We start from the raw sequence: 57,671 nt of genomic DNA, 5'->3' as shown, positions 1-57,671 counted from the left end.
GTCTTTTTAGTCAGAATTAATAAAAAGTAAATCAATGATAAATTAATCTATCGCTAACATAATAACAAACACCATCTAATCGGAGCTCATATATGTCTTTGTTGCGTCAATCTTTACCATTTTTAGTGGGTCCAGCCATTGTCGGCTCTCTTTTGCTAAGCCAGAGTGCTTTAGCTCAAACAGTAGCGTTAAGAGTTATGGAAACCACGGATATTCACATGCATATCCAAGATTATGATTACTACAAAGATAGCCAAAGTAACTCAGTGGGTTTATCTAAAGTCGCAACCCTAATTCGCCAAGCACGTGCTGAAGTCACTAACTCTGTTTTGGTTGATAATGGTGATTTACTTCAAGGCACACCGCTAGGTGATTATGTGGCTAAGGGTAAGGTGCTTAAGTTTGGAGAAACTCACCCTGCATTCAAAGCTATGAACCTACTTGGTTATGACGCCGCTAATATTGGTAACCATGAATTTAACTATGGTTTAGACTTTTTGATGAAGTCCCTAAGCGGCGCTAACTTCCCTTATGTGGTTGCTAACGTTTACTTTGATGACGGTGATGATGACGCCACTAACGATCAAAACTACTTCCAGCCTTATATTATTAAAGACAAGGACGTAATTGACTCTGAAGGTAACAAGCAAACCATCAAAATAGGTTATATCGGTTTTACTCCACCACAGATTATGACCTGGGATAAAGCCAATCTTACGGGTAAGGTAATCTCTAAAGATATTGTTGAAACAGCAAGAAAGTTTGTTCCAGAAATGAAAGCCAAGGGTGCGGATGTCATAGTCGCTATCCCTCATTCCGGTATGTATGACACCCCCCGTGAAGGCATGGATGAGCACGCGACTTATTACCTCGCTAAGGTCGAAGGTATCGATGCCATCATGTTTGGCCACTCTCATCGCGTTTTTCCAGGCGATAAAGCCCTTGATGCTTACGAAGGTGTCGACTCAGATAAAGGCACGGTTTTTGGTGTGGCTGCGACTATGCCAGGCTTTTGGGGAAGCCACCTAGGTGTGGTTGATCTGACTCTAGAGCAGGAAAACGGCAAGTGGCAAGTGGTTGATGGTACGGGTTCTGTACGTGCTATCGCAAAGCGTGAAGGGCGCAAGAGTATTCCTTTAGTTAATGCTGCAGCAGACATTAACAAGGTGGTAGAAGAAGACCACCAAGGTACCTTAGCTTACATGCGTAAGAAAGTGGGTGAAACCACTGCGGATATCAATAGTTTCTTTGCACTCGTTCAAGATGACCCTTCTATTCAAGTCGTGAATCAAGCGCAAACCTGGTACGTGAAAAATATCGTACAGGGCACGTCATTTGACGGCTTGCCTATCCTATCGGCGGGTGCGCCATTTAAAGCCGGTGGCCGAGGTGGCGCGGATTATTATACGGATGTGAAAAAAGGGGATATCGCCCTTAAAAATGTCAGCGACCTTTATATTTACCCGAACGATCTAAAAGTGGTGAAGTTAAATGGTGCTCAAATCGTCGAGTGGCTTGAGTTCTCTGCGGGCCAGTTTAATCAAATCGATACGACTAATACGAGTTCTGCTCAGCAGTTGGTAAATACTAGCTTCCCAACTTATAACTTTGATGTGATTGATGGCATTAATTATCAAATCGATGTGACTCAGCCTGCCCGTTACGAAAGTAAAGGTGCCATGGTGAGTGCAGATAATCAAAGAATCAAAAATGTAACCTTTCAAGGTAAAGCGATTGACCTTAGCCAAGACTTCCTCGTTGCGACTAACAATTACCGTGCTGGTGGTGGCGGACACTTTCCTAACCTAGATGGATCGACCATAGTTATCGATGCACCCGATAAGAACCGCGATGTTGTGGCTAATTATCTATTGTCTCAATCGACCATTTCACCTAAAGCCGACGGTAACTGGGAGTTTGCAGATACACTAGCTAATACAAAAGTTGTGTTTAAAACCTCTCCAAAAGGTAAGGCGGTTGCGTCAGATAATGTTGAATTTGATAAAGACCTTGATGATGGCTTTGCTCAGTTCTTATTAAAATAAGTCGGGTTGCTTACACGAAAAGTTAAGCAAAACCCTTAAAAAACGTGAAGTAAAACAAAAGCCTTATTGGGGGTTCTATGCCCAATAAGGCTTTTTTATTGCCGCAAACTTAAGTGGAAACGTGACTTCATTGATGCTTCAAGCTAATTTAGAGGTAAAGTCTTTAGAGTTAAGGTATTAGCACAAGGAGAAGAGTATGTTTATCAAAGGCCAAGCTGTCACCTTAAGATCACTTGACGCTGAAGATGCCGAGGTATTTTACCTCTGGTCACAGGATAGAGAGGTGACTCAATTTAGTGTTTCTTCTTATGCTTTTCCTCAAGCTCAAAGTGAAATCTGTGCTTGGTTAAACAAGGTTAATCAGGACAGAAAAAGCGTCATGTTCGGGATTTGCTGTATTAAAACAGGCAAGTTGGTGGGCTACACAGGGCTAGTATCAATTAGCCAAATAAACCGCAGCGCCGAATACTTTATTCTCATCGGGGACAAGCACTACTGGGGCAAAGGTGTCGCCACTAATGTCACTCAATTAGTGACGGCTTATGCTTTTCGCGATTTAGGCTTGCATAGATTGGAGCTTACTGCATTTGTTGATAATAAAGCGGCAATTAGGGCCTATGAAAATGCGGGCTATCAACATGAAGGGATTCAGCGACAAGCAGGTTTTCGGCACGGTGGCTTTTATGACAAGGTACAAATGTCCGTGTTAGTCACAGATGATATGCCGGAGCAAAAGCCGATTACACTCGCTGCAACCGAAGTTTCCCAGTCAGGTATTGAGCATAAAGACGATGCAATCTCGTTAAGTGCTAATTTGCATGACTTATCGAAAGAACAAGATAAATAATCTTGTTTATGAAATGACGCAACAGAATCAGCCTAAACCACTGATTCTGCTTAGTTGAAATAAAAGGCAAGTTGAAATAAAAGGTAAGTTAAAACCACTCATCCTGCATGGTTAGACAAGTATCATCATTGGCTTGCAGTAACTTGGCCTGATGCTCAATTTCAGGTAACTCCCAACGAATGTAGTATTGCGCTGCTTGTAGTTTTCCTTGGTAGAAATGTTCATCCGTTTCGTGCGGTTTAAGGTCGAGAGCTTGCTGTGCGAGTACTGCTTGCTTAAGCCAGATCCAGCTGACTAACACACGACCAAACATGTCTAAATAGAGGTTGGCATTGGCAAGGCCTAGCTCAATTTTTCCTTTGCCTAAGGTCATCATCAACATCATGGTGGTATTGTCTAAGGTTTTAAGTGCGGCTTGCAGAGCATCTGCAAATTCGCGAATACGGCCTTCTTGCAGGTTGACATCTTGCTTAATGGTTTTAAGTATCTTCTTCATTTCTTTTGACATGGCTTGATAGCCCGCCATGTCTTTCATGGGTACTTTACGGGCCAATAAATCTAAACCATGGATGCCATCAGTACCTTCGTGAATGGCATTAAGTCGATTGTCTCGATAATACTGTTCTACCGGATATTCACGGATATAGCCTGAGCCACCTAAAATCTGTATCGCGAGCTCATTGGCTTTTAAGCCGTATTTAGACGGGAAGCTTTTGACGATAGGTGTGATGAGGTCTAATAGAGTAAACGCGGCTTTTCTGTCTTCTTCTGTTGCCCCTGTTTGGCTGTCTTCAAACAAAGAGGAAGCATATAAACATAATGCGAGAGAGCCTTCTGAGTAGGCTTTTTGCGCCAATAACATTCGGCGAACATCTGCATGCTCGACAATATTGACTTGCTTACTGCTAGGGTCTCTGTCGGTTGGTGGACGGCCTTGTGGTCGATTGCGGGCATATTCTAGAGAGTAGTTATACCCTTGGTAGCCTAACAGGCTAGCACCTGAACCCACGCTAATGCGAGCCTCGTTCATTAGCTGAAACATATAGCTCAGACCTTTATTTTCTTCGCCCACTAGGTAGCCGACAGCACCATCTTTTTCACCAAAATTGAGTACGGTAGAAGTGGCGTTTTTATAGCCCATTTTATGGAGAAGACCTGCCAGTGCCACATCGTTACGCTCGCCTAAACTGCCATCTTCGTTCACCAGTACTTTAGGGCAAATAAACATGGAAATGCCTTTTGTACCCGCTGGTGCATCTTCAACTCGGGCAAGTACCATGTGGATGATGTTATCTGTGAGAGATTGGTCCCCCCCAGTGATAAACATCTTTTGGCCAAAGATGCGATAAGTGCCGTCTGTTTGAGGTTTAGCGCTGGTGGTAATATCCGCAAGGGCTGAACCTTGACCAGGCTCTGTGAGTGCCATGGTGCCTGCAAAACGGCCATCCATCATAGGAGGGAGGTAAGTGGCTTTGTGTTCTTCACTGGCAAAACTGCGTACTAGGTTAGCAGCGCCAAGGGTTAAAAATGGATAGACAGTGGTAGAAGGGTTGGCGGCGGTAATATAACCCATGGCAGCGCGTAGAATGATCTCTGGCATTTGTGATCCGCCTTCTTCAAAGTCGTAAGCGGCTCCTAAAAAACCCGCTTCAGCATAGGCATCCCAAGCCGCTTGTGTTTCCGGAATAAGATGAACCTTTTCGCCATCAAAACTAGGTTCGTTTTCATCTCCTTTGCTGTTGTGATTAGCAAAGTATTTTTGCGCTATCGTTTTGGCTGTGTCTAAGGTGGTGTTAAAGATCTCTCGTGAGTGTTCCTGATATCTAGGTCGTTCTAATAATGCTTGGGTATCCAGAAACTCGTAGAGTAAAAATTCAATATCACGATCATCAATTAATTTAACGTCAGACATAGCACTTCCTTTTGAATAGATTAAATGTGTATTTGTTATTTTTCTAAATTTAATTATTACCATAAATCATATGATGAAGTGAGGTGCTATAGCTAGTACCGAATTTAAATAGTGTGGTACTTAAGTATTTTAGGCTGGTGTAACAGGTGCAAGAGAAACCTTTTTTGTCGCGACCTTATAAAAAGCTGCCAAGCGTTAATCCCACCAATATTGATGCGCTAGTTGCCAAAGTAAGATAGAGGAAGAAGACTTCTTTTTTTACTAGGGCATAGACAGGAATCGCTGCCCAGGCACTGGTGATACCGCCTGCCACTAAAAAGGTTAAAGCGGCATCAGGTCGCATTCCAGCATCCATTAAACTGCGAATCAAAGGAAGGGCGGCATAGCCATCTAGATATATGGGAGCGCCGATTAAGGCTGCCAGCGGCACAGCCCAAACATTATCTGCACCAAATAAGCTTGGCAGCCAATCTAATGGCACAAACTGATTGATGTAATACTCAGCGATAAAGGCCAGCGAAAGCCAGATTATCATTAACTTGCCTGTTGCCATCAAAGTATTAAAAAAGACTTTTACTCTGCAGGGCTCTTGCCAAAATCGCCATAAAACAGGGGTGTCACTTTGACAATCTGAAGCAAGGCATTGTTTCTTATTCGTTGAATTCAAGTGGGTTCGTTTCATCGGATCAGACATGAAACCTAATTGGCATAGTTTTAGGGTGATAACGCCACCAAAAAGGCCTGCAAGAGCAGCGCCTAAGGTTTTCGCTATGGCAAAGGGCCAACCTAGCGTTGCGCCAGTAAGTGATAGCATCGCTGGGTCTGTAATTGGGGATGACAACCAAAATGCCATGATAGGAGCTAATGGCACCCCAGCAATTAACAGACCTGCGATAAGGGGTAAGACAGTGGCGCCACAAACAGGCGTGAGTGCGCCAATCACAGAAGACAGTATGATCATACTTGTCATTTTCCCTTCAAACCCTTTGATTAAAAGTTTTGTCGCGTTACTGGCTGCCATACTAGCTGTTAATAATAAGCCTGCCAGCATTATGGGAAGGATACTCACTAGATTATTAAGGGCAAACTGAAGGGCACCAAAAACACTGTTAGGTGACATAATTAGGGCCGTTGTAAAAAGGCTGATAACAACCATTGGCTTGATATCTATTTGCTTCATAGCGTGGCTGATGCGGCTTATCATTTCAATCAACTTCCTAAATAGTGAGATTGATAATGAGCTTATCTAGGTTATTATCATATTTAAAATGAATGATTATTATGGTTGACATGAAAAATATCGAACGCTCTCAATTAGACAGTGATTTACTTAGAACCTTTGTGGCCATTGCTGAAACGGGTAACCTGACTCAAGCTGCAAATTACCTTAATCGCACCCAATCGGCGATCAGTGTTCAAATTAAGAAGTTGGAGGCGTCATTCTCAACTCAATTATTTTATCGACAGCCAAGAGGGATGCTGTTGACAGAGGATGGTCATAGACTTCTGCCCGAAGCCCGTAAGTTGATTGCAGAGGTTAATCGAATAGCAGGACTCTTTACTAATAAGCTCTCTGGCAGAGTTGCTTTGGGCGTCCCTGATGATTGTGGTCTTGTCATCTTAGAGTCCGGTTTGCGTCATTTTTTAGCTAACAACCCGGATGTTGAGGTAAGTGTTAGGTGCAGCTTGAGTTCTCAATTTCCCCAAGCAATACAAGCAGGCGAGTTGGATCTCGCTTTATATCTTGCTTCCCCTGAAGAAGATTTTGATACGATTCTTTGGCAAGAAGAAAGTGTTTGGGTGGCCCATGAGTCTCTGCAACTCATGCCTGATCAAGTTGTACCCTTGGCCGTTTATGATAGGGATTGCTGGTGGCGAGAAGTCGCTATTGATGCGCTTGAAGAGGTCAATCGCCCCTATCAAATGACATTTTCTAGTGAAAGTATTGCTGGTATAAAAACCGCAGTGAATGCAGGGGTTGCGGTTGCCATGTTATCGATTAATTCTGTTGAACCTCATATGAAAATTTTAACAAAAGCGGATGGTTTTCCGTCTTTGCCTCCTTCTTCAATGGCTTTATTGCGGCATAGTCAGCAGTCAGAATTATGTAATGCAATGGAAGACTCTATTCGAAATGCATTGTCACTATCAAAGCTGGTGAGTTAAAAAATGGACATAAAAAAGACCGAATCATCGGCCTTTTTTATGTCTGTTAACAGATTATCGTTGGCTAGTTTGCCAATCATGATGAATCCAAACTGGCGCATCTTCACTCGGTAGTGGCGCATTGCCTAAAATCATGTCAGCTGCTTTTTCGGCTACCATGATAGATGGCGCGTTCAAGTTACCGTTAGTAATTGTAGGGAAAATAGAAGAATCCACGACTCTTAATGACTTCACACCACGTACTTCACAATTGGCATTAAGTACTGCCATAGGGTCTGAGTCAGCCCCCATTTTACAAGTGCAAGATGGGTGGTAAGCACTTTCCACATTCTGTCTCACCCAAGCATCAATTTGCTCATCAGACTCAACGGCCATGCCTGGCTGAATCTCTTCACCACGAAACTCGGTTAAAGCGTCTTGCTGAAGAATTTCGCGGCTAAGGCGGATAGTATCGCGCCAATCTTGTCTATCTTGCTCTGTGCTTAAATAGTTAAACACAATGCGAGGCTTGGCTTTAGGATCGGCATTTTCAATCCAAACTTTACCACGACTTTCTGGCTTGTTTGGACCAACATGCACTTGGAAACCATGACCGTCAAACGCCGCTTGGCCATCGTAACGCATAGCAGCAGGTAAGAAATGGTATTGAATATTTGGCCATTTAAGACCTGCACGGGAACGGATAAATGCACAAGACTCAAAGTGGTTGGTCGCGCCCAAACCATCTTTAAATAGAATCCAGCGAGTACCTATCATGCCTTTGCTGATCAAGCCTAACTTAGAGTTAAGGGACACAGGCTGCTTACATTCATACTGGAAATAGACTTCAAGGTGATCTTGCAGGTTTTCACCCACACCCGGTAGCTCTTTGAAAAGCGGCACGCCGGCTTTTTCTAAGACATCTTTTGGACCAATACCAGAAAGTTGCAATAGTTGTGGTGAGCCAATAGAACCCGCGCTTAAAATAACTTCTTTACTTGCGTTCGCGACTTCGACCTTGCCATTCTTTTCGAACTGAATACCTGTTGCTGTATCCCCGTTAAAAATAACCTTATGAGTGAGTACACCTGTGCGCAATGTCAGGTTACTACGTTTCATGGCAGTGCGAAGATAAGCATTAGAAGTTGACGCGCGCACGCCGTCCCTTACCGTCATATGCATAGGACCAAAGCCTTCCTGACGGTAGCCGTTGTAATCATCGGTACTGCCATAACCAGCATCAGTGCCGGCATTGATAAAAGCTTGATAGAGAGGGTTCATGCTCATGTTGTTACCATTATTGGTACCAACCGGGCCATTGCCCCCACGATAGGTATCTGGGCCTTGAATCCAAGTTTCTGCACGTTTGAAGTAAGGCAGACAACTTTGATAATCCCAACCTTGGGCGCCATGCTCTTGCCACTCATCAAAATCACACGCATGACCACGAACATACACCATACCATTGATAGACGAACCGCCGCCTAGCACCTTGCCACGAGGACAATGCATTTCACGGTTATCAACATAAGGTTCTTTGTCCGTATGGAACTGCCAAGCGTATTTCTCAGTGTTCATCGGATAAGACAGTGCGGTCGGCATTTGGATAAAAATGCTTTTATCAGATCCGCCCGCTTCTAATAGCAGTACTTTATGCTTTCCCGATGCAGTTAACCTGTCTGCTAAGACGCAACCTGCTGAGCCTGCACCGACTATGATGTAATCAAATGTTTCGTTTGCCATGCTTTAACCTACTTGCATTCATCCTGCTAGATGAATGCATACTAATTCTTTTGGGACTCAAAAAGAGAATGAATGTGTTTATATCCTAGTACGGAGACTCTATGTCTTCTAAAGTGACATACACACTCTTAACTTGAGTGTAATGATGCAAAGTTTCTACACCATTTTCACGGCCAATCCCTGATTCTTTATAGCCACCTACTGGCATTTCTGCTGGTGACGCACCCCAGTTATTAATCCAGCAAATACCTGCTTCTAGTTGCGCAATAACGCGATGAGCTCGGCTAAAGTCTTTAGTGAAGACACCAGCGGCCAAACCAAATTTAGTATCGTTTGCGCGGGCAATCACTTCATCTTCATCTTTAAAGGATAAAACAGACATAACAGGGCCAAAGATCTCATCTTTAACTTGTGGCATATCATCTGTGCAATCAACAAAGACAGTTGGCGCGACAAAAGCCCCTTTATCTAAGCCGTTTTCAGTCACTTGGTAGCCACCGCAAAGCAAGGTTGCACCCGCATCTTTAGCTTCATCAATAAAGCCTAGTACTTTATGCATGTGATCTTTAGAAATCAAAGCGCCCACTTGAGTATCAAGGTCTTGAGGATCGCCTACTATCATTTTCTCTGTGCGTTCTTTTAGCTCAGCTTTGAAAGCGTCCATCATGTCTTCGTGAACAAAGACACGAGTACCATTCGTGCAAACTTCACCTTGGGTGTAGAAGTTGGCCAACATAGCACCAGAAACAGCCACATCTACCGCTGTGTCAGGGAAGATAATCATAGGTGATTTGCCACCAAGTTCCATGGTCACCTGCTTAAGCGTTTGCGCCGCAGAGGTCATGACTTTTTTACCTGTGCCACATTCACCTGTGAAAGAGACTTTGGCAATACCTGGGTGAGCGGTAATAAGTTGACCTGTTCTCGCATCCCCTTGAAGCACGTTAAATACGCCATCAGGCAAACCTGCTTGGGTATAAATTTCTGCTAGTTTAAGGGCAGTTAAAGGGGTCTCTTCAGACGGTTTGAAAATCATCGCATTACCTGCTGCAAGAGCAGGACCTGATTTCCAACAAGCGATTTGAATCGGGTAGTTCCAAGCACCGATGCCGGCACATACACCTAGTGCTTCACGGCGAGTGTAGAAAAAGTTGCCATCGCCAAGGTCTTGGTATTCACCTTGGATTTTATCGCACAGGCCAGCGTAATACTCGATAACGTCTGCGCCACTTAAAATATCGACACAGTTAGCTTCTTGCATTGGCTTACCTGTGTCCAATACTTCAAGCTTAGCTAGCTCTTCATTGTTTTCACGTAACAGCTCAGCCGCACGTTTTAAAATACGGCCACGTTCTACCGCGCTCATCGCCGCCCAGACTTTTTGACCGGCTTTGGCTGATTCAACGGCAGCTTCAAGCTCAGCGGCTAGGGCAAGTTCAACGCTGGCAATCACTTCACCTGTGGCTGGGTTGATCGTATCAAAGGTTTCGCCACTGGTAGAGGCTTGATACTGACCGTGAATATACTGTTGCTGAGTTGTCATAAAAATCTCCTGACGAAGGCTTGCGTGTCCACAATAATTGGGTTGAAACGTATTAAGTTAGACTATTTTGATGAAATAAATCTTTTATTAAACGTTCATTTAATAAAAACATTGTACACGGTTTTTTGTTATAGGTAAGTCCTTGCTAAAAAACGGGCGGAAAATTTGGTGTGTTTAGTTAAACTGAGGTCGTTATCTGGCCAATATTTTGAGCCCATAAAAAAAGCCGTTTTTAGCGACTAAAAACGGCTTTTTTAATGAATACAGAGTAATTGAATATAACAGCTTTAAACGCTTATTAAGCAATTAGCTTCGTGGCTAACTTGGCTTGAAACATACCCATCTGCGCTCTCATCATTTATCCAAATATTGCCATCTAGCAAATAACGAAATTGATAAGTTTGATCGACAGCTAAGTCGATTGTGGAAGCAAAAACACCAGATTTTTGCTTACGCATTGGGGTTGCCGATGTATCCCAGTTATTAAATTCACCGACAAGGGCGATGCTTTTAGCATTGGCTACTTGTTCTTTACTTAAGGCAAATTTCACTTTGCACACAGGCTTACTTTTTAAATATTTTTTTTCAATCATGTTTCACTCCATGTCATTTAAGGCAAGTCGGTATCAATCACGTCATTATTTAAATCGTTTTAATAGTGTAGCAATTCTTGCGCCAAAATAAGGCCGAACTTTATTCGATGATACAAAGTCAATATGACAAGCAGACGACACTTAAAAAGGCGCTCGTTTAAAGGCTTGTAAACCCTTAACTTTCTTTCAATAGGCTCAAGCTTATTTCGTGGGAGTTTGATGTGTGTTGTTACTGAGGTTATCCATGCCCTTGCGATAAAAGAGGGCATGGGTGAGCGTTAAGGGTGCTTTATTTTATTGAATTATCGATAAGGTGAGCCTGTGGTTTTGACTGAAAGCGACCAAGGAAAAAGGTGAAAATTGCCCCCGTCACAAACATAAGCAAGGAGTAGCAGGTTGCTGCTATGGCCATTTCCGTATTTTGAAGTAAGGTCAGAGCAATAACGATTGCGAGAGTGCCATTTTGAAAGCCGACTTCTATGGCAATGGATTTTTGCTGGGCTAGATTAAGCCGCGCCAATTTTGCTAAAGAGAAACCTAGCAACATACAGATAAGGTTAAGCAGTAAGCTTGCTAGCCCCATTTGAGCGAAGTAACTTCCCATGTGATTAATATTCTTCGCCACAATCCCTATGACAATGAGCAGTAAAAAAGCGACGGAGAATATCTTCACAAACTTTTCTGCTGCCAAAGCTAGATTCGGTTTAATGTGGTTAATTAGCATGCCTAAACTAATGGGTAAAACGGTAATGACTAACAACTGAATGATTGTTTTTAGAATGGGTAAGTCGACTTTTTCCCCTGCACCTAAAAAGAAGTTCATAAAGACAAGGAGCACTAAAGGGACAGTGAAAGGCGCAATCAGGCTGACAATGGAGGTTAAAGTCACAGAAAGTGCCACATCCCCTTTGGCGAGATAAGTGTAGAGATTGGAGGTAGTGCCACCTGGACAAAGGGCCAATATCATAAGACCAATTGCCAGAGCGCCCTCAATATTAAGCATAATAATGATGAGGTAGGCAATGCTAGGCAGTAATAGCATTTGCGCTAATACCCCTAAAAATACAGCTTTGGGCTTGGCGATAACCAGTTTGAAGTCTAAGGGTTTGAGCGCTAAGCCCATGCCTAACATTATGATAAATAGGGCGGCTGGCAGCACTATTTGAACGAGAAGATCCGCTTTCATTGTGTCTCTCTTTGATTATTATTTTTTGTCCAGCTTAAACAGTAAGCATTAGGCTGCCAATGATTAAAAGCGAATAGTAATTATACTTTTGGGTAATAAGATGCGTTTAAGTAAGAAAATGCTAGGTGAAATATGTTAGTCTGTGCGGGTCAAAGCTTAGATGTATTTACATTAGCTTTGCCTGTTATAGATCAATTTACTTATGATAAATTTGGCTTATCTTAAATGAGTCTGTAGTTAAGAGGGGATTGAAATGGAACCAGATAGCATTGCTTACATTGTTGTTGCTGCATTAATTGTTATTAAATTAGCTGTTTATATTATTTATAAACGGGTTATCAAAAAAGCAGAGCAAGACGAGCATGCTCCGCAATCTGGCCCTAAATCCACTGATTAATCCGCGTTAAGCTTCTCTCCTCGATAACGCTGGTTTTTATTTGGCTTTATTTTGCTTAGGTCGACAAGTACTAGACCATCAATACAAAACCCAAATTCAGCATCTACACCGAAGTCTAAAAACCGGACGCCACCTTCTTCACAGACTTCGGTATATTGTTTGTAGAGTGTTGGGACGACAGCGCTTAAGTGGCGTAATTGCTCTTTTAGCACAGCAAAATCTTCCTTATAAGACTCGCCCTTGAACAAACTCTGAATGATGGCTTGGTTTTCTGAGTTAACATGATAAGGCGTGAAAGAGTGTGCTAACTTCTCAGTGTCTGCAAAGTGAAGACGATAGAAGCTAACAATCAAATCTTTAGCGAAAGCTGGGTAATGGTTACTTAAACTCACTGGGCCAAACATATAGCGGATATTTGGGTGACGATTTAAGTAAGCGCCAATACCATACCAAAGATAATCTAAGCTACGCTTACCCCAATATTTAGGCTGTACAAAACTGCGACCTAATTCAATGCCCTGAGCGAAGTAAGGTGTCATATCCTTGTGGTAGTTAAAAAGCTCGGCACTATAAATATTTTGCTCTAATCCTTCTTCTAAGTAGCGCGCTGTTTCACCAATTCGATAGGCGCCGACAATTTCGAGCTCTTCATCATCCCAAAGCACCAGATGACGATAAAACTTATCATAATTATCAAGGTCGTACGCCTGACCTGTGCCTTCACCCACTTGTCTAAAGGATACTTCTCGTAACCTGCCAATCTCTTGCATGGTGGCTGATTGAGGCTGATAGTCAAATAAATAAATCAGCTTGCCATCTTGGCTTTTACCTAACAGTTCAGCTTGCTTTAGCTCTTGTTTAATGTGTTGTCTGTTCTGAGGGTGTGCGATTGTTTTTTGGGTTTGTAAAAGGGGTTTTTTACCCTTGGCAATACGGTATAGGTGGCGTTTTACTAGCTTATTTTTCTCTTTATTTGAGATAGGTAATTTGGCGAGTTGTTCGGTTTCAATGGCTTGGCCGATTTTAAAGCTAATGCTGCGATCTTTCTGTTTAAACATTTCGTTTGCCAGCTGAATCGTCGACAAAGGACGATATACTAAGGAGCTGGTGTAAAACAAAACTGAATTGCGGCCACTTATGTGTATAGGTAACAGCGGGCTATTCGTTTTTTGAGCCAATTTTAAATAACTTTGATTCCATTTAGTGTCATGTATTCCACGACCAGACAGTCTTGAGACTTCGCCTGCTGGAAACATAATAACTGCCTCGTCATTATGTAGGCTCTGCATAATCTGCTGTATCTGTTTTCTATCTGCTTTGCCATCCATGTTATTAACTGGCAGAACGAGAGAGTCGAGTGCATCAAACTGAGACAGCATGTCATTGGCAATGATTTTAACATCTGGACGAACTTCGCTGATAAGTTTGGTCAAGGCTAAACCATCTAATGCCCCCAGTGGGTGATTTGCTATGATCAAAACTCGGCCAGTGGCAGGGATGTTAGGTCTATCTAGCTGGCTCACCTGATAGGCGAAGTTGAAATGTTCGAGTACCTTATCAATAAACTCAAAGCCAAAAAGGTGTTTATGGGTTTCAAGAAAGGCGTTAATTTCATCTTGATGTAATAACTGCTTAAGAATATTGACGGCAGAACTTTTAAGAATGGGGGACTTGGTTAACAAGCTCGGCTGTCTTGTTTCCAACATTTGTTCTACTTGAATCACAGTTATTCTCCTAACAGTTTTCAACTTGGCATTCTATTAGGCTAGCCGTGATAGGTGACAGAATTGTGTCACTTTGATTGCTGAAATATGTCAGGGAGCAAGGATGCGGTGTGCCACACCCTCTTAATTTAGGTCTTTTATCTAGGGAAGCTGCGATTAAGTCCATCCGCTGAGTGGATAAACTTAATCTCACACTCCCTAGCGTGTTGACGCTAAATATTGAGTGCTTTGCATTTCAATTAAGCGACTGATTGCTCGGCGAAATTCAAAGCTTAACGCTCCGCCATGGTACAAGTCTTTTAGCGCAACATCCGCTAAAAGGTAGAGACGTTTATGGCTGTCGTATAACTCGTCGATTAGGCTGATAAAACGACGTGCCGAGTCATCTTCTGGCGCAAAAGAAATCTTCCTTTCACTGGTTTGATTTGGCTCAAAGCTGCCGTCTTCAGTTCCTCTTGCTTTAATCTGTTCACTTACTTCGCCACCTAATGCTGGGACACCGCTGACTAATATGGTGTGAAAGCGTGACGCAATTTCGATGTAATCTAATTGGGACCTAGGGCTATTACACAGGCTATCAAAGTTAAACCACACCACTTTATCTGCTTGTTTAACGGTGGGAATCTGACGCTTGCAAACCAAAATGGAATCTTGCTTTATTTCATCTTGATTGAAGGTGTTATTCAATTGTTGAAACAGCGTCTCAAATTCAATCTCACCCTTCACGTAATAGGTTTTATCTTGTTCAAGGTGGCGAAGCCTGTGATCTTCTTGGCCCGATAAATTTATCTGCTCACAATGGGTTTCTAACAAATGAATGGTTTGTTCAAATTGCTGGCGTTGTACCCCTTCCCAATAGAGTCTTTGGATTGGAATATTTGAGGTGGCGATTAAAGTCACCCCTTGCTCAAATAGCCCTTTAAATAGCTGGCCTAGAATCATGGCATCGGCAATATCAGAGACAAAAAACTCGTCGAAACAAATGAGGTGGTATTTTTGCGCTAATGTTTTGGCGACCTTTAAAAGGGGGTCCGCTTGACCACTTATTTGTCTAAGTTCTTGATGGACATAGGCCATAAAATGATGGAAGTGCAGGCGTAATTTACCTGCTTCAGGCAAGCCTTGATAGAAGATATCCATCAAAAAGGTTTTACCTCGACCCACATCTCCCCACATATAAAGCCCTTTAATCTGGGCTTGTGTGTTCTGTTCAATTTGGGCCAGGTCTTGGTTTTGAGTCTGATCAGAGCTGAGAGACGCTAGCGCCTGCTGCTGATCTCGATTAATGAGTTGCCAATACCTATGCTCTAATGCTGTTAAGGCTTCTTGCTGTGCTTGGTCAGCAACAAAATCTGATTCATTGAGTTTATTTTGGTAGGCAAGTTTAGGGGCGGTCATTATGCTCTCTTGTAGATAAAACAAGCTTCCTAGGTGAAACAGGATCCCTATTAACGGATCGCTTAAAATGGAAGCGAAGCTTACCCGATTAAGGTGTTTATCTACAAGTGAGCTAAATCATCTGCTTATAAAATAATGAATGAGGTTCAGTGTGCAGGAAGCTTAATTGCAGTTTCCTTAAGCCACTTCAATGCCAATATCTGACCAAACAGCAAACTCGTTGCCATTAGGGTCCAAAAAGTGGAAACGTCTGCCTCCAGGGAAATGAAAAATATCCTTATTGATGCTGCCACTGTCAAAGGCGTCTATTTTTTCTAGGGTATCTTCTAAGTCTTCACTATAGAGCACGATGAGCGCGCCACCTTGCTGACTGTTGCTGGCAAGGTCTGATTGAAAAAAACCGCCATTGAGTCCCGCACCTTCAGCGGCAAAGGCGGTGTACTCGGCTCCGTAATCAGTAAAGGACCAATTGAAAAGCGTGGAGAAAAAGAGCTTTGTTAAGGGCAAGTCTTTTGCAGGCAGTTCAACATAGTTAATTTTTTCATGATTTGACATACATTTCCCTCCGATCATCTGCGGCTAATAGAGTGAATAACAGGTTATTCTGATATTAAGCCTTATAAAGATAAGGATAAGACGTTGTTAGTTTGATATTAGACCTATAACAGCAGACTCGCATTAATCTGACGGTATAGATCGCAAGAATCAATCAGGGCTGCTGCGGTTAATTTATCCACGCCATATACTTGACTCTGGCATTGGTATTTAGTTCTAGCGGCATCGAGTAAAAGGGCAAAATCTCCATCACCTGAAGCCAAAACAATAATGTCCACATCGGGAGCCGCAGCGAGCACATCGATCGTGATACCCACATCCCAATCACCTTTTGCAGAACCATCTCGGCGCTGGATAAAAGGTTTAAGTTTCACTTCAAAGCCAATGCCCCTAAGAATCTGCTGAAATTGCGCCTGTTTAGAATCTCCCTTATCGATAGCATAGGCATAGGCTTGAACTATCTCGCCTTGGGCAGCGATTTCATCCCAAAACTTTTGATAGTTAAAGTGCCTCGCAAAGGTATGTCTTGAGGTGTAATAGATGTTTTGCACATCAACAAATATGGCAATTTTTGGCGCTGAGTCAATCACAAGCAACCTTGTCTATCGTAAAAGAGGAAATCTCAGTATACCTGTATTTCTAGTCAACTCATACGCCCCAAAAAAAGGGCTTATATTGGGTTTATTTAAAAGGATTAATAGGCTAAAAGCGGTTTTTCAAAATGTACGTTTTTATTGTATAAATCAAAAAAAAACGTTATTTTCATAGAATGACAAATGAAACTAAAGCGCAGGCACAAGTGCCTGACACTAAAACGGCAATTCAAAGGGTTTACCTTCAGTTAAGACAACAAATCATCAAGGGAGAGTTTGCTCCTGGTGAGCGTCTTAAAGTAGAAACACTTAAGCCATTGTTTGATACTGGTGCCTCACCGATTCGTGAAGCATTAAGTTTGCTGACCTCCAATAAACTGGTGGATAGAATAGATCAACGTGGATTTCGTGTGTCTCAAGTGAGTGAAGCGAACTTCAACGAGATTTTCATGCTACGTTGTACCCTTGATGATCTGGCATTACGCAAGAGTATTGAGCTTGGCGATAATGATTGGGAAGAGCGTTTAGTCCTTAATCACCATAGGTTATCTCGCGCGAATCAAGAAGATTTTGATCATTGGGAAAGTCTGCATAAGGTGTTTCATCTATGTCTGATGGAAGCCTGTGATTCACCTATATTGTTAAGTTATTGCAGCCAGCTTTATGATCAAAATATTCGTTATCGATTCCTTGCTGAGGCGGCGGTAAATTATGCTAAGCGTGATGTACGTAATGAGCATGAAAGTATTATGAATGCCGCCATTAATCGCGATGCAGATCTTGCCTCTAAGCTACTGTTAAAACACTATACAGACACGGGCACTTTTTTACGCCAATCTTTCGCTAAAAGTAGCCCGGCTAACTGGCGTTAACCGAGGCTTAAATCTAAGTCATCATTTTAGCTGTTCTGGCGATTTTCTGTGTTAAGCATCCTTCATTAAAATGGCATCAAAGTGGATGCTTGAGTAAGCCTGATTCACCTTACCTGATAATTCAAAGCCTGATGTTGGGAAGGACCCTGCTGCTTGAGCCTGATATTGCACCACTAGATCTTCCCTGACCCCAAATACCGTGTCTTGATCTAGATAAGGATCATCGCTTGGAAATACCTCAGTGACTAGGGTTCGACAACCGGGTGCACTCACCATGTAATGTAGGTGAGAAGGGCGCCATGGATGGCGGCCAGTGGCATCTAATAAAACCCCGACAGGTCCATCACTAGGAACAGTGTAAGAGACTGGGCGAACCGTCGTAAAAGCATATCGGCCTGCTTCATCTGTGGTGAAAATACCATGAAAGCTATCAATATCTTGGGCCGGGTCTTGAGAAGAATACATACCATTGGGAGCGGTTTGCCAGATATCGACTTTTGCCCCCGCAATTAGCTTGCCTTGGGTGTCTTTAACCACCCCTTCGACTAGGATGATCTCGCCTTCTAAGTCACCTTTTAGATCTGCGCCATAAGCTCTTTCGGGGGAATGTAAGACATGGAATGGGCCGAGTACACTGGAGCTAGTCGCTTTAGGGTCAGAATGTATCATATCAACAAGAGAAGAGACCCCAAGTACATCTGACAGCAAAACAAACTCATTACGCTCATCATTGGTCATATCCCCAGTCCATTTTAATAACTCTAGTGCCTTGCGCCATTCATCGTGGCTAAGTTGGGTTTCTTTAACAAAATCATGTAGATGAGCCGCTAAGCTTGCCATAAGCTGTTTGGTTCTTGGGCTAGTGTCTGGGCCAAAATAATTAATAAAGGTGTCGGTAATGTTATCGCTGGTTACAGTTCGCATGGTCAGAGTCCTTAGTTAAGAATGGCTAAAGAAAGAATGGGATAGTTAATAAGAATGATGAGTACCACTAGCATCACAAAAGCAAAGGGTAGTGCCCCCATGAACACATCTTTAAGACTGATTCTGTCATCTTCTAGCGTGGCTTTTATCACAAAGCAGCTAATGCCTAAGGGCGGCGTAAGAAGGCCTATTTCTGCCCCAATGACAGTAATAATGCCAAACCAAATTAGGCTAAGTCCCATAGGCTCAATTAAAGGTAAAAATAGAGGAACAACAATCAATATGATGGACGCGGTATCTAACAAGGTGCCTAAAAACAGCATTAAGCAAAGGTAGATAGTCATGATCCAAAAAAAGCCAAGTTGGTTGTTGGCGAGTATTTCACTTAGCTCGTTAGGTAACCCCGCCAGCCCAAGCATACGACTGTAAATCGAAGCGGCTGTAATCAAAAAAAGAATCGCAGCGGTAATATGGCCTGTTTCTATTAAGGCTTGCCAAAAAGCATGCAGGCTCATTTTACGTCGAGCAAGAGCAATGATAAGTGCTACTGCAGCACCGGATGCACCTGCTTCAACTGGGGTCATCCAACCCGTATAAATCCCCCCAAGTACCACGAGAATAAGTGTACAAAGTGGGGCCGTTTTGCTGAAAATCTCTTTAAATGACATCCATTCATAATCACTGGCAGGCCGTCCTCCCACATAATTCGGTGCGATTTTTCCCATACTCCAAATGGTTGCTATATAGGCAAAGGCGAGCATCAACCCCGGCACTACCCCAGCGAGGAACATGGCCCCCACTGATTGCTCAGCCACAAAGGAGTAAATGATAAGCATGGCTGAAGGGGGGATAATCATCCCCAGTACAGAAGAACCTGCGACAACCCCAACGGCAAATCTTGGGTTATAGTCATAACGCAGCATTTGAGGTACAGATACTTTGGAAAATACTGAGGCTGAGGCAATAGAAGACCCTGTCACAGCGGCAAAGACTGCATTTGCGCCCACGGTTGCCATGCCTATGCCACCTTTAACCTTGCGAAAGCCTGAATTCATTACTTGGTAGATGTCGGTGCCCATTCCTGCCTTTGAGACAATGAGTCCCATAAAGGTAAACAAAGGCACGGTGGCAAAGGTGTATTCCATGACACTGTCACCAATCGCAATTTTCAATAGATTCATAGCAAGGTCGAAGTTGTCTCGCATCAACCAAATAGAGACAAAAGACACGACACCCAAAGCAATCGGAATATAAAACCCTAGGTAAATTAGAACAATAATCGCAACGACCGACATTAAGCCGATTTCAATTGGCGTCATTTATTTTCTCCTACTGGTATTGGCTTGGGGGCTATCTCTGTGGTTGCCAAAATGACTTTTAGGATAAACAAGAGTGAACATAAGCAGGCACTTAAAAATATGGTTAATTTAATGGGCCACCAAGGCGCGGTGAAAACCCCTGGAATCCCGAAAAAATCATGACTTTCGTACATTTCGATAAATTCAGGCCAGATAGCAAGTGCGACACATAACATGAGTAAACATGAGATAAAATCGATTAACCGACGCAGCCAAAGCGTAAATCTTGGGTAAGTCAGCTTTAGAAAAATAAGAAAACCATCGGAACGCGTCAGGCGATTGACCCTGACCACATCCGGCAATTGTAAAAAGACAATCAGCACCATGGAAAACTGGACTATCTCAACCGCTCCCATAAAGGGTTGGTTAAATGCGCCTCGGGCAATGACATCGAAATTAACGATACTAACCAGGGCGAGCACAACCAAGGTGCCCACTGTATTGGCAACCATCGCTAAGGTATTAACAATGGGATTGAGCGTTTGGGCGGCTCTTATTAGGGTGTTCGGCATAACAAACTCCGAATCAAGAAAACCAATAAAAGCGCGCATATCCGCTACTTATTAGCCTTCATTTATATAGCTAAAAAGAGAACTCTAGAGAGCTTAAGATGGTTGACTTAAGCTCTCTTTAATTGTCTTTTTAAGGTAGTTCTGCAGACCAATCTCGTATAGGGTCATAGCCTGCACGAGCAAGTTTATCGATATAGGCTCTGAGCATTTCACTACCAGGTTCACCCTTTTTATCCAAAGCTTCTGCCCATTCAACGGCAATGTTTGGCATTGAGTTTGCCCAAGCAAGTTGGGCTTCTTTTTCCATTTTAGTAATGGAACCACCCTCTTTTTGGAAGTTACGTAGGCTGGAGCGAGCGCGAGTCATGGCTCTGCTTGCCACATGGTCACGATATAAGACGGCCACTTCTAACATGACATCTTTGACTTCTTGGGGAAGCTTTTTCCAATATCTAGCATTCGCTGTCACGGTTTTTGTGTTTACGGCCCCTAGATTGGCTTGCAACATATAAGGTGCGACTTCGACCACTTTAAACGTGTTTGCAGCTTCTGGCCAAAGCATAGCGTGATCGACAAGACCTGTTTGCAACATATTATAGAAATTGGTTAATCCTCCTCTGACCCCCGCGGCATTATTAATACCTTCTAAATAGCGTAAATTCATCCCAGCCCCAGCGACTTTACTGCCTTCCAGATCCGTTGCGCTTTTGATAGGTTGCTCACTAAAAACTTGGTAGGTATCCAGCACGACACCTGTCGCCAAGTAAACCTGATTTTGTTTGGCAAATTCTTTTTGCATGGTGGGGAATTCTTTGGCAATTTCATCCACTGCTTTTGCCACCACTCTGGCGTCAGCAACAATAAATGGCGTGACGGCAGAGAGTGCTTGGCTAGGGAGCTTTGAGCTATGGAAGATGGTAGTCACTATACCAATATCACCAAGGCCTAATTTGACCCCTTCTAACACGCCTTTGGGTTTGACTATGCTGCCCCCATAAGACTCTTGCCAGTCAATTTTATAATTGCCTGTTTCGGCAAGCCGTTTGTTAACATTGGGAATGAAGAACTTGGAGAACTCATTAACCCACATGGCTTTCGCTGGATAGCCATCAATGACGACCGTTTTAATGGTTTGGGTCGCCATAGCAGGTGTCCAGATAAGACTTGCTAGGGTTAAAGCAATGGTCGAGCAGAGAAGTTTTGTTATTTTCATTTTAGATTCCTCAACTAACACTGTTTTATTATTAATTTAGAAGCAAATAACATTCATTTTCTGTGCTTGCATAAGCAAGCTGGAGACAAAAAAAGCCTTATTGCCTGTTAGCAGGCCACTTTAGAAAACGCGTTTCTTTTTAAAGTAAGTCCTCTTTTTGCCTTAATTTACCATTAGTTTCTAGTAGCTTATTTGGGCTCCAATCATTTTCAGCTTGTCAGTCGAAAACGAAAGAACGCCGGAATTAAGCAGATGCCTGGTATTTCTTTGTTTTAGATAAAAGAGCACACATCATCAAAAGCAAAACGTGGTAACTTTTGAAATAAGGCTGTTTCATCAGCGTAACCTAGGTTGCATAAAAAAGTAGACTTTAAGCTAGTATCAGCAAAAAAGTCTTGATCTAGAATCTCATTTGAATAACCGGACATAGCGCCCACATCAAGCCCTAATGCCCTTGCCGCAATCATGAAATAGGCACCTTGAAGGGTGCCATTTAAAAATGCCGTTTTTTCTATGTGTTCAGGTTTTCCCTCGAATAAAGGACGTCTGTCCTCATGGGGAAATAGAAAGGGCAGGTGTTGCCAAAAATTCAAGTCATGAGCAATGATTGCAGTAACAGGTGCAGCCATCATCTTGTCGATATTCTTTGCCTTGAGTGCCCTTGCAAGTTTTTCTTTACTCGCCTTTGAGGTGACAAAAATGAAACGTGCTGGGCAGCAATTCATACTGGTAGCCCCGTTGCTCACTATGTCATATAGCTGGTGCAAGGTGTTTTTTGAAACGGCTTTATCAGTCCAAGCGTAATGGGACCTTGCTCCCTTTAGAATGACATCAATTGAGTCCTGATCCAGAACGCGTTTACGTTGACGCAACTCTCTTACCTCATTTTGTGCTTGGGCACGAGCTTGCTCCAGCGCTGTGCCTGTGAGTGCGCTCATGATGCCTCTCCTTTAGGGTGTACCTCATCAATAATAGGATTAGCACAAATGCCAATGCCTTCAATTTCGACTTCCACGACCTCGCCGGGTTCTAACCACCTTGCAGGGGAACGCGCATGGCCGACACCTGGTGGTGTGCCCATGGCGATAAGGTCGCCAGGTTCTAATGTGGTGTAGCTCGATATTTCAGCAATGACCCTTGCTACCGACCAAAGCATTTCTGAGGTATTGGCACTTTGTAGTATTTCATCCCCTACCCGAGTTTCGATTTTGAGGCCATGAGCCCCTTCTGGTAATTCATCTGGGGTGACGATAATCGGGCCAATTGCCCCCGTGTTATCGAAGTTTTTACCCGGTGTCCATTGGTGGGTTTTTCGTTGGTAATCACGTACTGAACCATCATTGAAAATCGTGTAGCCAAAGACATAATCTAGGGCTTTTGATTCAGGAATATGACGGCCATGTTTTCCCACAATGAGCATGAGCTCGGCTTCATAGTCCAGCTGAACTGAAACCTTAGGTCTAACCATAGGGGCTTGAGCCGGCATTAAAGAGCTATGGCTACGCATAAAAAGTGCGGGGTAATCAGGCACCTTATAACCACCTTCTTTAATGTGATCCATATAGTTAAGGCCCAGACAAATGACTTTGCCGGGGTGCTGCAAGGGTAAGCTTGGCTGTATTTGTGAAACGGGAATCCCAGGCGCTGATGAATAGCCTGATATTTTTTCTAACAACTGGGGGTTATTAATAATTTGGCTTAGATCTGAGCCAAATTGATTGTCTTGTGACGAAATATTGATGGCCAATTCACCTTGAATCAGAAAGACGCAGGGCTTGTTTTCAGACGGGTTAGCTTGGCTTTTTGTATCTTTACCTACAATTAATCGCATCTCACTTTCCTATTAATAATTGTTTTTTAGGATCTTGTGCTTGATTAATTTTTAGCGATAATTTTTAATAAAGTCAAATAATATCGTTATTTTTATTTCTTAGGAGTTAGCTCATGTTGTCTTGGTTAGCGTATAAAAATGAAGCAAAAGCGAGAGGCGCATTAGCACTAGAATGCTACATGCTAATTAGTTTACCGACTCAAGAGGGTGCTTTAGTAAAGCAGCATCTTGCTGACCATCTTGCCTATCAAGCAAAGCAAGAAGCCGAGGGTAAGCTGATGTTTGCGGGCCCTTTATCGGATCTTTCAGGTGAGTATATGGAGGGGGCTGGTATGATAATTTATCGAACACAAACCTTAGATGAAGCTCGCAAAATTGCTGATCAGGACCCCATGCATCTTCATGGTGCTCGTACCTATAGCTTAAGACGCTGGTTAATTAACGAAGGCAGTATGCAACTTGACCTTAAGTTGTCAGCACAATCCGTTAAACTGGGGTTAGATTAATGCATTTCTGATTTTCGAGGAGAAGGCTTATGCCACGCTGGAGTAATATGATCGAGGACCTAGTATCTAGGGTCACTGAAATTGGTAGCACCATGTTGGTGAATAATCAGCAAGGTGATATTACCCTGAGCCAGCAATGTGAGGCATTATTGTCAAACTTGGGTGAGGCGACTGGCTTAGCACGTTCTAAAGAAATATTGGATGCTTTTAAAGATCTAGATCAAGCACAAAAACTCGACTTTTTTCAAACCTTGTGCCGTGACTTTGGGGTTGATAATCAAGCCTTGAAGCAGGCGCTTGATGCGTGGCAAAAAGAGCCTAATGATGAGCATACCCGTAATATCCATTTTGCTTCTGAGCCTAGGTCACAAGAGTTAGTGCGTCGTTTGAATTTGGCCCCAGGAGGCACGGCTGCCCTCGTTAGCTTGCGTGAAGATCTGATTCTTCATATGAAAAAAAAGCCTGAGCTATCGGCCTTAGATCAAGATATTCGTCATCTTTTTTCTTCTTGGTTTAACCGTGGCTTTTTACGCTTAGAAAGAATTGATTGGTCGACATCAGCCAACATTCTGGAAAAAATTATTGCCTATGAGGCGGTGCATGAAATCCAAGGTTGGGATGATTTAAGGCGGCGTGTGGCTGCTCAAGATCGACGCCTTTACGCCTTCTTTCATCCTTCTTTGGTGGATGACCCTCTTATTTTTGTTGAAGTGGCGTTAACGTCGGACATGCCGGATACCATAGGTACAATTTTGGCGGAAGACAGGCAAGACTTGAACTTACAAGAGGCCACAACGGCTGTGTTTTACTCCATCTCTAATTGTCAGGCGGGGCTGAGGGGGATTTCCTTCGGTAACTTTTTGATTAAACAAGTGGTGGAAGAGCTAAAGCGTGAGCTGCCAAATTTAAAGCGTTTTGTCACCATGTCACCCGTACCTGGTTTAAGGCGTTGGGCCCATGCTGGCTCTGAACTTGCTCAACAGCATCAAGGTGTCATCAATGCTTTGGATCAAGAAACATCGCTTTTTCAGCCTGAGTTTATGGCGGCACAACAAGATGCACTGTCAAAACTGGCTGCCTGTTATTTATTAGATGCAAAAAACAAAAAAGATCGCCCATATGACCCAGTGTCTAATTTTCACTTAGGTAATGGGGCGAGATTACAGCAAATTAATTTATGGGCCGACCGTTCAGAGCGAGGTCAATCTAATTCATGGGGTGTGATGGTTAACTACGAATATGATTTAGCTTATATCGAGAAAAACCATGAAGCTTTCTTGTGTGAAGGGGTGATTAGCGCCTCATCTCAAGTTAGAAAGCTGTATAAAAATAATTAGAGGAGAAGACTTTTGTATCATTCAAATTACTTAGCAAACACCTTAAGGTCAGCATCCTTGGATAACGACAATGCCGTTTTTGCCTACCTTAAATCTGGTACAGAAGTGAGCTATAAAGAGTTATTTGAAAATGCTGAAAAAACGGCCAAAGTACTTATTAATGCGGGGGTGGAGCCCGGCGATAGAGTCGCGGTTCAGGTCGTTAAATCCATCACAACGGTAGAACTTTATCTGGGTTGTATTTTAGCTGGTGGTGTTTTTCTTCCTTTAAATACGGATTACACAGCAACAGAGGTTGAATACTTTTTGACCGATGCTAGTCCTAAGGTGTTTGTATGCGATCAAGCCTCAGAATCACTTATGAGTATGGTCGCAATGAAAGCTCAGGTTGCCAATCTACTGACCTTGGATCATACCGGAGAAGCGGGTTCTTTATTTGAACTTAGAGAATTAGAGAAAGCAGGCTTTGAAGGAGTTCAAAGAGCGCCGGAAGATCTTGCGGCTATCCTCTATACTTCAGGTACTACGGGTCGATCTAAAGGCGCCATGTTATCCCATGGTGCATTGGCTGCGAATGCCCTGACGTTAGCGGAACATTGGCAGTTTAGTGCGAATGACAGACTCATTCATGCCTTACCTATCTTTCATATTCATGGCTTATTTGTGGCCTTGAATATCACCCTGTGCGCAGGCTCTTCTCTCTATTTTTTAAATCGCTTTAATCTTGATGACATCCTTGACTGTCTCCCTAAGGCTAGCGTGTTAATGGGAGTACCGACCTTCTATGTGCGCTTACTAAAACATGCGGGTTTAACAAAAGAGCGCGTTGCAAATATGCGACTTTTTGTGTCTGGTTCTGCCCCTTTATTATCAGAAACCCATGATGCTTGGAAGCAGAAAACCGGACATGCAATTTTAGAAAGATATGGCATGACAGAAACCAATATGAATACCTCGAACCCTTATGAGGGAGAGCGACGTCCCGGCACGGTTGGTCTCGCTTTACCTGGGGTTGAAGTGAAAATACTCGATCCAGATTCAGGGCAAAGTGTCGCAACAGGAGAGGTGGGTCAAATTCATGTTCGTGGCCCAAATTTGTTTACTGGCTATTGGAAAATGCCAGAAAAAACAGCAGAAGAGCTCAGTGAAGAAGGGTGGTTCTTAACCGGTGATCTTGGTGTATTAGATCAAGATGGTTACTTGACCATAGTGGGGCGCTCCAAGGACTTGATCATTTCAGGTGGCTACAATGTTTACCCGAAAGAGATAGAGCTGGTGATAGATGAGAGCCCGAATGTACTGGAGAGCGCGGTTATTGGGGTGACACACCCTGATTTTGGTGAAGCGGTTGTGGCGGTCGTGGTGGCTAAAGAAAATTGCCAAGATGAAGCAGGGATAAGAGCGCTGTGCGCCGATGCGTTAGCGGCCTATAAGCGGCCTAAATCGATCGTATTCTTGGATGAGCTACCGCGTAATACTATGGGTAAGGTGCAAAAAGCAAAATTAAGAGAAGACTATGCTGGCTTGTTTTAAGCCAGCTAAGCTAAGGAACCTGCGATTAAGTCACCTCTTCTCAGTCTAATCTTTTAAGGTGTATAGGGGAAAAGTATCAATCAAGGGGTTACTTTGCGTTTATTAATAGAAAGTCATTGTAGGTACCTTTCGAGAAGTGACAACACTGGGTGTTACTTTTTCTGAAGTGCCGAGTAGGTATTATTTAAAGACCCGAAGGGCGTGGTCTAAAAGCCCTATCTTTACGTTGAGGAGCTTATCAATAGAATAACTATTAAGTTGCGCTCCTCGCCATAAATCTAGCGGCTTTTATCCACACGCTGAGGCGGGAGGACTTATTCGCAGGTTCCCTAACAAGGGCTTTTAGTTTTTTGCTATCGATCGTATTTATATAATCAATTTTATCTATTTATTATTTCCTCTTATAGTTATTGAGTCGAAGCGCATCAGGGCTTATCTGGTTTGCTAACACTCAATTAACGTATCAGTAAGGTGGGAAAAGTTATGCAAGATAAAAACAAGTCACACAGTGTCCAGGTACCACTAACCTCAGCCAATGGTGCGCCAGTGGCGGATGATAATAATAGTATAAGCGTGGGCTCTCGCGGCCCTCTAACTTTTGATAATCATTATTTGTTTGAAAAGCTAGCGCATTTTAACCGTGAAAGGTTACCTGAGCGTGTTGTTCATGCCCGTGGTACAGGCGCTTATGGCACCTTTACACTCAGTAAGAGTCTCTCTGATTTAACCATAGCAAACTTCCTGCAAAGCGAAGGTCAGCAGACTCCTGTCTTTGTTCGTTTCTCGACGGTTGGCGGTGGTCAAGACTCTTCCGATTATGCCCGTGACCCAAGGGGCTTTGCTGTTAAATTCTATACCCAAGAAGGTAATTTCGATCTAGTGGGCAATAATACACCTGTTTTCTTTTTGAATGATCCGATTAAGTTTCCTGACTTTATTCATTCGCAAAAAAAGGATGCGCGAACTAACTTGCCTAACCCGTCCAATATGTTTGAGTTCTGGGCAAATCACCCTCAATCCTTGCATCAAATGACCATCTTGATGTCAGACCGAGGAATACCAGCAAGCTTAAGGCACATGCACGGCTTTGGCTCTCATACCTTGAGCTTTTGGAACCAAGAAGGTGAAAGAGTCTGGGTTAAGTGGCACTTGAAAACAGATCAGGGAGTGAAGACATTAACGGAAGAAGAGGCCGCTTTAAAACCTGCCCATGGTGCCCAGCAGGATTTAGTTGAAGCCATTGATATCGGTGATTTTCCGAGTTGGACAGTCAAGCTACAGGTGATGACAGAGACCCAAGCGGCTAACTTTGCGATTAATCCTTTTGACCTGACTAAGGTTTGGCCACATGCTGATGTGCCCTTGATTGAAGTGGGTAAACTAGAGCTTAATCGTAATGTGGATAACTACTTTGCTGAGACTGAACAAGCAACCTTTGCCCCAAGTAACCTAGTACCTGGCATAGGTGCGTCTCCTGATAAGATGCTACAAGCAAGATTGCTCGCTTATCAAGATGCCCATAGATATCGTGTTGGTACTCATGCTAGCCATATTCCGGTTAATGCGCCTAAATGCCCGGTGAATCATTACCAAAGAGATGGGGCGCATGCTGGCGTTAATGCAGGGGCGAGTGCTTGTCCTTATGGTCACGGATCACAGCCTGAGGTGAATTTCTATCCTAATGACAGAGCCAATGAGCCAAAACCCAATGCCAGTTTACAAGCGCCTATGATGCCAGTATTGGAAGATGCTTGGATTGGGGCTCATAGCCAAGATGAAGAAGACTATTACTCTCAAGCTGGTGACTTGTTCCGCTTAATGAGTGCGGATCAACAAGCCCAGTTGGCGAATAATATTGCTGGTGGCTTATCCCAAGCTAATGCGTCGATTCAAGCGCGTATGTTGGCACAACTTGCCAAAGCGGATCAGGCTTATGCGGATGCGGTTGCAGCCTTACTAAACTAAAACTAACGGTTTTGAACGCCCCATAGCATGAGTGTTATGGGGCTTTTTTACGTTTTTCCATTGGAATCGAATGTTTAGAGATACCTTTATAAGAGGCTTTTGCTTATTATGGGCGCCTTAGCATGCAGTCGAAGGAATAGGGTTAATGGCCAAAATAATCTTCTCTCTAAAATATGTACAAGAGGATGAAGCAAGCGATATCCGTAGTTTGCTAATGGAGAATGAGATTGAGTTTTATGAAACCACGGCGGGTCGTTGGCAGATTTCCCTAGCCGCTATTTGGGTAAGGCATAATGAGGATTATGAAAAAGCCAGAGCACTGATTGAAGCAGATCAAAAAGTGCGCAGAGAAGCTTATCAGGCAAACATACCTGATATCGGTGTATTACCTTCTTTATGGCGACAATGCCGCCATAATCCGGTTGAGTTTTTATTTACTTTGGTGGCGATTGTCTTTGTACTGGGTTTAACCCTGTATCCATTTTGGGCTGTTTAAACCGGCACACAATCCTTTTGGCTATCTATCAAAGCCATTGCTATTTGATGCCTTGTGACTATGCCAATGATGCGTCTGTCTTCCACCACAGGATAAACCTTGGGCTTTCTGTCTAACATCATCTTGGCCAATGTCATTACCGTATCGCTTGGCTTCACACTGAGTACGTCTGTTTGCATCACAGTTTCAATTGAATTTGGCTGATTACAGTAGTAAGCATTTTGCATCAATTGCGGCAGCACATCTTGTTCAGAGACGAAGCCAATTAAATTCCCATATTTATCTGCCACAGGTGCGCCGGATAGCTTGTGTCTTGTTAAACCTTGAATGAGATCATTAATGCTGGTTTGCTGTGTCACATAATAAGCATCTCTAGACATTATATCTCTTATTTGTAATGTCTCTTTCATACACTTTTTCTCCTTTTAGAGCTTGATATGTAAGAGTTATCTTCAGCTTTAGTCTAGAGGGTATATGAATAAATTGCCTCGTTTAAGGCGAAAAATTTATTAATAAGGCTAATAGGAATTAACTGTTAGCCAGCGCTCGATTTTTATGACTTTACACGGCTTAGTACCAAGGTAAAAACAGCCATATAGTTTTCTATTAACAGGCTTTTTTATGCGCTAAAAACTGGAGGTAAATTTGTCGCTTTAAGGTGTGAGTTTGAAGACAAGCGAAATACACTGATTTAGCCTAATAGGTAAACTAACGGGTTTTTTTATAGTCTGCATGGAAGGTGGCTGATAGGTTATACTAGGCCTTTCTTATTGTTATTGATGCATTTATGACCAAAGTTAAACATCAAGCTAAACGTGGCTCTCGCAATCAAAAGCTCGAGTTACATCCTCGTAATCCCCATAGGGCAAGGTATGATTTTGCTTTACTTGCTGACTCGAGTGCCGAATTAGCCCCTTTTATTAGAAAGAATAAGTTTGGTAACGAATCCATTGATTTTGCCGATGCAGATGCGGTTAAAGCCCTTAACCGTGCTTTGTTGAACCATTTTTATGGGGTGAGTTTTTGGGATATCCCGCCAGGTTACCTTTGTCCTCCTATTCCTGGACGAGCGGACTATATTCACCATCTAGCTGACCTTCTTTCTGCAAGTAATCAAGGAGACATTCCTCGAGGCAAGGGTATTAAGGCTTTGGATATTGGTGTTGGAGCAAATTGTGTTTACCCTATTATTGGTCATAGGGAATACCAATGGCACTTTGTCGGCAGTGATATTAATAACGTAGCGATAGAAACCGCACGTGCCATTGTCATGTCGAATGCCTGTTTGAAGGGCAGTATAGTTTGTCGTCTACAGTCATCAAATCAGCAGATGTTTAAAGGTATTTGGAAAGACGATGAAAGGTTTGATTTAACCTTATGTAACCCACCTTTTCATAGCTCTAATGCCAAGATGCAAGCCGAATCACAACGCAAATGGAAAGGCTTAAACTCAGACGCTAAAGCCCCCAATAAGCAAGGTCTTAACTTTGGTGGACAAGATAATGAGCTTTGGTGTGACGGTGGAGAAGAGCGCTTTATCAATGACATGATAGAGCAAAGTGTGGCATTCGGTGAAAGGTGTTATTGGTTCACTAGCCTAGTCTCTAAACAAGCAAATTTAACGAGCATTTATCGCAGGTTAAAGCAGGTTGGTGCTCAAGAGGTGAAAACGGTAGAAATGGCGCAGGGTCAAAAGGTCAGCCGTTTTGTGGCTTGGACTTTTTTAATGCCAGACCAGAGAGATTATTGGGCGGATACTTACTGGAAGTAAGCACTGGAACTAAGCACTGGAACTAAGCACTGGAAATAAGCACTGGAAATAAGCACACAAGTTGAAACATATAAAAAAAGGCGCCTTCCATAAAGTGGGGCGCCTTTTTCATTTTAAGATAATTGCTTAAGCGTTAGTCTTTGACCAAATCAGACGCGATTTTAGCCGCGAGCTTAGCATTGTTAAATACTAACTCTATATTGCTGGCAAGACTGTTTCCGCCTGTTAATTCAGCAACACGGGCAAGTAAAAATGGCGTTGACTCTTTACCACCAATATTTTGTTCGACGGATTCCGCGAGTGCTTGTTCTACTGCCTTGTCGATTGCGTTTTTATCCATCGCAAATTCATGGGGGATAGGGTTAGTCACGACCACGCCACCTGCTAGTTTCATATCCCATTTTGCTTTAAGGAAATCAGCAATTTGCGTTGCATTTGTTAGGTTGTAATCGACCGTGTAATCACTTTCTCGGGTGTAAAACGCAGGCAACTTGTCTGTGTTATAACCTAGAACAGGCACACCTTGGGTTTCTAAATACTCACGGGTAAGGCCAAGGTCTAGAATAGATTTCGCCCCAGCACAGACAACAGCCACATTGGTTTTAGCCAGCTCTTGTAAGTCAGCAGAAATATCAAAGCTGGTTTGTGCTCCACGGTGCACACCACCAATGCCGCCCGTGGCAAAGACGTTAATACCGGCCATGGCAGCGACTATCATGGTTGCCGCTACTGTGGTTGCTCCATGTTGTTTAGTTGCCACAACAAAAGGTAAATCACGACGAGAACACTTGATCACAGAAAGACCTGCCTGACCTAAAGTATCAATTTCATCATGGCTTAAGCCTGCTTTTAAACGGCCATCTAGAATGGCGATAGTGGCAGGAACTGCCCCATTATCACGAATAATTTGCTCTACTTTTTTGGCTGTTTCAGCATTTTGAGGCCAAGGCATACCATGAGAAATTATCGTACTTTCTAGTGCGACAACCGGCTGGTTGTTGGCAAGGGCTGCAGCCACTTCTGGGCTAATATCTAAATACTGTTTCATTTATTGGCTATCCATTTTTCAATATTTTTGGGGCTAATATTTGGTGTGTTGGCAGAATCCGACTCTAAAGTCATGGCTGAACAAGCACTGGCAAACTCTAAGGATTGTGCGATAGGCCATGTATTGAGTTGGGCATGAATAAAGCCTGCAAATAATGCATCACCCGCACCCGTATCACTTACCGCATCGATAGTAAAAATACCGTGGGAAGCTTGCTCTTTATGATTCGCAAAAATAACACCTTCATTGCCAAGGCTTAAAAGTACGTTTTTCACTCCCGCCTTTAGTAGCGCTTGAATCAGCTCCTTATCACTGGCATCCGCTAAGCCTGTCAGTGCTTTGGCTTCATCACGATTGACTTTAAGCCCTGTGAGACGGTGTAAAATGGGCTTTAAGCGAACGGACTTTTGCACTGAGACAGCATCTGCATACAGGCTGCCTTGGCAATTGAGTTGAGCAAGCCACTCAATGCAAGCTTCACTTAAGTTAGCTTCGATAAGTAAGGTTTGTGCGGATAAGAGTAAAGACTTTTTATGGCTCAGTTGTGTGCCGTCTAGCGTATTTATTATTGCCATATCAGATACGGCTGCCACTAGCTGACCGTGAGGATCATTTAAGGCTAAATAAGTGCTGGTGCCAAAATCAGGGTGACGAATTACGGCATCCATATTGATACCAGAGCTGCGACATTGTTCTAATAACCAATCGCCAGATTTATCTTGTCCTATGGCACTGATAAGTGACACATCTTGGCCAAGTCGAGAGAGGTTTTCTGCGATATTTCTCCCAACGCCACCTGGGCTTTGGCTGATTTGACCTAGGTTGGAATCTTCTAAACGCAGTGCGCTAATGGCGCGGCCACAAATATCGAGGTTACAGCCGCCAATAACAACAATATTGTTATCTTCTGGGACAATATAGCCTTTGCCCAGAATAAAGCCTTTGTTGGTGAGGCGCATAATATGCCCCGCCACCGACTCACGGCTCATGCCTAATTGATTCGCAAGCTCTTGTTGTGTTGCTAAAGGGCTTTTTTTGACGGCAGTTAATACTCTGGTTTCTTGTTCAGACATAAAGGTGTCTCTCTAACAAAAGTTTATTCGATTAACAATATATATGAACTTAGCCACCTTTAGGCTTAATAGCAAGTTTTATATTACCCATATTTTTAAGAATTTTTAATACTAAGTGATTGGTATGAATAGACTATAGAAAAAAACTTGTGCATAAAAAAAGGCCAACCTGAGTTGACCTTTTTTGCGAAATTAGCCCAGTTAATGGGCAATCAAAGAACCAATCAATAGGCTTATTGAATCTGATTCTTCATGTATTGACCTAATTCAGAATGATGCAATATTGATGAAACAGGTAAAATTTTACTCGCAGGTCCCCAAGCGAATACGTTCACAGGTACGGCTGTATGTGTACCCGTTCCCCAAACAATATTCTGTGCGGTAGCAAGCTCACGGCCCATTAGATTGCCCCTATCATTGTAAGGAAAGAAAGCATCAAAATCGGTAATAGCAGGTACTTGTTTAGCTGATAAGTACTTGTGACCCTCTGTTTGATAAGGGTTTTGTTTATCCATCATGATGCGTTTAGCTTGGGCTTCATTAATTTTAAAATCCGAGTTTTCGTTGACAATTTTCACTAGATTAGCAGGTGTTTGCTCTGCTTTATCCAGCTTGCCAAACTTGCTTGTCATCGAATAGAAACTCATTTTTTGGTTATACAAAGCATCTAGGATGTTATAGCTACCAAAATTGAAGTTAGGCTTGTAATCACGATTCTCGAAGGCCTTACCTGAGCGTGTTTCTGCTGCAGGTAAATTGTCAGATGAGTAACTAAAGCCAAATGAACCTGTTTCGTGGTCTGCTGTGACTATGATTAGCGTATCATCACGGCCTGCAGCCCATTGGTAAACACTGCCTACGGCTTCATCAAATTTAACCAACTCATTGAGCATGGTACCGGCATCATTGGCGTGACCTGCCCAGTCAATTTGACCGCCTTCTACCATGAGGAAGAAACCATCTTCATCTTTTTCTAATACCGATAGGGCCTTCTCTGTCATTTCTTTTAGGCTTGGCTGTGTGCGCTCAGCTGAATCTTTTTTGATGCGGTGTTCAGTTCCATCAGCCATCCCAGAGTAGGCAAAAAGACCGAGTAGCTTATCGCCTGATTGTGCGGTTAGCTGAGAGCGATTAAAGGCAAGGTCGTAACCTGCATCTTGGGCCTCAAGCAAAAGATTACGCTCGTCTTTACGTTTAGATTTTAAGTAAACGCTGCCTTGAGTCATATCGTTTAACTGGTTATAAACCGCACCTTTGTCATTGGTTGATTGCGGAATAAAATAGCGCAAACCACCTGATAACATGACATCAACACCGGTTTCTAGCATATCTACGGCAATTTCGTTTTCTAACGAACGGTGAGGTTGGTGAGCCGCAAAAGCAGCGGGTGTTGCATGGGTCAGACGAGTATCGGATACAAGCCCTGTTGCTTTACCAAGGCGTTGTGCTTTTTCGAGTATGGTCTCAACATGGTTGCCGTCTGCATCTATCCCTATTACTTCAGAACCTGTGTAGATACCGGTAGAAAGTTGGGTTGCTGAACACGCTGAGTCAACGACAATCGCATCACTTGGGTTAGTCAAAGACGCGCCTATAACACCTTCTTTTGCCAGTTGGGCTAGGGAGGTTGTACGTCCCTTATAAATAGAGCTTGGCGCATGTTTGGCGTAGGTTTCTAATAACCCCACTTGCTGAGGCCCCATACCATCGCCAATCATGAGGATGACATTTTTTATCTCTGCGGCAACGGATGTCATGGGCAGCGTTGCAGCGAGTGTGGTGGTTAAAAATACTTTACTAAGTTTGTTCATATATCCCTCTTACCTAGATCGTTATAGACCCTTTGATTTTTAAATCATAAGGGCTGAGTGACCGCGACTCTTGTCTTCATGACACATTGCGGCATTTCAAATGAATGCTTATTAAAAACGAAAAAGCGATTGATTTTAGTAAATAACAGAACGAAATGATATAAACATTATCTATGTTAGATCGGCCAAAATTTGACATAAACCGATCATTTTTTAAATTGTTTGCGTCTAGATGACGGCTTAGATAATGAAATCTCTCTATTGATATCTTTATGGCTGTCTCATATGGGTTAAAGAGATGAGGGGGGTGAAGCAGAAAATCGAGGCAAAAAAAAGCAGGCCGTTAAGCCTGCCCAAAAATCAATAACCTTAAGTGTTAGACTTTAAACTGATGAATGTTGTTATTGAGTTCAATCACTTGTTGGGTAATTTGCTGATTTGACGCTGTTGCTTGCTCTGCGCCCTCGGTTGTACTGACTGAGATATCTTGAATATTTTGCAAGTTGTTTGTGATTTCTGCTGTTACTTGGGATTGCTCTTCTACAGCAGCTGCGATCTGAGTATTTAAGTCAGAAATTCTACTAACGGCTTCATACGCTTCTTCAAATGAATGACTTGTCTCTGTACTTTTTGCTAAGCAGGCTTCTGTTTTGGTATTTCCATTTTGCATACTCGAAACCGCTTGGCTTGCTTCTCTTTGTAGTTTTTCAACCAGCTCTTGAATATCGACAGTCGATTCTTGAGTTCTTTGCGCTAAAGATCTTACTTCATCCGCTACTACAGCGAAGCCTCGTCCCGTTTCACCAGCACGTGCTGCTTCAATCGCGGCGTTTAATGCCAAGAGGTTGGTTTGCTCAGCAATACCTCTAATGGCATCGAGTACGGTACCTATGCTCTCGGTTTCTTTTGCCAGGGTTTCGATATCTTTAGAGGTACGGGTAACTTCGTCTGCCATTTCACGAATGATCTCTTGGGTTTCATCAGCAGAGCGTTTACCTTTTTCCACACTGTTTTTTACGGTTTCAGCTATCTCTGCTGCTGACGCTGTATTGATTGCGACTTCTTGTGTCGCAGTATTCATTTCAGAAATGGCACTGGATACTGTTGAGGTTTCACCTTGCTGGTTTCTAATTGCGTTTTGCGTATCCTCGATAATACGTAATGAGTTATTTGAGGATTTCTCTAATTCGACCGATGAGTGCGCGATATTTCTCACGGATGTTGCTAGCTGATCTACAAATCTATCAAAGTATTTAGATACAGTACCTATCTCATCTTGCATTGGACTATTAATACGTTGGGTCAGGTCTCCTTCCCCTTTGGTAATATCAATTAATCTGTCCTGTAGATTCTTGATCGGCTTTGAGATTGAACGACCAACTAGGATAGGGATAATGATGGCAAAAATAACTGAGCAAATCAGTACGGTAGCAATTTGGTTAATCGCAGTTTTTTCGTCATGCTCAGCTTTTAGGGCTGCATTAGCGGTAAATACTTGAATATCATGTAGGGTATCAATGAGTTCTTTGTCTAATTGGTCTTGGTGTTTTTCAAGCGTTGGCAAGATTTTCAGAGCGGCATCAACATTGCCTGCAACCATTAAGTCTGCCACTTCGAACGATTCATGCTCAGTTACTTTAAAGTGCTCGTTTATAGTCAGCATTTGTGCTTGTATGGAATTTAATTTATCAATGCCTTCTTGGGTGTGGGCAATGCCTAATCCTGCAACGAGAATTTCATCCGCTTCAACGAGTTCATGCTCTATCTCTAATGAGATTTTTTTCATCTTGTCCACATGAATCATCATGTCATCTTTTTTCTTGGCATTAGTTTGCGCCAAAACACCGTATAAGACTGATCTTTCTAACTCGATCACTTGAGCTAGCTGATGCTCAGTTATCTCGGTTAGTTTGTTGGTCAATGGCATATCGATTTCGGCAATATCAATAATTTCGTTACCGATATCCTGCATTTGCTTTAGGCCAATAAAACCAACGAGCAAAATTAGAAAAAGGAGGGATGCCCCTAAGAAATAAACTTTATGAATTATTTTAATACGATTAAGCATGGTTAAAACCTCTATTAAGGTTATTGATTTATGTGATATCAACAAGCTGATTTAGCGCTGCTACTTCATCTCATACCACTAAATTCCTTGATATTATGGTTATAATCATAACGTCATGTCCATGATTAAGTGTTAAGTATAATTGTATTTTTTTTTCTGTCTGAAAGCTTATGTACTGTTTTATTACGAAAGGTAGAGTTAATGCAGCTTTATGTATGTTTTGCCTGTTTTTTTAGTTTTTTTACGCTTAAGTTTTTTTAAATTTAATTAAAAAACTGAATAGAGGTATAATAAATGATTGAGATTTTTTAAGCTTTTTTGGATGTATTTATGCTATACCTTTTCAGGATTTCTCTCCTGGCGTTGTTATTAATCCTAGTAACCTTATATGGATTATTCACTTTTCCTTTCTTCCCTAAATCTAAAAATAAGGTTTATTTGATCGCCAGAAAATTTCGCAAGGCATCGAGCGTGATTGGTTTAAAAGTCACCTTAATTAAAAATGCAGCGACTGAAAAAATAGATCAAGCGGTTTATATCGCGAATCATCAAAATAACTTTGACCCTTTTACTCTGACTCATGCTGTGCCTAAAAGGACAGTCAGTGTTGGCAAAAAAAGCATTATCTGGATACCTGTTTTTGGGGTTTTGTATTGGATTAGTGGTAACTTCCTGCTTAATCGGGGGAACCGCGCAAAAGCCATCGCAACCATAGATCAGATTGTGTCTAAGATGCGCGAGACCGGTTTATCTATTTGGATGTTTCCTGAGGGTTCAAGAAGCCGAGGCAGGGGGTTTTTACCTTTTAAAGCCGGCGCCTTTCATGCTGCTATTCAAGCGGGAGTGCCCATTGTTCCTGTGGTTTGTTCTAACACACATCAGCAGGTGCGTTGGAATCGCTGGAATAATGGCAAGGTGTTAGTGGAGGTGTTAGCACCCATTTGTACTAAGGGAATGACAGAAGGTGATGTACCTGCCTTGATGTCCAAGTGTGCTGATATCATGCAACGAAAACACAGTGAATTAAATCGTATCTTAAAGCGCGAAAATTAAATTTTTGGGCTAAAAAAAACCACCTCATACTGTATTCAGTGTGAGGTGGTTTTTTTATATCAAATCATTAGGGCGTGGTCTAAAAGCCCTATCTTTACGTTGAGGACCTTATCAATAGAATAACTATTAAGTTGCGCTCCTCGCCATAAATCTAGCGGCTTTTATCCACATGCTGAGGCGGGAGGACTTATTCGCAGGTTCCCTAATTGCACCGACTTACATTTGCGATTGCAAGTAATTTGGTAAGCCTAGCATCTTGATCAAACCTAGCTGTTTTTCTAGCCAGTATGCATGGTCAATTTCGGTATCATCCAAAAGCACTTCCAGCATTTCACGAGTGTTGTAGTCTTGAACATCTTCGCAAATTTTGATGCTTTCTTTTAGCATTGCAGCCACTTCATATTCGACCTTAAGGTCGTTTTCAAGCATTTCAGGTACATCTTTACCCACACGTATTGCTTCACGTGTTACTAAGTTTGGCGTGCCTTCTAAAAATAAGATACGTTCAATTAGTTTTGCTGCATGACCTTTTTCATCGTCAAACTCATGGTCAATACGTTCAAACAGTTTAGATAAGCCCCAATCATCATACATGCGAGAGTGAATGAAATATTGATCCATTGCGGTTAGCTCATTGGCTAGCAATTTATTTAGCGCATCGATAACTTGTTGATTGCCTTTCATTTAAGCTCTCCTTTCTACATTTGAGATTGTAAGTAGTTTTCTAAACCAGTATTGGCAATGAGGTATTCTTGAGTTTCTAACCAATCAAGATGCTCTTCTTCGTATTCGAGAATATCTTCTAACAAATCACGGCTAATATAGTCTTGCTCTTTTTCACAAAGGGCAATGGCATCTTTAAGCTCGTCAATTTGTTCTGTCTGAAATTTAAGGTTGCATGCAACGATTTCAACCGGTGACTCACCAATGTTTAGGTGACCAAGCTGCTGAAGGTTAGGCAAACCTTCAAGAAATAAAACACGTTCAATTAAGTCGTCAGATTGCTTCATATCCTTAATCGACTTTTTGTAATTCTTTGAATTAAGTTCTTCTAACCCCCAGTTTTTGCACATACGAGCATGCAAGAAATACTGGTTAATCGATGTTAACTCAGTTTTAAGAACCTTATTTAAAGCCTGAATGACCTGTTTGCTGCCTTGCATAATACCCTCGCAACACAAAAATGATTGTTTAAAGTTTGAACGCAATTATAGTCTGAAATAAAATTATTGAAAGTAAAAGATTATAAAAAAGTGTTATTTTTCAATCAGTTAATAATGATATTTATTATCATTATGAGGTTGAATTACATCTGTAAATGAGAACGGGATGACATCTAATAATGACCCTTTTTGTCGTAAAAAAACGCCCTATATCAATGGTATAGGGCGTTAAAAGAGGCGAATTAAGGAAACAATTTAACTAATTATCCTCCAATTTCACTGGCGTATCGGAAAATTGAAACTGAATAATCAATCTGCAAGCTAGCTTGCATAAATTAAAGGTTAGTTCAGTTTTGTGGAAATGGTTAATTTTTTTGACATTTTTGTCTTAATTACAAGATAAGAAGGGCAGATTGAGGTTTATCTTGTGATGAGATTGGATCCTGTCATTTTAATTAATTGAAATAATTTATATTTAATATATAGTGTTTTGATATATTTCATATATAAAACGTATATTTTGCTTTAAAGGAGCACTCGATGGGAATCGTGAAAATCTCAGATCCACTACACGATGAAATTAGAAAGTCGAGCAATGTCATGTCTCGATCTATCAACTCCCAAGCGGAGTTTTGGTTGAAAATGGGCCGTTTGGCTGAGCTCAACCCCACGATGACATTCAATGACATTATTCAGATGCAGTTAAAACTTGAGGATGAAATAAGCCAAGCGGACTCAAGTACCCATGAAAACATACATCTACTGAAGTAATTTAATGGGCCTGATTAAAACCATAATGGGATTAATAAGACGTACAAGGAGTTTGTAGTGGATAAAGCTGTGATTAAATCGGCTGATGAAGTGGTTTTGATGCGAGAGTCAGGGCGATTATTGGCCCGTGTTTTTAATATGCTAGATGACTTTATCCAGGTGGGGGTTACCACCTTGGAAATTGATCAAAAAGTGGACCACTTTATTCGCCATGAATTGGCTGCTAGGCCTGCCAGTAAAGGACAATATGGTTATCAATTTAGTCTAAATAGCTCAGTGAATGAGGTTGTTTGCCATGGGGTGCCTAGTACATATCGATTAAAAGGGGCTGATATTGTCAATATAGATATAACCTTGGAAAAAAACGGCTTTATTGCTGATTCAAGTAAGATGTATGTGATGCCCAATGCCAGTGTGATGGCAAAAAAGTTGGTTAAAAACACTTACGAAAGCCTTTGTCATGGAATACGTCAAGTTAAGCCAGGTGCTAGGTTAGGTGATATAGGGGCAGCAATTCAAACTCATGCCCATGCTGCGGGTTATTCAATTGTAAAAGAGTATTGTGGCCATGGTATTGGCCGAGAAATGCACGAGGCACCTCAGATTTTACATTATGGCCAATCGGGAACAGGGCAAGTGCTAGAGCCGGGTATGACATTCACCATAGAACCTATGATTAACCAAGGTCAGGCTAAGGTAAAAACCAAAAAAGATGGTTGGACAGTGATTACTCGGGATAAGAAGTTATCCGCTCAGTGGGAGCATACTATTTTAGTGACAGAGACAGGCTATGAAATATTGACCCTTAGAGCTGACGAAGGGCCAATTTAATTGTTCAAACGATGTGATGGGCTGTTCGATTTTCTTCACTCGGTTTTTCTAACCAATTAAACCTAAAAAGAGAAATTAAGCCCTAAAAGAGAAATGAAAGCCTAAAAGAGAAATCATCTTAGTTTATTGATTGACTTGTGGGCAGCGAAAATTTAGATTCAAACATCTTAGATACCTTTTTATAGAGTAATGACTTGATATGATTACTGTGATTGGCCAGCGTGCCGGCCACCCTCACCTTAAAGCCAGCGACTGGTGGCCTTCTCCTCAGCATTAATTTGCTAACTTGCCTCTGCGCGAGTCTTTTCTGTTTTTCTCTTTAATGTTTTTTTGAAAGGTTTTCTCATGCCTATTTCTGTATTAAAGGATGCTCTGTCTGCATCTGTTCAAGCTCAACTCGACTCTTCTTTGCGTATGCTAGTGATTCATTGGAACGAATCCGAAACCAGTTATTTTCCCTATGTTTGGTTAAGGGATAATGACCCTGCTGGTTTTCATCCTGATACTCAGGAGCGTCAATTTGATCTCACTACGATTAACCTTGATGATGATATTTGCGAGTTCGAAATTGACCAAGAAACAATACGCCTTAGTTGGTTAGAAGAAGCTTATACCGCTGAATTTCGACTAGCATGGCTGTATGAGAATCAGCCGGGGAAAATGGCTTTTGACCCTGTTATCAATGACGCCAGATTATGGCGAAGCGAACTTTCAGGTGCAGAAATCCCCCGCTCGAAAGCGACTGAAATTCTGACACAAGACAGTGCCTTGCTCGCTTGGTTAAGGGATACACAAGCTTATGGGTTATCTATCGTTGAAGGGCTTGCGGATGATGTTAAAGCAGGTACTCAGGTTGCCAAAAAAGTGGGTTTTTTGAGAGAAACTAACTTTGGTGTGGAGTTTGAAGTTAAGTCTAAACCTAAACCCAATAACCTTGCCTACACATCCATTGCGTTGCCACTGCATACGGATCTCACTAATCAGGAGTTACCGCCTGGTTATCAATTTTTGCATTGCTTAACCAATGATGCCCAAGGTGGCGGTTCTATTTTTTGTGATGGCTTTGCTGTCGCTGAAGATTTGCGTCGGGCAGATATCGTGGCTTTTGATTTATTAGTGAATACTCAGATCCCTTGTCGTTTTCATGATGAGGATTATGACATCAGAAGTCGTAAAGCGGTTATTAACCTAGATGATCAAGGTCAGGTGAATGAGATCTGTTTTAACCCTCACTTAGCCAGTACCTTGGATATCTCGCCAGAGTTAATGCAGGCTTATTATCGTGCTTATCAAACCTTTATGAAGATGACGAAGAACCCTGAATATAAAATATCCGTCATGCTGACAGGGGGCGAAATGGTGGTTTTTGATAACCGTCGTGTATTACATGGCCGCGATGCGTTTGACCCTCAATCTGGCGCTCGTTATTTACATGGTTGTTATGTGGATAGGGGCGAGTTTGAAAGCCGTTTAAGAGTCTTGTCTCGTTAGCTCTTTCTACAGCTATCAAACTTGTTGAATCAGGCCTCGTTTTGTCAAAGCGGGGCTTTTTAATTCATGGCCTTTGTTAATCCATAGCGCTTTAGACAAGCCTCTTGTCGATAGGGTTTGAAAACTAGGGATAATATTTTGACGAGGTGAACATGCTCTTTTGTGGGTTAAGTTAACAATTAAAAGCTGCATTCTCCTAAGGCCTATTTTATTGTATTAATGATCACTTAAACGGAATAGAAAAATGCAGTTTGAACATTTTAATATCTCTGCTCCCAAGGCTTTGTTAGAAATCGTTAAAGACTTTTATGTGAATTTATTTGAACTTGAAGTCGGGTTTAGGCCTCATTTTTCTAATCAGGGTTATTGGTTATATTTTGATAATAAACCGATAGTGCACTTAACCCAGGATGAGGACAGAGAGCATGCTTTAGGTGCCTTAGACCACATTGCTTTTAGCCTGACTGGACTGATAGCCTTTACCCTTAAATTAGACGCGTTAGGGGTTGAATATCATGTTCAAGAAGTCAGGCAAATAGGAATACATCAAGTGTTTTTTCATGACCCGTCGGGTATCAAATTAGAAGTCAATTTTCACCAAGAAAGTTAAAAGCCGTATGTCTTAGTTTGCAAAGACAAGCGGCAGGCTAGCTGCTGTTTTTACTGCTCTTATGGCAAAGTTACTATTAATGCTTTTTACATGGGGTAGCGCCTGGGTTTGATTCAGGGCTGTTTCGTAACTTTTTAAATCTTTCGTCACAATTTCCAGACGATAATCAGCACTACCTGATACCAGAAAACAAGAAATCACATAGTCTTTATCCAGTACTGCCTGTTCAAATTCGATACTGGCGTGATCCTTGTTGTTATCTAGGGTGACATCAACAAAAACCGTCATAGGTAGACCTGCTTTTTCCCTGTCCAAATTAGCACGGTAACTGGTTATCACGCCGTCTTGCTCCAGCCGTTTGACACGTCGTAAACAAGGAGAGGGTGATAAGTTTACTCTTTCTGCTAACTCTACATTACTTAAGCGTCCATCCTCTTGCAGAGCCTGGATAATATTAAAGTCGATGGCATCCATGAGTCTTCCTTTTGATTAAAAATAAAGATATTGGCATATTTGATAAATTTTAAAGGTCAATTTAATCAAATATGCTAATTCGATGTTATATATTAGCGAAATACGCAAGGACATGCTCGCTTATCTTACCTGATAATGAGGTTGATTCAGTTTGATTTAAATAGATTTACTTAAGTGGCTACTTAAGTTTTCTTTGACCTTGAGGTGCCCTATGTCTTCTACCAATACCGCCCCTGCTTATCGTGTGTTAGCACAAGGAAGGCAATATCATTTAGGGGTAGTGTCAGCTTTAGTGACTGCTTGTATTTGGGCAAGCTGGTTGATTTCGGTCAAAATGGGAGCCAGTTCTAGTTTGACCATGTTTGACTTGTCCATTATGCGTTATGGCATGCCAGCTTTATGTTTTTCTTATTTTGCTTTTCAAGCTAGGGCGCAAATTCGACGCGTCCCTTTACATTTATTAGCGGGGATTAGTTTAGGGGCGGGTGTGCCTTTCTTTTATTTAGCCTCACAGGGGATGCATCTTGCGCCTGTTGCCCATGCTGGGCTTTTGATTCCCGGCACCTTTCCATTATTTGTAACAGGGATTGCTGTTCTTATTTTTAAAGAACCTCTTAGCTCACAACGTTTAATGGGATTAGCGGCCATTGCTATTGGGATATTAACCCTCCTGGCAGAATCTTTTTTCACCAGTGCTGGGCAAGTACTCAAGGGTGATCTGTACTTTTTAGGGGCCAGTTTTTGTTGGGCACTGTTTACGATAAGTTTACGCGTGTCTGGCCTATCACCATTGGCTGCGACAGGATTATTAGGCCTTGTCTCAAGCGTTTTATTATTAGGGCTTTTTGCCTTTGGGGTTCTTGATTCTGGCATTTTGGGGTCAGGTGAGCATCTTGATATGAACTTATTTGCAACCCAGTTTATGATTCAAGGGATTATGGTTGGTTTAGTCACAGGCTTTAGTTATGGTTTTGCGATTCGTAAAATTGGCGCCGAAAATACGGCCGCATTAGGGTCTTTAACACCTGTGATTGCATCTATTGCAGCGTATCCCATTTTGGCCGAAACCTTGTCGGTAAATGGCGTTATGGCCATGTCATTAATTTGTTTTGGTGTTCTGTGTGCCAGTGGTGTAAAACTAAATAAACTTTGGTTTTTTAAAAAATGAGACCTTTGTTCGCAACCTAGTATCAGAGTCTCAATATAAATATTTAGCTTGTTAAGGTAATAAGATGATTTTAGACAACTTGGATGCCGCTGCCGCAGACCCGATACTCTCCTTGTCGGTAGCTTGTCGCGCTGATGATAGAGCTCATAAAATTGATTTGGGCATAGGTGTTTACCGTGATAATCAAGGTAATACGCCGGTTATGCAGGCAATTAAACAGGCTGAAGCGCGTTTGCTTGAAGAGCAAAGTTCTAAAGTTTATGTGGGCATGCCAGGTAACGAATCCTTTAATGCCGCTATGATGGATTTATTAATTGGTGAAGGCGAGAGTAAAGCCCGTGCGGTTGGGGTTCAAACACCAGGAGCCAGTGGTGCACTGCGTATGTTGGCTGATGTGATAAAGCTCTCTGCTCCTGATGCCACGGTTTGGTTATCTGATTTAAGTTACGCTAATCATGCTCCCATCATGAAAACCGCAGGCTTAAAGGTTCGTTATTATGCTTACTTCGACACTGAAACTAAGTTAGTAAATAGCCAAGCTATGCTGGCGGATATGAGTCAAGCGGGTGCTAATGATGTGGTGCTATTACACGGTTGCTGCCATAACCCAACAGGCGCTGACTTGTCTTTTGAAGACTGGCAAGCGGTGACTTTGTTGGCTCAGAAGCAAGGTTTTTTACCCTTCATTGATATTGCCTATCAAGGCTTTGGCGATGGAATGGATGCTGATGTCGCAGGCTTTCGATATCTGGCTGAAAGAGTCGACTCTTATTTGGTCGCGAGCTCTTGTTCTAAGAATTTCGGTCTTTATCGTGAGCGTACTGGTCTAGCAGTCATAGTCGGCAAAAGCTTAGAGCAAAGTAATAAGATCAAATCTCGCCTGTTAGAGTGCGCGCGCAGTACTTATACCATGCCGCCTGATCATGGCGCGGCCTTGGTGGATATGATTTTAAGAGATCAAGCCCTAAAGCAGACTTGGCTTGATGAAGTGGATGCGATGCGTCATCGTGTGCAAGGTCTTAGAGAGCAACTAGCGGGAGCTTTACGGGAGAAGAGTGGTAACCCTCACTTTGACTTTATTGCCCAACATAAAGGTATGTTTTCCGTTTTGGGCATTACCCCAGAACAGGCACAAACCTTGCGTCAAGCGCATGCGATTTACCTGGTTGATAGTGGCCGTATTAATTTGGCAGGTATGCAGGAAGCGCATATAGACTATATCGCGGAGAAACTATTGCTTGTGACCGCAATGTAAGTAAAGCCTGTTTCATTTAGCGTTAAAAAGCCTGATTAAGTCACATTAATCAGGCTTTTTTTGTTCTCGTTTTTTCTTTAAATTTTTGTTTTAACTTCTTGTTAAAAGTGAAGTTTCTATTTAAAGCTCTAGCTTATTGCTTTAGATAGTTAAGGGCCAAAATTGCCGCCGCAAGGTCTTCGCGAGAATCGCCTACAGATTTAAACAGGGTAATGGCATTTTCTGGATCTTGGAATTCTAATCGTCCAAGGTGCGTTTCTGAGCAAAGCTCTGTTAGCTCAGCTTGAATATCTTGTTCTAGAATATCCCCAGCAATCATGGGAATAATGATGTCTCCCGCTTCAGATAAAGCACCTGCTCTGGTATCAACAAAAATATGTGCCTTTTTTAGCGCCTCATTATCTGCTTCTTGCATTTCAGGCGTAAAGCCCCCAACCAAATCTAGGTGACAACCAGGGCTTAGCCACTCGCCTTTAATAATGGGCTCTTTGCTCATAGTGGCACAACTAATAATATCGGCCTGAGAAGCCACTTTAGGCAGTTCTTTTTGAGAGCAAACCTTGGCATGAATGCCCTCTTTTGAAAGCTCATTTACCAGCTTTTGGGCACTGTCTAAGTTACGGTTATAAATACTGATTTCCATAATAGGGCGCACCGCTCTATGGGCTGCAATGAGGTTGCGAGCCATGCGTCCAGCACCGACCATCAAGAGTTTCGAGGCATCTATATTGGACAGGTAAACAGAGGCTAATGCGGAAGCGGCGGCTGTGCGTCGAGAAGTCAGTTCATTGCCTTCCAATTGTGCCAATGTTTCGCCTGTTTTACCTGAACTCAGTAAATAGTTACTGGTTAAGCCAGGTAGCCCTTTTTCATTATTGCTAGGAAAAACAAACACTTGTTTTACACCACAGTACTCGCCTTCAATCCAAGCTGGCATTAATAATAGTGTCGCATCCTGTTCATGGGGGACATTTAATACGTGGTGATGACGAACAGGAGAGATAACTTTACGGGTAAAAATATCTCTTAGGGCTTCAACTAAATCGTGCCAAGGGAGAGCGGTTCTAACCTGCTCGGCGGATAACTGCATATAAGTTCCTTGCATAGGAAAAACATGGAAAGGGTCTTTGTTTGAAGGCTAACGAATAACCTGTGAGCCATTTACCTAAAAAGCCCTCTAAACATACCATGTTCGAGGGCTTTTTGTTGAGCTTAAATCGGCTAAGTTAAAGCCTTAAGCGTCAATTCGCTTGTACTTGATACGAGTCGGTGTCGCTTCGTTACCAGTACGTTGCTTGTAGTCTACTTCGTATTCGGCATAGTTACCTTCGAAGAAAACGGCTTTTGAGTCACCTTCGTAAGCAAGAATATGAGTAGCAATACGGTCTAGGAACCAACGGTCGTGGGAAATAACAATCGCCGCACCAGGGAAGGCTAATAGAGCATCTTCCAGCGCACGTAAGGTTTCCACGTCCAAGTCGTTGGTCGGTTCGTCCAATAGCAAAACGTTACCACCTTCTTTTAGCAGTTTTGCTAAGTGCAAGCGGTTACGCTCACCACCAGAAAGGTGCTTCACAAGCTTTTGTTGGTCAGAACCTTTAAAGTTGAAACGACCTATGTAGGCGCGGGACGATACTTTAAAGTTGTTGACCATTATCATGTCTGAACCATCTGAGATTTCTTCCCATACGGTCTTATCACCATCTAGCTCACGCATTTGATCAACATAAGCCAGTTGTACTGTTTCGCCTAAGGTGACAGTACCCGCATCAGGTTGTTCAGCCCCTGAAATCATTTTGAAAAGGGTTGATTTACCCGCACCGTTACCCCCAACGACACCAACAATAGCGCCCGGTGGAATCGATAGATTTAAGTCTTCGATCAGAACGCGACCATCAAAGCCTTTGCGAACATTTTCAATATCAATCACCTTGTTACCCAAGCGTGGACCAGGTGGAATGTAAAGCTCGTTGGTTTCGTTACGCTCTTGGAAGTCTTTTGAGTTCATCTCTTCAAAGCGTGCTAAACGAGACTTAGATTTAGACTGGCGTCCTTTCGCGTTTTGACGAACCCACTCAAGTTCAGATTTGATGGCGCGTTTATGGGAAGCTTGCTGCTTCGCTTCCATCTCAAGACGAGCATCTTTTTGTTCCAACCAAGAAGAATAGTTACCTTCGTATGGAATACCATGGCCACGGTCAAGCTCTAGAATCCAGCCTGCTGCATTATCAAGGAAGTAACGGTCGTGGGTAATGGCCACAACAGTGCCAGGGTAATCTTTTAGGAAACGTTCTAACCAAGCAACAGATTCGGCATCCAAATGGTTAGTCGGCTCATCAAGAAGAATCATGTCTGGCTTGTCCAGTAGTAAGCGACATAGGGCAACACGACGACGTTCACCCCCAGAAAGATGTTCAACATTGGCATCCCAAGCGGGTAGACGAAGTGCATCGGCAGCAACTTCTAAGGCACGATCAAGGTTATGACCTTCTTTCGCTTCGATGAGGGCTTCAAGTTGTCCTTGCTCTTTGGCTAGGGCGTCAAAGTCAGCATCGGGTTCTGCGTATTCAGCATAAACCGCATCCAAGCGAGCCATGGCTTCGATTACATCGGTGAAAGCTTCTTCCACTATGCCACGTACATTTTTAGTCGGATCAAGCTTTGGTTCTTGCTCTAGGTAGCCAATTTTGATGCCAGGCATAGGGCGAGCTTCACCCACGTGTTCTTGGTCAACACCTGCCATGATACGTAATAAGGTGGATTTACCTGAGCCATTTAGACCCAAGACACCAATTTTAGCGCCAGGGAAAAAAGATAAAGAAATGTCTTTTAGGATTTCGCGTTTAGGTGGGACAATCTTACCTACGCGATTCATGCTATATACGAATTGTGCCATGAGTGAATACTTACTTTATATAGGTTGATGTGTGTTCTCGAAAAAGTGAATAAAGTCGAGAACCCGTTACAAAATTGAAAGTGGGGTAAGGATAGCACAGGGGCAAAGCGGTCAAAATATTTTAACCAGATTAATCTTAAGGATAAGTCTAATAAAGTACGATTAAGCCCGCCCCTATAACCACTAAGAAGGCGCCGATCCAAGCGCCAATAGCAGGTCTTTGACCCGTGGTGATCCAAATAATGGGTAAAATAAGAACCGGTACCGTTGCTGAAAGTGTGGTTACTATGCCGACATTGCCTTTACCTATGCCCCAGACCAGTACGCTCATACCCACTACCATGCCAATAAAACCTATGATAAATACCCTTAAGTATGAGTAGGGTGAGATAGCCGTTAACGGCGCCAACTTAGGGTCATTCTTTTTACGGTAATAGAGACCATAAGCAATAAGGAGAAATATTCCTGCCACCGTGACTCGTAATGCGGATACGGCAATGGGGTCTGCACCCGCTAGCAAGGCTGGTTTGCTTAAAATAGCGCCAATTACCTGACTCAATGCAGCCGTCAGAGCAATGAGTACTCCCACCCAAAGTGCGCCTTTTGTTTCTTCTAAGGATGCGCCTTTAGTGTTACTTAAGAGGTTTTTTCGTTTGCCATAAAGTATGGCAATCATGGCACCTGAGGTAACAAGAGCACAGCCTAATAACTCTGTGTGAGTCAGTGTTTCATCAAAGATTAGCCAAGCAATAATGATGGACATGGGAGCATTGGTGGCAAATAAGACTCCTGCTCGCCTTGGTCCAAGCCGATAGACGGAACTGAATAATAACGTGTCGCCAATAAAGATACCGATAAGACCTGAGGCGATGAGTTGCCACTTGTATTGCCAAAGGCTTGCTTCGAAGGTTTGCCCTAATGCGGCAATAACAAGAAGCATGATACTGGCCATGCTAATACGGACAGTATTGAGTCGAAAGGTACCAAACTCAGCAATCAATTTAGGCGCCATTAAGCTGGTTATTGTCCAGCACAAAGCCGCTAATAGACCTGATAGCTCAATCAATGACATTTTGGCATCCTTATCCTAGGGTCGTGAGCCGTTATTTAGCTAGCCAAGGTAGCAATAGTTACGAATGATTTCTAGCGCTAAATAAGGTTTAGGCTTTTTCTGAAAGTAGCTATCTTTGACTGGGGTTGGTATGATCAAAATATCATTAAATGGTTGTGATTATTCATTTTTTTATCCAACCTCATTTCTTACATTATGCCAATAGGATGAGTTATGCGATGTCCTTTTTGTGGTGCTCAAGAAACAAAAGTTTTAGATTCTAGACTGGTTTCTGAGGGCGCTCAGGTCAGACGACGTCGAACCTGTAATGCTTGCCAAGAGCGTTTTACAACCTTCGAATTTGCAGAACTGCAAATCCCCAAATTAATTAAAAATGACGGTAGTCGAGTTCCGTTTGACGAGGAAAAGCTGCGTCGAGGTATTCTAAAAGCCCTTGAGAAGCGCCCTGTCAGTATTGAAAATATTGAAACGGCGATTATTCGTATTAAAGAAGCCTTGCAAGCAACGGGTGAGAGAGAGCTTTCTTCTCGCGTGGTCGGTGAAGCTGTTATGAAACAATTGCAAAAATTAGATCAAGTTGCCTATGTTCGGTTTGCTTCTGTATATCGAAGCTTTAAGGACATCAGTGAATTTAAAGATGAGATTGAAAGGCTAGAGAATGACTCTCAAGAAACGCTTTCAAATGACCAACAAAAGTAGCGATTCAATAGGCTAAATTATGACTAACTCTACTGCTTACAATCATGAATATTGGATGGCCCAAGCGATTCAACTGGCTCGAAAAGGGCTTTATACCACTCACCCAAATCCACGTGTTGGCTGTGTGCTCGTCAGGGACAACTCGTTAGTGGCTGAAGGCTATCATAAGGTGGCTGGCGAAGGGCATGCTGAGGTTAATGCCATTGCCAATGCGAATGGTGATACTCAAGGTTGTACTGCTTACGTTACGTTAGAGCCTTGTAGTCATCAGGGTAAAACAGGGCCCTGTGCAAAAGCCTTGATCAAGGCAAACGTAAGTCGACTTGTCTATGGCATGCAGGATCCTAACCCTGACGTTGCTGGTCGTGGTTTAGCTATGCTCAAAGAAGCGGGTATCGAAGTAATAGGCCCTGTTATGGAAACGGAAGCGCTGGCTTTGAACCCGGGTTTTATCAAGCGTATGACAGAAGGATTACCTTATGTCCGCTTAAAACTTGCCATGAGTCTTGATGGCCGTACAGCAATGGAATCAGGTGAGTCTCAATGGATTACTGGGCCTGACGCACGCCTTGATGTGCAAAAGTTGAGAGCACAAAGTGATGCGATTGTGACAGGAATTGGTTCTGTGATGGCAGATGATCCGAGTATGACAGTACGTATCGACAGTGATAACCATCCTGTTAAAAGCAAAAGTGTGCGTCAACCTAAACGTATCATTATGGATACGGCATTATCTATCCCGCCTGAATCTAAGATTCTGTATCCGTGTAATCAAGTGCAGATTTTTTGTCTAGAAGAGCTGGCTGAAGCTGAGCACCATAAAGCCTTAACAGATAAAGGCGTGAATGTGACCTACACTCAAGCGGCAGAAGAAGGGGGAATTGATCTGGTGGTTTCCATGGAAACCTTGGCAGATCAAGGGATTAATGAAGTCTTAGTGGAAACCGGTGCCGTATTAGCGGGTGCTTTTTTACAAGAGGGACTGGTGGATGAAGTTGTGCTTTATATGGCACCTAAGCTACTGGGTTCAAATGCCCGCCCTTTGATGCAGTTACCTTTAGATTCAATGGCACAAGCGGTTGATTTTGAGATGGTGAATTTGAGTCAGCTAGGTAAAGACATTAAATTAACCCTTAAACCTTGTTATGAAGATGATGACGGTGAGGACTAGCTTGATTCGGGCTCTGAATCTGCTGGCTAAAAAATATTCATAAATCTGCTCAGATTTATCGTTTTTTGTAGCAATTTTCCAAGAAATGTCTGATGAAAATTGCTACAATCGCCCATCTTCTTTCTTGGGCTGTGAATTCTTGCAGCACAAACAGAAAAATCGAATAGACTAAGACAAGTATTGATGTAGACCTCGCTTTCAATTTAAAGCGTTAGGCATACATCTATTTGCAATATTGAGGCAAAAATGAGCGAAGTGGATAAAACATCTGAACAGAAAAAGCAGCCTAAGCGTAAAGCGAAGAAGCCTTCACGTTCTCAATTACGTAGTGCAGCCCGTAGCTTCGCATTACAAGCTGTTTATCAATGGCAAATGAACCACGCTCCAGTAAATGAAATTGAAGCGCAATTTGCTGTCGACCACGATCTTGGCACTTGTGATAAAGCATATTTTCGCGAATTACTTCAAGGTGTGACAGCAAAAGCTAAAAGTTTGGATGATTTGTTTGAAGAGCTACTAGATCGCCCGCTAGCTGAGCTAGATCCGATTGAATTAGCGACGCTTCGTATTGGTTCTTACGAATTGGCTGAGCGTTTAGACGTGCCATATCGTGTCGCCATTAATGAATCGGTTGAGCTTGCGAAGTCTTTTGGCGCATCTGAAAGTCATAAATACGTGAATGGTATTTTAGACAAACTAGCGCAAAGAGTACGTCGTGAAGAGATTGCAGCGCGTCGAGCGAATAAGTAAACCTACTTAATAAGCGACGCGTTAAAAAGCCCCTATTGCTCGCAATAGGGGCTTTTTTTATGCTTTTTACCTATGTCGCATTAGCGTATTTGGCTAGTGCCCCATAGTTTGCTGTAGGCTTCGCAGTGAAATATTAGAGACTTAAAGCTATTTAGATTAATACCCGCAGGGATTTCATACTCACTACCACCTTCAAAGGTACTCACTAAAGAGATAAACACCGCATCATCCGTGGCGTTATTGCCATTGACACTAGCGGCATCTTGCTTGGATAAGAAAATTTTAACATCTGGACCTTCCTTAGCTTCAAAATTGTCTAGTAGTTGAATGTATTGTTTGCCACCCCTTTCGCTTATGCGCCAATCTCCTTCGACCGCATCAGACCCCCAGGAACTAAAATCGGCTTCCAGTTCTCCCCAAAAAAGCACCTTGTCTGCGGCATTGACGGATGTAAAACCCAATAACAGAATAAAACTTAGAATTAAATGCTTCACACTCACCTCTTAAATTAATCGCTAATTTCCTAATTAATTTATCTGACGCTTAAATTGCAAAAATGTTCCTTCATTGCCTACGTTTATTGACTTATCTTGGCTTGGCTCAATTTATTCGCATCAATTTAAGCATGACAAAGGGTGTTAATTAGGTTCAAAGAAAATATACTGCATGTTGAATTTTTATCTGGTCAAGTGCATTGATAGACTCGATCTTTAGGTGGCATGAGTGAAAGAATTTGAGTTAATCGAGAATATTTTTAAAAATGCCAGTATGGCAAGTATAGAAGGTCGCCAAGATCTGGTGTTAGGGATAGGGGATGACTGTGCTCAAGTCCAAGTGCCAGCGGGGCAGCATCTTGTTTTTTCAATGGATACTCTGGTTGAAGGGCGTCACTTCCCTTTTGATGCGGACCCTGCAGCTATAGGTTATCGCGCGGTTGCAACTTGCGTGAGTGACCTTGCCGCTATGGGGGCTAAGCCCGCCTTTTTTACATTAGGCCTGACCTTACCTGACTCTGATCCTCAATGGTTATCTGCTTTTGCTCAAGGTATGGCCGAATTGGCTGAACCTATCGGTTTGGTGCTTGTTGGTGGTGATACTACCAAAGGGCCATTAACCATTAGCTTACAAGTTCATGGTTATATTGAACCAGAATTTGCCATCAGCCGTGCGGGTGCAAAACAAGGTGATGATATTTATGTGACTGGTGTTTTAGGCGATGCCGCTGCTGCCGTGCCTATTATGACAGGGGAGATCATGGTTAAAGGTGATATATATGAGCATTTTTATGATGCTTATTGGCGCCCAGAGTCACGTCTTATTGCTGCAATGGCACTAAAGCGTGTGGTCTCTAGCATGTTAGATGTCTCAGATGGTTTGGTGCAAGATATTCATCACATTCTTAAAGCCTCTTCTGTCGGTGCACAAATCGATGCAGGTTTAATCCCTGTGTCTGAGGCCTTATTACAATGGCAACCAGACTCTGCTCTCACATTAGCTTTAACGGGAGGGGATGATTATGAACTCTGCTTTACTGCGCCTGAATCTGCACGTGAAGAGATTGCTTTAATCACACAAACCTTGCATTTACCTTGTAAAAAAATTGGCCAGATCACGGATTCTGGTTTTGTTGTAGAGGGTTATGAGGGTGAGTTTGAGGGGTGGCAGCATTTCTAGGCTTGCCCAAGCTTCACGTGTGGATAAGCATGACATGAATAAAAAAGACACGAATAAAAAGAAATTAAAAATACTGATCACTTTTTAAGGTAAAGAATAAATGGCAAATGATGTTCCTAAGTCCGTATGGCGCAATCCAATTCATTTTCTCGCATTTGGTTGTGGGTCGGGTACGGTTGATAAGGCGCCGGGTACTTTTGGTACGCTCGCGGCGATTCCTGTTTATTTATTAATGCAAAATCTAGATTATCAGCTTTATTTTTGGCTCTTATTAGCCAGTTTTATTGTCGGTGTTTATCTTTGCGATAAAACCAGTAAGGACTTAGGTGTACACGACCATCCAGGTATCGTCTGGGATGAGTTTGTGGGTTATTGGATTACCATGTTTTTAGCGCCCGCTGGCTGGTTATACATAATCGTCGGTTTTGTCTTATTCCGAATTTTCGATATTTTAAAGCCTTGGCCTATCTCCTGGGTCGATAAGCATGTACATGGTGGTTTTGGCATCATGATAGATGATGTTCTAGCTGGCATTCTTGCTTTCGCTGCCTTACAAGGTCTAATTCAAATGGGGCTTTGATCCTGATGGCTGTCAGAGCTGATTTACGCTTTGACAGTCATTTTTCCTCTTATCTATCAAATGTGTCTCGATTGTTCAAACTCATCTAGTAGCCAAGCCTTTAGTTCTTGTGCCGCTGGGCTGAGTTTTGTTTGCTTAGGATGAACGAGATAGAAGTTCTTATTGTTGGCAAGACAATGACCAAAGGGCTCAATCAATTCCTTCTGCTCTAACTCTTTTTGTACTAATGATCGGTTACTTAAAACAACGCCTTGGCCATGTTTAGCGGCATCGATAGCTAACAAGGTTTGGTCAAAGTGTATCTTTGGAATAGCTTGTCTTGTGTCTTGATTAATCTTACTAAAGCTATCTAACCATTCATCCCAGCAAGGGTGTAGCGTGTTGACAATTAGGGTTGCTTTATCAAGGTGGTTCACAGTATCGATATGGTGTTTCGAGAGGTAGTCTGGTGTACAAAATAGCCGAATCTCATCATTAAGTATGAGCTGGATATTCAGCTTTTTATCTTTGCCATCAAAGTGACGTAAGGCTAAATCTACGTTTTCATTTTGAAAATCGACTGTCTTGTTTGAGGCATTGATATGTACTTCTATGTCGGGATATTTGGTCATGAAGGTGCTCAGCCTAGGGCTTAGCCATTTGGCTGCTAAGGTTTGAGTAAGAGACAAATAAACGCAATTAGAGGTGTCTGTTTTATGGCTTTGGCTCGCGGCGCAAATTTGTTCCAAGGCTGGGGCGATTTGGGCGAAATAAGTCAATCCTTTGTCTGTTACCACTAGCTGTCTAATTTGGCGGTCAAAGAGAGCATAGCCTAGCCAATCTTCTAACTTCTTTACTTGCTGAGATACGGCGCCCGGGGTGATGTGAAGCTCTTGGGCGGCCAGTTTAAAGCTGGCAAAACGCACGGAAGCTTCAAAAGCAATCAGGGCATTTAGGGGAGGAAGTGGCTTTTGCATAAAGGCTCTTTTTAAACGCTGTCATTAGAATACTTATATACGATAGTTTATCTATTCTATAGAGCAAAATAAATCGTTTGTATTTAGGTGCTTAAACTCAATAATGAAGAAAGTATTTAGAGGCGCAAAGTGTTTGAGTCTCTTTCATTGTAAGGTTAGAAAAAATGAAGTATTTACCCCTAATGGCGTTTTGGCTCCTTGGTATCGTTTGGGGCAGTAATTTTATTTATATGAAGATGGCCGCTGAGTACCTTAGCCCGTTGCAAATTGTCTTTTTACGAGTGGCATTTGGCTTTGCGCCTGTGTTTATTTATGCCTACTTTTTAGGAGTACTAAAGCGTGCTCACTTAAAGCATCTGCCTCACTTTGTGGTTATGTCTTTGTTAGCAACCAGCGTGTATTACTTTAGTTTTGCCAAAGGGGCTTCATTATTACCTTCGGGTATCGCAGGCGCTTTAAGTGGCACTATTCCACTTTTTGCTCTCTTGTTTAGCGTCTTATTTCTGGCCGAAGAAAAAGCCAGCCTAATGCGAGTGTTAGGGCTGCTTTCTGGTTTAACTGGAGTTGTCCTAATCGCTAAGCCTTTTGCCGGTGATATTGGCGCAACTAATTTGGAAGGCGTACTTTATATGACGCTTGGCTCAGTAAGTGTGGGTGCTTCTTTTATTTACGCTAAACGTTATATATTGCCTTTAAATATTCCGGCTGCAGCACTCACTACTTATCAGCTAGCGTTAAGTCTAATTATGCTAAGTATCATTACGCCTTTTCAGGGTATTAGCCAGATAGCGGGTGATCTACATGCAAGCTTAGGTTTAATCATTGGTTTAGGCTTGCTTGGTACTGGGCTAGCCTACCTTATTTACTATTTTATTATTGCTAAGTCTGGGGCGGTAGTCGCCTCGTCTGTGACTTATATTCCTCCTGTGGTTGCTTTAGTGATAGGGGCTTTTTTAGGTGAAGCAATAGGTTTATATGAGGTGTTTGCAACTGCTTTGATTCTTGTTGCCATTTTATTGATTAACAAGAAGCAAGCGAGTGATAGTGGGCCCTCAGTATTGAAGAACAAGCATTTAAGAAAAAGTACTTAAGAAAAACTGAGTTAGGTTTCTTAGCGTATCTGGTTAGATATTTAGAGGAAGAAGGTGTATTGTCTTGGCTTCATATCTAGCTATGGATAGTTAAGGAGCCTAAGGTGCAAGAATTAGAGATGTATTTGTCCTTGTCGACAATTATCAGTGTTTGTTTATTTATCTTTGTTTTGGTTGTTTTAAAAAGTGGTATCAAGTTTGTACCACAAAACCGTGCTTGGGTGATTGAGCGTTTTGGTAAATATCAATCAACCAAAGAAGCGGGATTAAACTTTATTATTCCCTTCATTGATGCGGTTGCTGCAGATCGTAGTTTGAAAGAGCAAGCGCAAGATGTGCCTAGCCAATCTGTCATTACTAAGGACAATATATCTTTAGCCGTTGATGGGGTGCTCTATTTTCGAGTATTAGACCCTTATAAAGCCACCTATGGGGTGGATAATTACGTTTTTGCGGTGACCCAATTGGCGCAAACTACCATGCGTTCTGAATTAGGGCAGATGGAATTGGACCGTACCTTTGAAGAGCGAAATCAACTCAATACCAATATAGTGACTGCGATTAACCAAGCCGCCGAGCCTTGGGGTATTCAGGTACTACGTTATGAAATTAAAGATATTGTGCCACCCAACTCTATAATGGAATCCATGGAAGCTCAGATGAAAGCAGAGCGTGTGAAACGAGCTCAAATCCTTGAATCTGAAGGTGATCGACAAGCTGCTATTAATGTCGCCGAAGGCCAAAAACAAGCGCAAGTTTTGGCTGCTGAAGCGGACAAAGCTCAACAAGTATTAAAAGCAGAAGGTGAGGCGAAGGCGATTCTCGCGGTTGCTCAAGCACAAGCTGAAGCCTTGCAGCTTGTGGGTGAATCTGCCAATACAACACCGGGTCAAAAAGCGATTCAGCTCGACCTTGCGACTAAAGCGATTGAAGCTAAACAGGCGATTGCCAAAGAGTCCTCTGTGGT

General features: G+C 42.4%; 54 protein-coding genes (1 of these 54 only partly in view). 25 read left to right on the top strand and 29 right to left on the bottom strand.

Annotated elements, in window-relative coordinates; translation table 11 throughout:
- Positions 1-92: 92 nt before the first annotated feature.
- The gene (locus MED121_RS07760; RefSeq protein ID WP_009833102.1) at positions 93-2,045 is read left to right on the top strand and encodes a bifunctional 2',3'-cyclic-nucleotide 2'-phosphodiesterase/3'-nucleotidase; all 1,953 of its coding nucleotides are present in this window, start codon (positions 93-95) and stop codon (positions 2,043-2,045) included.
- 196 nt (positions 2,046-2,241) lie between these two features.
- Positions 2,242-2,892, top strand: a complete 651-nt coding sequence (locus MED121_RS07755; RefSeq protein ID WP_009833101.1) for a GNAT family protein — start codon at positions 2,242-2,244, stop codon at positions 2,890-2,892.
- A gap of 88 nt (positions 2,893-2,980) precedes the next feature.
- On the opposite strand, the gene MED121_RS07750 is transcribed toward MED121_RS07755, so the two are convergent.
- Positions 2,981-4,804 (bottom strand): acyl-CoA dehydrogenase, encoded by a 1,824-nt coding sequence (locus MED121_RS07750; RefSeq protein WP_009833100.1) that lies wholly within the window; start codon positions 4,802-4,804, stop codon positions 2,981-2,983.
- A gap of 175 nt (positions 4,805-4,979) precedes the next feature.
- On the bottom strand, positions 4,980-6,008 hold the full coding sequence (locus tag MED121_RS07745; protein ID WP_036178962.1) for a permease: 1,029 nt from the start codon (positions 6,006-6,008) through the stop codon (positions 4,980-4,982).
- An 86-nt stretch (positions 6,009-6,094) separates the two neighbouring features.
- On the opposite strand from MED121_RS07745, the gene MED121_RS07740 reads away from it, so the two are divergent.
- A complete protein-coding gene (locus MED121_RS07740; protein ID WP_207382778.1) occupies positions 6,095-6,970 on the top strand; it encodes a LysR substrate-binding domain-containing protein in 876 nt (291 codons plus the stop codon).
- 54 nt (positions 6,971-7,024) lie between these two features.
- Here the strand turns inward: MED121_RS07740 and betA are convergent, their stop codons facing one another.
- The 4 genes from betA to MED121_RS07720 all read right to left on the bottom strand — a co-directional run bounded on the left by betA (position 7,025) and on the right by MED121_RS07720 (position 12,014).
- The gene (gene betA, locus MED121_RS07735; protein WP_009833097.1) at positions 7,025-8,692 is read right to left on the bottom strand and encodes a choline dehydrogenase; all 1,668 of its coding nucleotides are present in this window, start codon (positions 8,690-8,692) and stop codon (positions 7,025-7,027) included.
- 85 nt (positions 8,693-8,777) lie between these two features.
- Positions 8,778-10,235: a betaine-aldehyde dehydrogenase gene (gene betB, locus MED121_RS07730; protein ID WP_009833096.1), complete on the bottom strand. Its 1,458-nt coding sequence runs from the start codon at positions 10,233-10,235 to the stop codon at positions 8,778-8,780.
- A gap of 287 nt (positions 10,236-10,522) precedes the next feature.
- Positions 10,523-10,828, bottom strand: a complete 306-nt coding sequence (locus MED121_RS07725) for an isoamylase early set domain-containing protein (protein WP_009833095.1) — start codon at positions 10,826-10,828, stop codon at positions 10,523-10,525.
- Positions 10,829-11,117: 289 nt separating this feature from the next.
- Positions 11,118-12,014, bottom strand: coding sequence for a bile acid:sodium symporter family protein (locus MED121_RS07720; protein WP_009833094.1), 897 nt, complete (start codon positions 12,012-12,014; stop codon positions 11,118-11,120).
- Positions 12,015-12,267: 253 nt separating this feature from the next.
- Between MED121_RS07720 and MED121_RS24395 the strand changes: the two genes are divergently transcribed.
- Entirely contained in the window at positions 12,268-12,411 is a 144-nt protein-coding gene (locus MED121_RS24395; protein WP_009833092.1) for a hypothetical protein, read from the top strand.
- Here MED121_RS24395 and MED121_RS07715 read toward each other — a convergent pair.
- From MED121_RS07715 to MED121_RS07700, 4 genes are all read right to left on the bottom strand, one after another.
- Complete coding sequence (locus MED121_RS07715) at positions 12,408-14,135, bottom strand: GNAT family N-acyltransferase (protein WP_009833091.1); 1,728 nt, start codon at positions 14,133-14,135, stop codon at positions 12,408-12,410. The genes MED121_RS24395 and MED121_RS07715 overlap by 4 nt on opposite strands.
- Before the next feature lie 198 nt (positions 14,136-14,333).
- Positions 14,334-15,533 carry a cell division protein ZapE gene (gene zapE / locus MED121_RS07710; RefSeq protein WP_009833090.1) on the bottom strand — a complete coding sequence of 400 codons (1,200 nt, stop codon included), beginning with the start codon at positions 15,531-15,533 and terminating at the stop codon, positions 14,334-14,336.
- A gap of 177 nt (positions 15,534-15,710) precedes the next feature.
- Complete coding sequence (locus MED121_RS07705) at positions 15,711-16,088, bottom strand: VOC family protein (protein ID WP_009833089.1); 378 nt, start codon at positions 16,086-16,088, stop codon at positions 15,711-15,713.
- 104 nt (positions 16,089-16,192) lie between these two features.
- On the bottom strand, positions 16,193-16,678 hold the full coding sequence (locus MED121_RS07700) for an NYN domain-containing protein (RefSeq protein ID WP_242603183.1): 486 nt from the start codon (positions 16,676-16,678) through the stop codon (positions 16,193-16,195).
- 179 nt (positions 16,679-16,857) lie between these two features.
- Between MED121_RS07700 and MED121_RS07695 the strand changes: the two genes are divergently transcribed.
- On the top strand, positions 16,858-17,553 hold the full coding sequence (locus MED121_RS07695; RefSeq protein WP_009833087.1) for a GntR family transcriptional regulator: 696 nt from the start codon (positions 16,858-16,860) through the stop codon (positions 17,551-17,553).
- A gap of 51 nt (positions 17,554-17,604) precedes the next feature.
- On the opposite strand, the gene MED121_RS07690 is transcribed toward MED121_RS07695, so the two are convergent.
- From MED121_RS07690 to MED121_RS07665, 6 genes are all read right to left on the bottom strand, one after another.
- On the bottom strand, positions 17,605-18,477 hold the full coding sequence (locus MED121_RS07690) for a dioxygenase (RefSeq protein WP_009833086.1): 873 nt from the start codon (positions 18,475-18,477) through the stop codon (positions 17,605-17,607).
- An 11-nt stretch (positions 18,478-18,488) separates the two neighbouring features.
- Positions 18,489-19,796 (bottom strand): TRAP transporter large permease, encoded by a 1,308-nt coding sequence (locus MED121_RS07685; RefSeq protein ID WP_009833085.1) that lies wholly within the window; start codon positions 19,794-19,796, stop codon positions 18,489-18,491.
- Entirely contained in the window at positions 19,793-20,347 is a 555-nt protein-coding gene (locus MED121_RS07680; RefSeq protein ID WP_116371591.1) for a TRAP transporter small permease, read from the bottom strand. The genes MED121_RS07685 and MED121_RS07680 overlap by 4 nt, the downstream gene beginning before the upstream one ends.
- A 130-nt stretch (positions 20,348-20,477) precedes the next feature.
- Positions 20,478-21,560, bottom strand: a complete 1,083-nt coding sequence (locus MED121_RS07675; RefSeq protein ID WP_036178957.1) for a C4-dicarboxylate TRAP transporter substrate-binding protein — start codon at positions 21,558-21,560, stop codon at positions 20,478-20,480.
- A gap of 272 nt (positions 21,561-21,832) precedes the next feature.
- Positions 21,833-22,498 (bottom strand): malonic semialdehyde reductase, encoded by a 666-nt coding sequence (locus MED121_RS07670; protein ID WP_009833082.1) that lies wholly within the window; start codon positions 22,496-22,498, stop codon positions 21,833-21,835.
- A complete protein-coding gene (locus MED121_RS07665; RefSeq protein ID WP_009833081.1) occupies positions 22,495-23,391 on the bottom strand; it encodes a fumarylacetoacetate hydrolase family protein in 897 nt (298 codons plus the stop codon). Before MED121_RS07665 ends, MED121_RS07670 begins: the two co-directional genes overlap by 4 nt.
- Positions 23,392-23,504: 113 nt before the next feature.
- On the opposite strand from MED121_RS07665, the gene MED121_RS07660 reads away from it, so the two are divergent.
- The 5 genes from MED121_RS07660 to MED121_RS07640 all read left to right on the top strand — a co-directional run bounded on the left by MED121_RS07660 (position 23,505) and on the right by MED121_RS07640 (position 29,228).
- Positions 23,505-23,897, top strand: a complete 393-nt coding sequence (locus MED121_RS07660; protein ID WP_009833080.1) for a YciI family protein — start codon at positions 23,505-23,507, stop codon at positions 23,895-23,897.
- A 29-nt stretch (positions 23,898-23,926) separates the two neighbouring features.
- Positions 23,927-25,234 carry a malonyl-CoA decarboxylase gene (locus MED121_RS07655; protein ID WP_009833079.1) on the top strand — a complete coding sequence of 436 codons (1,308 nt, stop codon included), beginning with the start codon at positions 23,927-23,929 and terminating at the stop codon, positions 25,232-25,234.
- 12 nt (positions 25,235-25,246) lie between these two features.
- Positions 25,247-26,767: an AMP-binding protein gene (locus MED121_RS07650; RefSeq protein WP_009833078.1), complete on the top strand. Its 1,521-nt coding sequence runs from the start codon at positions 25,247-25,249 to the stop codon at positions 26,765-26,767.
- A 483-nt stretch (positions 26,768-27,250) separates the two neighbouring features.
- Positions 27,251-28,732 (top strand): catalase, encoded by a 1,482-nt coding sequence (locus tag MED121_RS07645; RefSeq protein WP_009833077.1) that lies wholly within the window; start codon positions 27,251-27,253, stop codon positions 28,730-28,732.
- A 145-nt stretch (positions 28,733-28,877) separates the two neighbouring features.
- Positions 28,878-29,228 (top strand): DUF6164 family protein, encoded by a 351-nt coding sequence (locus MED121_RS07640; protein ID WP_009833076.1) that lies wholly within the window; start codon positions 28,878-28,880, stop codon positions 29,226-29,228.
- Here MED121_RS07640 and MED121_RS07635 read toward each other — a convergent pair.
- Positions 29,225-29,638, bottom strand: coding sequence for a CBS domain-containing protein (locus tag MED121_RS07635; protein ID WP_009833075.1), 414 nt, complete (start codon positions 29,636-29,638; stop codon positions 29,225-29,227). The genes MED121_RS07640 and MED121_RS07635 overlap by 4 nt on opposite strands.
- A 377-nt stretch (positions 29,639-30,015) precedes the next feature.
- On the opposite strand from MED121_RS07635, the gene rlmF reads away from it, so the two are divergent.
- Positions 30,016-30,999, top strand: coding sequence for a 23S rRNA (adenine(1618)-N(6))-methyltransferase RlmF (gene rlmF / locus MED121_RS07630; RefSeq protein ID WP_009833074.1), 984 nt, complete (start codon positions 30,016-30,018; stop codon positions 30,997-30,999).
- Between the two features lie 133 nt (positions 31,000-31,132).
- Here rlmF and MED121_RS07625 read toward each other — a convergent pair whose 3' ends face one another.
- The 4 genes from MED121_RS07625 to MED121_RS07610 form a co-directional block, all read right to left on the bottom strand.
- Positions 31,133-32,047 (bottom strand): pseudouridine-5'-phosphate glycosidase, encoded by a 915-nt coding sequence (locus MED121_RS07625; RefSeq protein ID WP_009833072.1) that lies wholly within the window; start codon positions 32,045-32,047, stop codon positions 31,133-31,135.
- Positions 32,044-33,120: a carbohydrate kinase gene (locus MED121_RS07620; protein ID WP_009833071.1), complete on the bottom strand. Its 1,077-nt coding sequence runs from the start codon at positions 33,118-33,120 to the stop codon at positions 32,044-32,046. The genes MED121_RS07625 and MED121_RS07620 overlap by 4 nt, the downstream gene beginning before the upstream one ends.
- Before the next feature lie 233 nt (positions 33,121-33,353).
- Positions 33,354-34,931, bottom strand: a complete 1,578-nt coding sequence (locus tag MED121_RS07615; protein ID WP_009833070.1) for an alkaline phosphatase — start codon at positions 34,929-34,931, stop codon at positions 33,354-33,356.
- A 376-nt stretch (positions 34,932-35,307) separates the two neighbouring features.
- Entirely contained in the window at positions 35,308-36,999 is a 1,692-nt protein-coding gene (locus MED121_RS07610) for a methyl-accepting chemotaxis protein (RefSeq protein ID WP_009833069.1), read from the bottom strand.
- Positions 37,000-37,470: 471 nt separating this feature from the next.
- On the opposite strand from MED121_RS07610, the gene MED121_RS07605 reads away from it, so the two are divergent.
- Positions 37,471-38,052, top strand: a complete 582-nt coding sequence (locus MED121_RS07605; RefSeq protein WP_009833068.1) for a 1-acylglycerol-3-phosphate O-acyltransferase — start codon at positions 37,471-37,473, stop codon at positions 38,050-38,052.
- A gap of 216 nt (positions 38,053-38,268) precedes the next feature.
- On the opposite strand, the gene bfr (MED121_RS07600) is transcribed toward MED121_RS07605, so the two are convergent.
- Together bfr (MED121_RS07600) and bfr (MED121_RS07595) are read right to left on the bottom strand one after the other, a co-directional pair.
- Positions 38,269-38,736 (bottom strand): bacterioferritin, encoded by a 468-nt coding sequence (bfr, locus tag MED121_RS07600; RefSeq protein ID WP_009833067.1) that lies wholly within the window; start codon positions 38,734-38,736, stop codon positions 38,269-38,271.
- A gap of 14 nt (positions 38,737-38,750) precedes the next feature.
- Positions 38,751-39,215 (bottom strand): bacterioferritin, encoded by a 465-nt coding sequence (gene bfr, locus MED121_RS07595; protein ID WP_009833066.1) that lies wholly within the window; start codon positions 39,213-39,215, stop codon positions 38,751-38,753.
- Positions 39,216-39,755: 540 nt separating this feature from the next.
- Between bfr (MED121_RS07595) and MED121_RS07590 the strand changes: the two genes are divergently transcribed.
- The 4 genes from MED121_RS07590 (at position 39,756) to MED121_RS23655 (ending at position 42,918) form a co-directional block, all read left to right on the top strand.
- Entirely contained in the window at positions 39,756-39,986 is a 231-nt protein-coding gene (locus MED121_RS07590) for a ParD-like family protein (protein WP_009833065.1), read from the top strand.
- Positions 39,987-40,043: 57 nt separating this feature from the next.
- Entirely contained in the window at positions 40,044-40,817 is a 774-nt protein-coding gene (map, locus tag MED121_RS07585) for a type I methionyl aminopeptidase (RefSeq protein WP_009833064.1), read from the top strand.
- A gap of 345 nt (positions 40,818-41,162) precedes the next feature.
- Positions 41,163-42,308, top strand: coding sequence for a TauD/TfdA family dioxygenase (locus MED121_RS07580; protein WP_009833062.1), 1,146 nt, complete (start codon positions 41,163-41,165; stop codon positions 42,306-42,308).
- Between the two features lie 244 nt (positions 42,309-42,552).
- The gene (locus tag MED121_RS23655) at positions 42,553-42,918 is read left to right on the top strand and encodes a VOC family protein (RefSeq protein ID WP_009833060.1); all 366 of its coding nucleotides are present in this window, start codon (positions 42,553-42,555) and stop codon (positions 42,916-42,918) included.
- 12 nt (positions 42,919-42,930) lie between these two features.
- Here the strand turns inward: MED121_RS23655 and MED121_RS07570 are convergent, their stop codons facing one another.
- Positions 42,931-43,392, bottom strand: a complete 462-nt coding sequence (locus MED121_RS07570; protein ID WP_009833059.1) for an Lrp/AsnC family transcriptional regulator — start codon at positions 43,390-43,392, stop codon at positions 42,931-42,933.
- 211 nt (positions 43,393-43,603) lie between these two features.
- On the opposite strand from MED121_RS07570, the gene MED121_RS07565 reads away from it, so the two are divergent.
- Both MED121_RS07565 and MED121_RS07560 read left to right on the top strand, forming a co-directional pair.
- Positions 43,604-44,560 carry a DMT family transporter gene (locus tag MED121_RS07565; protein ID WP_009833058.1) on the top strand — a complete coding sequence of 319 codons (957 nt, stop codon included), beginning with the start codon at positions 43,604-43,606 and terminating at the stop codon, positions 44,558-44,560.
- A 64-nt stretch (positions 44,561-44,624) separates the two neighbouring features.
- Positions 44,625-45,815 carry an amino acid aminotransferase gene (locus MED121_RS07560; protein WP_009833057.1) on the top strand — a complete coding sequence of 397 codons (1,191 nt, stop codon included), beginning with the start codon at positions 44,625-44,627 and terminating at the stop codon, positions 45,813-45,815.
- Between the two features lie 133 nt (positions 45,816-45,948).
- Here the strand turns inward: MED121_RS07560 and MED121_RS07555 are convergent, their stop codons facing one another.
- The 3 genes from MED121_RS07555 to MED121_RS07545 all read right to left on the bottom strand — a co-directional run bounded on the left by MED121_RS07555 (position 45,949) and on the right by MED121_RS07545 (position 49,783).
- Positions 45,949-46,905, bottom strand: a complete 957-nt coding sequence (locus MED121_RS07555) for an ornithine cyclodeaminase family protein (RefSeq protein ID WP_036178951.1) — start codon at positions 46,903-46,905, stop codon at positions 45,949-45,951.
- Positions 46,906-47,049: 144 nt separating this feature from the next.
- Complete coding sequence (ettA, locus tag MED121_RS07550) at positions 47,050-48,711, bottom strand: energy-dependent translational throttle protein EttA (protein ID WP_009833055.1); 1,662 nt, start codon at positions 48,709-48,711, stop codon at positions 47,050-47,052.
- 148 nt (positions 48,712-48,859) lie between these two features.
- Positions 48,860-49,783, bottom strand: a complete 924-nt coding sequence (locus MED121_RS07545; protein WP_009833054.1) for a DMT family transporter — start codon at positions 49,781-49,783, stop codon at positions 48,860-48,862.
- Positions 49,784-49,996: 213 nt separating this feature from the next.
- On the opposite strand from MED121_RS07545, the gene nrdR reads away from it, so the two are divergent.
- The 3 genes from nrdR (at position 49,997) to nusB (ending at position 52,403) form a co-directional block, all read left to right on the top strand.
- Positions 49,997-50,482, top strand: a complete 486-nt coding sequence (gene nrdR, locus MED121_RS07540) for a transcriptional regulator NrdR (protein WP_009833053.1) — start codon at positions 49,997-49,999, stop codon at positions 50,480-50,482.
- A 19-nt stretch (positions 50,483-50,501) separates the two neighbouring features.
- Entirely contained in the window at positions 50,502-51,653 is a 1,152-nt protein-coding gene (ribD, locus tag MED121_RS07535) for a bifunctional diaminohydroxyphosphoribosylaminopyrimidine deaminase/5-amino-6-(5-phosphoribosylamino)uracil reductase RibD (protein ID WP_009833052.1), read from the top strand.
- 246 nt (positions 51,654-51,899) lie between these two features.
- Complete coding sequence (nusB, locus tag MED121_RS07530; RefSeq protein ID WP_009833051.1) at positions 51,900-52,403, top strand: transcription antitermination factor NusB; 504 nt, start codon at positions 51,900-51,902, stop codon at positions 52,401-52,403.
- An 80-nt stretch (positions 52,404-52,483) separates the two neighbouring features.
- Here the strand turns inward: nusB and MED121_RS07525 are convergent, their stop codons facing one another.
- A complete protein-coding gene (locus MED121_RS07525; RefSeq protein ID WP_165474613.1) occupies positions 52,484-52,897 on the bottom strand; it encodes a DM13 domain-containing protein in 414 nt (137 codons plus the stop codon).
- Between the two features lie 229 nt (positions 52,898-53,126).
- Between MED121_RS07525 and thiL the strand changes: the two genes are divergently transcribed.
- Together thiL and MED121_RS07515 are read left to right on the top strand one after the other, a co-directional pair.
- Complete coding sequence (gene thiL / locus MED121_RS07520; protein ID WP_009833049.1) at positions 53,127-54,077, top strand: thiamine-phosphate kinase; 951 nt, start codon at positions 53,127-53,129, stop codon at positions 54,075-54,077.
- 100 nt (positions 54,078-54,177) lie between these two features.
- The gene (locus tag MED121_RS07515) at positions 54,178-54,657 is read left to right on the top strand and encodes a phosphatidylglycerophosphatase A (RefSeq protein ID WP_009833048.1); all 480 of its coding nucleotides are present in this window, start codon (positions 54,178-54,180) and stop codon (positions 54,655-54,657) included.
- Between the two features lie 56 nt (positions 54,658-54,713).
- Here MED121_RS07515 and MED121_RS07510 read toward each other — a convergent pair whose 3' ends face one another.
- Positions 54,714-55,613: a LysR substrate-binding domain-containing protein gene (locus MED121_RS07510; RefSeq protein ID WP_009833047.1), complete on the bottom strand. Its 900-nt coding sequence runs from the start codon at positions 55,611-55,613 to the stop codon at positions 54,714-54,716.
- A 164-nt stretch (positions 55,614-55,777) separates the two neighbouring features.
- Between MED121_RS07510 and MED121_RS07505 the strand changes: the two genes are divergently transcribed.
- Positions 55,778-56,704, top strand: a complete 927-nt coding sequence (locus MED121_RS07505) for a DMT family transporter (protein ID WP_036178949.1) — start codon at positions 55,778-55,780, stop codon at positions 56,702-56,704.
- 119 nt (positions 56,705-56,823) lie between these two features.
- On the top strand, positions 56,824-57,671 hold the 5' portion of the coding sequence (locus MED121_RS07500; RefSeq protein ID WP_009833045.1) for a slipin family protein. Its footprint extends 85 nt past the window's final position; 848 of the gene's 933 nt are visible here — the first part of the coding sequence; the start codon lies at positions 56,824-56,826; its stop codon lies beyond the right edge, outside the window.

The organism is Marinomonas sp. MED121 (assembly GCF_000153025.1).
In the GTDB taxonomy this organism is placed as follows: domain Bacteria; phylum Pseudomonadota; class Gammaproteobacteria; order Pseudomonadales; family Marinomonadaceae; genus Marinomonas.
This window is presented reverse-complemented; position numbering and strand designations above follow the sequence as displayed.

What these genes read in the sequence shown, in the direction of transcription:
- nusB (WP_009833051.1), top strand. Translation starts at nt 51,900, where the DNA reads ATGAGCGAAGTGGATAAAACATCTGAACAGAAAAAGCAGCCTAAGCGT.
- MED121_RS07720 (WP_009833094.1), bottom strand. Translation starts at nt 12,014, where the DNA reads ATGAAAGCGGATCTTCTCGTTCAAATAGTGCTGCCAGCCGCCCTATTT.
- MED121_RS07760 (WP_009833102.1), top strand. Translation starts at nt 93, where the DNA reads ATGTCTTTGTTGCGTCAATCTTTACCATTTTTAGTGGGTCCAGCCATT.
- MED121_RS24395 (WP_009833092.1), top strand. Translation starts at nt 12,268, where the DNA reads ATGGAACCAGATAGCATTGCTTACATTGTTGTTGCTGCATTAATTGTT.
- MED121_RS07590 (WP_009833065.1), top strand. Translation starts at nt 39,756, where the DNA reads ATGGGAATCGTGAAAATCTCAGATCCACTACACGATGAAATTAGAAAG.
- MED121_RS07545 (WP_009833054.1), bottom strand. Translation starts at nt 49,783, where the DNA reads ATGTCATTGATTGAGCTATCAGGTCTATTAGCGGCTTTGTGCTGGACA.
- MED121_RS07615 (WP_009833070.1), bottom strand. Translation starts at nt 34,931, where the DNA reads ATGAACAAACTTAGTAAAGTATTTTTAACCACCACACTCGCTGCAACG.
- rlmF (WP_009833074.1), top strand. Translation starts at nt 30,016, where the DNA reads ATGACCAAAGTTAAACATCAAGCTAAACGTGGCTCTCGCAATCAAAAG.
- MED121_RS07725 (WP_009833095.1), bottom strand. Translation starts at nt 10,828, where the DNA reads ATGATTGAAAAAAAATATTTAAAAAGTAAGCCTGTGTGCAAAGTGAAA.
- MED121_RS23655 (WP_009833060.1), top strand. Translation starts at nt 42,553, where the DNA reads ATGCAGTTTGAACATTTTAATATCTCTGCTCCCAAGGCTTTGTTAGAA.
- MED121_RS07655 (WP_009833079.1), top strand. Translation starts at nt 23,927, where the DNA reads ATGCCACGCTGGAGTAATATGATCGAGGACCTAGTATCTAGGGTCACT.
- MED121_RS07665 (WP_009833081.1), bottom strand. Translation starts at nt 23,391, where the DNA reads ATGCGATTAATTGTAGGTAAAGATACAAAAAGCCAAGCTAACCCGTCT.
- MED121_RS07635 (WP_009833075.1), bottom strand. Translation starts at nt 29,638, where the DNA reads ATGAAAGAGACATTACAAATAAGAGATATAATGTCTAGAGATGCTTAT.
- MED121_RS07660 (WP_009833080.1), top strand. Translation starts at nt 23,505, where the DNA reads ATGTTGTCTTGGTTAGCGTATAAAAATGAAGCAAAAGCGAGAGGCGCA.
- betA (WP_009833097.1), bottom strand. Translation starts at nt 8,692, where the DNA reads ATGGCAAACGAAACATTTGATTACATCATAGTCGGTGCAGGCTCAGCA.
- MED121_RS07690 (WP_009833086.1), bottom strand. Translation starts at nt 18,477, where the DNA reads ATGCGAACTGTAACCAGCGATAACATTACCGACACCTTTATTAATTAT.
- MED121_RS07610 (WP_009833069.1), bottom strand. Translation starts at nt 36,999, where the DNA reads ATGCTTAATCGTATTAAAATAATTCATAAAGTTTATTTCTTAGGGGCA.
- MED121_RS07570 (WP_009833059.1), bottom strand. Translation starts at nt 43,392, where the DNA reads ATGGATGCCATCGACTTTAATATTATCCAGGCTCTGCAAGAGGATGGA.
- MED121_RS07555 (WP_036178951.1), bottom strand. Translation starts at nt 46,905, where the DNA reads ATGCAGTTATCCGCCGAGCAGGTTAGAACCGCTCTCCCTTGGCACGAT.
- MED121_RS07685 (WP_009833085.1), bottom strand. Translation starts at nt 19,796, where the DNA reads ATGACGCCAATTGAAATCGGCTTAATGTCGGTCGTTGCGATTATTGTT.
- MED121_RS07670 (WP_009833082.1), bottom strand. Translation starts at nt 22,498, where the DNA reads ATGAGCGCACTCACAGGCACAGCGCTGGAGCAAGCTCGTGCCCAAGCA.
- MED121_RS07560 (WP_009833057.1), top strand. Translation starts at nt 44,625, where the DNA reads ATGATTTTAGACAACTTGGATGCCGCTGCCGCAGACCCGATACTCTCC.
- MED121_RS07740 (WP_207382778.1), top strand. Translation starts at nt 6,095, where the DNA reads ATGAAAAATATCGAACGCTCTCAATTAGACAGTGATTTACTTAGAACC.
- MED121_RS07750 (WP_009833100.1), bottom strand. Translation starts at nt 4,804, where the DNA reads ATGTCTGACGTTAAATTAATTGATGATCGTGATATTGAATTTTTACTC.
- zapE (WP_009833090.1), bottom strand. Translation starts at nt 15,533, where the DNA reads ATGACCGCCCCTAAACTTGCCTACCAAAATAAACTCAATGAATCAGAT.
- MED121_RS07705 (WP_009833089.1), bottom strand. Translation starts at nt 16,088, where the DNA reads ATGTCAAATCATGAAAAAATTAACTATGTTGAACTGCCTGCAAAAGAC.
- MED121_RS07515 (WP_009833048.1), top strand. Translation starts at nt 54,178, where the DNA reads ATGGCAAATGATGTTCCTAAGTCCGTATGGCGCAATCCAATTCATTTT.
- MED121_RS07580 (WP_009833062.1), top strand. Translation starts at nt 41,163, where the DNA reads ATGCCTATTTCTGTATTAAAGGATGCTCTGTCTGCATCTGTTCAAGCT.
- MED121_RS07680 (WP_116371591.1), bottom strand. Translation starts at nt 20,347, where the DNA reads ATGCCGAACACCCTAATAAGAGCCGCCCAAACGCTCAATCCCATTGTT.
- MED121_RS07625 (WP_009833072.1), bottom strand. Translation starts at nt 32,047, where the DNA reads ATGAAACAGTATTTAGATATTAGCCCAGAAGTGGCTGCAGCCCTTGCC.
- MED121_RS07505 (WP_036178949.1), top strand. Translation starts at nt 55,778, where the DNA reads ATGAAGTATTTACCCCTAATGGCGTTTTGGCTCCTTGGTATCGTTTGG.
- MED121_RS07640 (WP_009833076.1), top strand. Translation starts at nt 28,878, where the DNA reads ATGGCCAAAATAATCTTCTCTCTAAAATATGTACAAGAGGATGAAGCA.
- MED121_RS07745 (WP_036178962.1), bottom strand. Translation starts at nt 6,008, where the DNA reads ATGATAAGCCGCATCAGCCACGCTATGAAGCAAATAGATATCAAGCCA.
- MED121_RS07755 (WP_009833101.1), top strand. Translation starts at nt 2,242, where the DNA reads ATGTTTATCAAAGGCCAAGCTGTCACCTTAAGATCACTTGACGCTGAA.
- nrdR (WP_009833053.1), top strand. Translation starts at nt 49,997, where the DNA reads ATGCGATGTCCTTTTTGTGGTGCTCAAGAAACAAAAGTTTTAGATTCT.
- ribD (WP_009833052.1), top strand. Translation starts at nt 50,502, where the DNA reads ATGACTAACTCTACTGCTTACAATCATGAATATTGGATGGCCCAAGCG.
- MED121_RS07645 (WP_009833077.1), top strand. Translation starts at nt 27,251, where the DNA reads ATGCAAGATAAAAACAAGTCACACAGTGTCCAGGTACCACTAACCTCA.
- bfr (WP_009833067.1), bottom strand. Translation starts at nt 38,736, where the DNA reads ATGAAAGGCAATCAACAAGTTATCGATGCGCTAAATAAATTGCTAGCC.
- MED121_RS07620 (WP_009833071.1), bottom strand. Translation starts at nt 33,120, where the DNA reads ATGTCTGAACAAGAAACCAGAGTATTAACTGCCGTCAAAAAAAGCCCT.
- betB (WP_009833096.1), bottom strand. Translation starts at nt 10,235, where the DNA reads ATGACAACTCAGCAACAGTATATTCACGGTCAGTATCAAGCCTCTACC.
- MED121_RS07675 (WP_036178957.1), bottom strand. Translation starts at nt 21,560, where the DNA reads ATGAAAATAACAAAACTTCTCTGCTCGACCATTGCTTTAACCCTAGCA.
- MED121_RS07510 (WP_009833047.1), bottom strand. Translation starts at nt 55,613, where the DNA reads ATGCAAAAGCCACTTCCTCCCCTAAATGCCCTGATTGCTTTTGAAGCT.
- ettA (WP_009833055.1), bottom strand. Translation starts at nt 48,711, where the DNA reads ATGGCACAATTCGTATATAGCATGAATCGCGTAGGTAAGATTGTCCCA.
- bfr (WP_009833066.1), bottom strand. Translation starts at nt 39,215, where the DNA reads ATGCAAGGCAGCAAACAGGTCATTCAGGCTTTAAATAAGGTTCTTAAA.
- MED121_RS07565 (WP_009833058.1), top strand. Translation starts at nt 43,604, where the DNA reads ATGTCTTCTACCAATACCGCCCCTGCTTATCGTGTGTTAGCACAAGGA.
- MED121_RS07695 (WP_009833087.1), top strand. Translation starts at nt 16,858, where the DNA reads ATGACAAATGAAACTAAAGCGCAGGCACAAGTGCCTGACACTAAAACG.